55 protein-coding genes and 1 pseudogene (2 of these 56 only partly in view) are annotated in these 56,437 nt (G+C 73.5%); 25 read left to right on the top strand and 31 right to left on the bottom strand.

Annotated elements, in window-relative coordinates; genetic code table 11:
- Window positions 1–468: the 3' portion of a hypothetical protein gene (locus Aru02nite_RS21790; RefSeq protein ID WP_203660599.1), read on the top strand. The gene continues 231 nt to the left of window position 1, outside the view; only the last 468 of its 699 coding nucleotides appear in the window; its start codon lies beyond the left edge, outside the window; it ends in the stop codon at window positions 466–468.
- 28 nt (window positions 469–496) lie between these two features.
- Window positions 497–1,396 carry a LysR family transcriptional regulator gene (locus Aru02nite_RS21785; RefSeq protein ID WP_203660597.1) on the top strand — a complete coding sequence of 300 codons (900 nt, stop codon included), beginning with the start codon at window positions 497–499 and terminating at the stop codon, window positions 1,394–1,396.
- 353 nt (window positions 1,397–1,749) lie between these two features.
- Here the strand turns inward: Aru02nite_RS21785 and Aru02nite_RS21780 are convergent, their stop codons facing one another.
- From Aru02nite_RS21780 to Aru02nite_RS21735, 10 genes are all read right to left on the bottom strand, one after another.
- Entirely contained in the window at window positions 1,750–4,869 is a 3,120-nt protein-coding gene (locus Aru02nite_RS21780; protein ID WP_203660595.1) for a WD40 repeat domain-containing protein, read from the bottom strand.
- Between the two features lie 69 nt (window positions 4,870–4,938).
- Window positions 4,939–5,529 (bottom strand): pyridoxamine 5'-phosphate oxidase family protein, encoded by a 591-nt coding sequence (locus Aru02nite_RS21775; protein WP_203660593.1) that lies wholly within the window; start codon window positions 5,527–5,529, stop codon window positions 4,939–4,941.
- Between the two features lie 126 nt (window positions 5,530–5,655).
- Entirely contained in the window at window positions 5,656–6,855 is a 1,200-nt protein-coding gene (locus tag Aru02nite_RS21770; protein WP_203660591.1) for a vWA domain-containing protein, read from the bottom strand.
- Entirely contained in the window at window positions 6,852–8,027 is a 1,176-nt protein-coding gene (locus Aru02nite_RS21765) for an AAA family ATPase (RefSeq protein ID WP_203660589.1), read from the bottom strand. The genes Aru02nite_RS21770 and Aru02nite_RS21765 overlap by 4 nt, the downstream gene beginning before the upstream one ends.
- Before the next feature lie 52 nt (window positions 8,028–8,079).
- Window positions 8,080–9,732 carry a hypothetical protein gene (locus tag Aru02nite_RS21760; RefSeq protein ID WP_203660587.1) on the bottom strand — a complete coding sequence of 551 codons (1,653 nt, stop codon included), beginning with the start codon at window positions 9,730–9,732 and terminating at the stop codon, window positions 8,080–8,082.
- Window positions 9,733–9,852: 120 nt separating this feature from the next.
- Window positions 9,853–10,521 (bottom strand): endonuclease/exonuclease/phosphatase family protein, encoded by a 669-nt coding sequence (locus Aru02nite_RS21755; RefSeq protein ID WP_203660732.1) that lies wholly within the window; start codon window positions 10,519–10,521, stop codon window positions 9,853–9,855.
- Window positions 10,522–10,706: 185 nt separating this feature from the next.
- Window positions 10,707–11,651 (bottom strand): ROK family protein, encoded by a 945-nt coding sequence (locus Aru02nite_RS21750; protein ID WP_203660585.1) that lies wholly within the window; start codon window positions 11,649–11,651, stop codon window positions 10,707–10,709.
- Complete coding sequence (locus Aru02nite_RS21745) at window positions 11,642–11,995, bottom strand: hypothetical protein (protein WP_203660583.1); 354 nt, start codon at window positions 11,993–11,995, stop codon at window positions 11,642–11,644. The genes Aru02nite_RS21750 and Aru02nite_RS21745 overlap by 10 nt, the downstream gene beginning before the upstream one ends.
- Window positions 11,996–12,112: 117 nt before the next feature.
- The gene (locus Aru02nite_RS21740; protein WP_203660581.1) at window positions 12,113–12,559 is read right to left on the bottom strand and encodes an SRPBCC family protein; all 447 of its coding nucleotides are present in this window, start codon (window positions 12,557–12,559) and stop codon (window positions 12,113–12,115) included.
- Between the two features lie 11 nt (window positions 12,560–12,570).
- A complete protein-coding gene (locus Aru02nite_RS21735) occupies window positions 12,571–12,963 on the bottom strand; it encodes a polyketide cyclase / dehydrase and lipid transport (RefSeq protein ID WP_203660579.1) in 393 nt (130 codons plus the stop codon).
- A 164-nt stretch (window positions 12,964–13,127) separates the two neighbouring features.
- Here Aru02nite_RS21735 and Aru02nite_RS21730 point away from each other — a divergent pair, with 164 nt between their 5' ends.
- The 4 genes from Aru02nite_RS21730 to Aru02nite_RS21715 all read left to right on the top strand — a co-directional run bounded on the left by Aru02nite_RS21730 (window position 13,128) and on the right by Aru02nite_RS21715 (window position 19,356).
- Window positions 13,128–14,918, top strand: coding sequence for an AMP-dependent synthetase/ligase (locus Aru02nite_RS21730; protein WP_203660577.1), 1,791 nt, complete (start codon window positions 13,128–13,130; stop codon window positions 14,916–14,918).
- Window positions 14,919–15,017: 99 nt separating this feature from the next.
- On the top strand, window positions 15,018–16,601 hold the full coding sequence (locus Aru02nite_RS21725) for a sensor histidine kinase (protein ID WP_203660730.1): 1,584 nt from the start codon (window positions 15,018–15,020) through the stop codon (window positions 16,599–16,601).
- A gap of 64 nt (window positions 16,602–16,665) precedes the next feature.
- On the top strand, window positions 16,666–17,328 hold the full coding sequence (locus Aru02nite_RS21720; protein ID WP_203660728.1) for a response regulator transcription factor: 663 nt from the start codon (window positions 16,666–16,668) through the stop codon (window positions 17,326–17,328).
- A 33-nt stretch (window positions 17,329–17,361) separates the two neighbouring features.
- The gene (locus Aru02nite_RS21715) at window positions 17,362–19,356 is read left to right on the top strand and encodes a HEAT repeat domain-containing protein (RefSeq protein ID WP_203660575.1); all 1,995 of its coding nucleotides are present in this window, start codon (window positions 17,362–17,364) and stop codon (window positions 19,354–19,356) included.
- Between the two features lie 232 nt (window positions 19,357–19,588).
- Here Aru02nite_RS21715 and Aru02nite_RS21710 read toward each other — a convergent pair whose 3' ends face one another.
- The 4 genes from Aru02nite_RS21710 to Aru02nite_RS21695 are packed head-to-tail and all read right to left on the bottom strand — an operon-like array spanning window position 19,589 to window position 23,010.
- On the bottom strand, window positions 19,589–20,218 hold the full coding sequence (locus Aru02nite_RS21710) for a hypothetical protein (protein WP_203660573.1): 630 nt from the start codon (window positions 20,216–20,218) through the stop codon (window positions 19,589–19,591).
- 41 nt (window positions 20,219–20,259) lie between these two features.
- Window positions 20,260–21,396 (bottom strand): glycosyltransferase family 4 protein, encoded by a 1,137-nt coding sequence (locus Aru02nite_RS21705; protein WP_203660571.1) that lies wholly within the window; start codon window positions 21,394–21,396, stop codon window positions 20,260–20,262.
- A gap of 10 nt (window positions 21,397–21,406) precedes the next feature.
- Window positions 21,407–22,657, bottom strand: coding sequence for a M48 family metallopeptidase (locus tag Aru02nite_RS21700; RefSeq protein ID WP_203660569.1), 1,251 nt, complete (start codon window positions 22,655–22,657; stop codon window positions 21,407–21,409).
- 2 nt (window positions 22,658–22,659) lie between these two features.
- Entirely contained in the window at window positions 22,660–23,010 is a 351-nt protein-coding gene (locus Aru02nite_RS21695) for a cupin domain-containing protein (protein WP_203660567.1), read from the bottom strand.
- A gap of 123 nt (window positions 23,011–23,133) precedes the next feature.
- Between Aru02nite_RS21695 and Aru02nite_RS21690 the strand changes: the two genes are divergently transcribed.
- Complete coding sequence (locus Aru02nite_RS21690; protein ID WP_203660565.1) at window positions 23,134–23,328, top strand: hypothetical protein; 195 nt, start codon at window positions 23,134–23,136, stop codon at window positions 23,326–23,328.
- Window positions 23,329–23,522: 194 nt separating this feature from the next.
- Here the strand turns inward: Aru02nite_RS21690 and Aru02nite_RS21685 are convergent, their stop codons facing one another.
- Entirely contained in the window at window positions 23,523–24,869 is a 1,347-nt protein-coding gene (locus tag Aru02nite_RS21685) for an NYN domain-containing protein (protein WP_203660563.1), read from the bottom strand.
- Window positions 24,870–25,107: 238 nt separating this feature from the next.
- On the opposite strand from Aru02nite_RS21685, the gene Aru02nite_RS21680 reads away from it, so the two are divergent.
- From Aru02nite_RS21680 to Aru02nite_RS21650, 7 genes are all read left to right on the top strand, one after another.
- Window positions 25,108–26,907, top strand: coding sequence for a DEDD exonuclease domain-containing protein (locus Aru02nite_RS21680; protein WP_239076858.1), 1,800 nt, complete (start codon window positions 25,108–25,110; stop codon window positions 26,905–26,907).
- Window positions 26,908–27,164: 257 nt separating this feature from the next.
- Window positions 27,165–28,853, top strand: coding sequence for a RelA/SpoT family protein (locus tag Aru02nite_RS21675; protein ID WP_203660559.1), 1,689 nt, complete (start codon window positions 27,165–27,167; stop codon window positions 28,851–28,853).
- 177 nt (window positions 28,854–29,030) lie between these two features.
- Window positions 29,031–29,630, top strand: a complete 600-nt coding sequence (locus Aru02nite_RS21670) for an NUDIX hydrolase (protein ID WP_203660557.1) — start codon at window positions 29,031–29,033, stop codon at window positions 29,628–29,630.
- Window positions 29,631–29,636: 6 nt separating this feature from the next.
- Window positions 29,637–30,443 carry an NTP transferase domain-containing protein gene (locus Aru02nite_RS21665; protein ID WP_203660555.1) on the top strand — a complete coding sequence of 269 codons (807 nt, stop codon included), beginning with the start codon at window positions 29,637–29,639 and terminating at the stop codon, window positions 30,441–30,443.
- 44 nt (window positions 30,444–30,487) lie between these two features.
- On the top strand, window positions 30,488–30,775 hold the full coding sequence (locus tag Aru02nite_RS21660; protein ID WP_203660553.1) for an Lrp/AsnC family transcriptional regulator: 288 nt from the start codon (window positions 30,488–30,490) through the stop codon (window positions 30,773–30,775).
- A gap of 11 nt (window positions 30,776–30,786) precedes the next feature.
- Window positions 30,787–31,335 carry an O-methyltransferase gene (locus tag Aru02nite_RS21655; RefSeq protein ID WP_203660551.1) on the top strand — a complete coding sequence of 183 codons (549 nt, stop codon included), beginning with the start codon at window positions 30,787–30,789 and terminating at the stop codon, window positions 31,333–31,335.
- A 9-nt stretch (window positions 31,336–31,344) separates the two neighbouring features.
- Window positions 31,345–32,166, top strand: a complete 822-nt coding sequence (locus tag Aru02nite_RS21650) for an alpha/beta hydrolase family protein (protein WP_203660550.1) — start codon at window positions 31,345–31,347, stop codon at window positions 32,164–32,166.
- 48 nt (window positions 32,167–32,214) lie between these two features.
- On the opposite strand, the gene Aru02nite_RS21645 is transcribed toward Aru02nite_RS21650, so the two are convergent.
- The 5 genes from Aru02nite_RS21645 to ctaE all read right to left on the bottom strand — a co-directional run bounded on the left by Aru02nite_RS21645 (window position 32,215) and on the right by ctaE (window position 36,938).
- Complete coding sequence (locus Aru02nite_RS21645) at window positions 32,215–32,643, bottom strand: HIT family protein (protein WP_203660548.1); 429 nt, start codon at window positions 32,641–32,643, stop codon at window positions 32,215–32,217.
- 87 nt (window positions 32,644–32,730) lie between these two features.
- Window positions 32,731–34,338 carry a cytochrome bc1 complex cytochrome b subunit gene (qcrB, locus tag Aru02nite_RS21640; RefSeq protein WP_203660546.1) on the bottom strand — a complete coding sequence of 536 codons (1,608 nt, stop codon included), beginning with the start codon at window positions 34,336–34,338 and terminating at the stop codon, window positions 32,731–32,733.
- Window positions 34,335–35,390, bottom strand: coding sequence for a cytochrome bc1 complex Rieske iron-sulfur subunit (gene qcrA, locus Aru02nite_RS21635; protein WP_203660543.1), 1,056 nt, complete (start codon window positions 35,388–35,390; stop codon window positions 34,335–34,337). Before qcrA ends, qcrB begins: the two co-directional genes overlap by 4 nt.
- Complete coding sequence (qcrC, locus tag Aru02nite_RS21630) at window positions 35,387–36,190, bottom strand: cytochrome bc1 complex diheme cytochrome c subunit (protein ID WP_203660541.1); 804 nt, start codon at window positions 36,188–36,190, stop codon at window positions 35,387–35,389. The genes qcrA and qcrC overlap by 4 nt, the downstream gene beginning before the upstream one ends.
- A gap of 148 nt (window positions 36,191–36,338) precedes the next feature.
- Window positions 36,339–36,938: an aa3-type cytochrome oxidase subunit III gene (gene ctaE, locus Aru02nite_RS21625; protein WP_239076857.1), complete on the bottom strand. Its 600-nt coding sequence runs from the start codon at window positions 36,936–36,938 to the stop codon at window positions 36,339–36,341.
- 249 nt (window positions 36,939–37,187) lie between these two features.
- Here ctaE and Aru02nite_RS21620 point away from each other — a divergent pair, with 249 nt between their 5' ends.
- The 5 genes from Aru02nite_RS21620 to Aru02nite_RS21600 all read left to right on the top strand — a co-directional run bounded on the left by Aru02nite_RS21620 (window position 37,188) and on the right by Aru02nite_RS21600 (window position 40,367).
- Complete coding sequence (locus Aru02nite_RS21620; RefSeq protein ID WP_203660537.1) at window positions 37,188–37,613, top strand: response regulator transcription factor; 426 nt, start codon at window positions 37,188–37,190, stop codon at window positions 37,611–37,613.
- A gap of 11 nt (window positions 37,614–37,624) precedes the next feature.
- A complete protein-coding gene (gene trpD / locus Aru02nite_RS21615) occupies window positions 37,625–38,671 on the top strand; it encodes an anthranilate phosphoribosyltransferase (protein WP_203660535.1) in 1,047 nt (348 codons plus the stop codon).
- 189 nt (window positions 38,672–38,860) lie between these two features.
- Window positions 38,861–39,178 carry a nucleoside triphosphate pyrophosphohydrolase gene (locus tag Aru02nite_RS21610; protein ID WP_203660533.1) on the top strand — a complete coding sequence of 106 codons (318 nt, stop codon included), beginning with the start codon at window positions 38,861–38,863 and terminating at the stop codon, window positions 39,176–39,178.
- A 62-nt stretch (window positions 39,179–39,240) separates the two neighbouring features.
- A complete protein-coding gene (locus Aru02nite_RS21605) occupies window positions 39,241–40,035 on the top strand; it encodes a nucleotidyltransferase domain-containing protein (protein ID WP_203660530.1) in 795 nt (264 codons plus the stop codon).
- Window positions 40,032–40,367, top strand: coding sequence for a GNAT family N-acetyltransferase (locus tag Aru02nite_RS21600; protein WP_203660528.1), 336 nt, complete (start codon window positions 40,032–40,034; stop codon window positions 40,365–40,367). Before Aru02nite_RS21605 ends, Aru02nite_RS21600 begins: the two co-directional genes overlap by 4 nt.
- A 9-nt stretch (window positions 40,368–40,376) precedes the next feature.
- On the opposite strand, the gene Aru02nite_RS21595 is transcribed toward Aru02nite_RS21600, so the two are convergent.
- Window positions 40,377–41,165 (bottom strand): SDR family oxidoreductase, encoded by a 789-nt coding sequence (locus tag Aru02nite_RS21595; protein WP_203660525.1) that lies wholly within the window; start codon window positions 41,163–41,165, stop codon window positions 40,377–40,379.
- Window positions 41,166–41,308: 143 nt separating this feature from the next.
- On the opposite strand from Aru02nite_RS21595, the gene Aru02nite_RS21590 reads away from it, so the two are divergent.
- Together Aru02nite_RS21590 and Aru02nite_RS21585 are read left to right on the top strand one after the other, a co-directional pair.
- Window positions 41,309–41,857, top strand: coding sequence for a TetR/AcrR family transcriptional regulator (locus Aru02nite_RS21590; protein WP_203660523.1), 549 nt, complete (start codon window positions 41,309–41,311; stop codon window positions 41,855–41,857).
- A gap of 70 nt (window positions 41,858–41,927) precedes the next feature.
- Window positions 41,928–42,107 (top strand): hypothetical protein, encoded by a 180-nt coding sequence (locus Aru02nite_RS21585; protein WP_203660521.1) that lies wholly within the window; start codon window positions 41,928–41,930, stop codon window positions 42,105–42,107.
- A 127-nt stretch (window positions 42,108–42,234) separates the two neighbouring features.
- Here the strand turns inward: Aru02nite_RS21585 and Aru02nite_RS21580 are convergent, their stop codons facing one another.
- The 6 genes from Aru02nite_RS21580 to Aru02nite_RS21555 all read right to left on the bottom strand — a co-directional run bounded on the left by Aru02nite_RS21580 (window position 42,235) and on the right by Aru02nite_RS21555 (window position 47,916).
- Complete coding sequence (locus Aru02nite_RS21580; RefSeq protein WP_203660519.1) at window positions 42,235–42,663, bottom strand: cytochrome c oxidase subunit 4; 429 nt, start codon at window positions 42,661–42,663, stop codon at window positions 42,235–42,237.
- 1 nt (window position 42,664) lies between these two features.
- Window positions 42,665–43,585 (bottom strand): aa3-type cytochrome oxidase subunit II, encoded by a 921-nt coding sequence (gene ctaC, locus Aru02nite_RS21575; protein WP_203660517.1) that lies wholly within the window; start codon window positions 43,583–43,585, stop codon window positions 42,665–42,667.
- Window positions 43,586–43,786: 201 nt separating this feature from the next.
- Window positions 43,787–44,764 (bottom strand): carbohydrate kinase family protein, encoded by a 978-nt coding sequence (locus tag Aru02nite_RS21570; RefSeq protein ID WP_203660515.1) that lies wholly within the window; start codon window positions 44,762–44,764, stop codon window positions 43,787–43,789.
- 136 nt (window positions 44,765–44,900) lie between these two features.
- Window positions 44,901–46,073 (bottom strand): low temperature requirement protein A, encoded by a 1,173-nt coding sequence (locus Aru02nite_RS21565; RefSeq protein WP_203660513.1) that lies wholly within the window; start codon window positions 46,071–46,073, stop codon window positions 44,901–44,903.
- A 154-nt stretch (window positions 46,074–46,227) separates the two neighbouring features.
- Complete coding sequence (gene erpA / locus Aru02nite_RS21560; protein ID WP_203660511.1) at window positions 46,228–46,584, bottom strand: iron-sulfur cluster insertion protein ErpA; 357 nt, start codon at window positions 46,582–46,584, stop codon at window positions 46,228–46,230.
- Window positions 46,585–46,800: 216 nt separating this feature from the next.
- A complete protein-coding gene (locus Aru02nite_RS21555; protein WP_203660509.1) occupies window positions 46,801–47,916 on the bottom strand; it encodes a glycerate kinase family protein in 1,116 nt (371 codons plus the stop codon).
- A 623-nt stretch (window positions 47,917–48,539) separates the two neighbouring features.
- Between Aru02nite_RS21555 and murA the strand changes: the two are divergent.
- The 3 genes and pseudogenes from murA to Aru02nite_RS21540 form a co-directional block, all read left to right on the top strand.
- Window positions 48,540–49,907 (top strand): annotated as a pseudogene (murA, locus tag Aru02nite_RS21550) (UDP-N-acetylglucosamine 1-carboxyvinyltransferase); the annotation flags it as partial.
- 85 nt (window positions 49,908–49,992) lie between these two features.
- Window positions 49,993–50,613 (top strand): DUF3043 domain-containing protein, encoded by a 621-nt coding sequence (locus Aru02nite_RS21545; protein ID WP_203660505.1) that lies wholly within the window; start codon window positions 49,993–49,995, stop codon window positions 50,611–50,613.
- Window positions 50,614–50,623: 10 nt separating this feature from the next.
- Window positions 50,624–51,796 carry a GNAT family N-acetyltransferase gene (locus Aru02nite_RS21540; RefSeq protein WP_203660503.1) on the top strand — a complete coding sequence of 391 codons (1,173 nt, stop codon included), beginning with the start codon at window positions 50,624–50,626 and terminating at the stop codon, window positions 51,794–51,796.
- A gap of 39 nt (window positions 51,797–51,835) precedes the next feature.
- Here the strand turns inward: Aru02nite_RS21540 and Aru02nite_RS21535 are convergent, their stop codons facing one another.
- The gene (locus Aru02nite_RS21535; protein WP_203660501.1) at window positions 51,836–52,414 is read right to left on the bottom strand and encodes a TetR/AcrR family transcriptional regulator; all 579 of its coding nucleotides are present in this window, start codon (window positions 52,412–52,414) and stop codon (window positions 51,836–51,838) included.
- 130 nt (window positions 52,415–52,544) lie between these two features.
- Here Aru02nite_RS21535 and Aru02nite_RS21530 point away from each other — a divergent pair, with 130 nt between their 5' ends.
- Window positions 52,545–53,924 (top strand): MFS transporter, encoded by a 1,380-nt coding sequence (locus Aru02nite_RS21530; protein WP_203660499.1) that lies wholly within the window; start codon window positions 52,545–52,547, stop codon window positions 53,922–53,924.
- On the opposite strand, the gene Aru02nite_RS21525 is transcribed toward Aru02nite_RS21530, so the two are convergent.
- The 3 genes from Aru02nite_RS21525 to Aru02nite_RS21515 form a co-directional block, all read right to left on the bottom strand.
- Window positions 53,908–54,897, bottom strand: a complete 990-nt coding sequence (locus Aru02nite_RS21525; protein ID WP_203660497.1) for an ABC transporter ATP-binding protein — start codon at window positions 54,895–54,897, stop codon at window positions 53,908–53,910. The two genes, Aru02nite_RS21530 and Aru02nite_RS21525, sit on opposite strands and share 17 nt — an antisense overlap.
- Window positions 54,894–55,904: an ABC transporter ATP-binding protein gene (locus Aru02nite_RS21520; RefSeq protein WP_373324941.1), complete on the bottom strand. Its 1,011-nt coding sequence runs from the start codon at window positions 55,902–55,904 to the stop codon at window positions 54,894–54,896. The genes Aru02nite_RS21525 and Aru02nite_RS21520 overlap by 4 nt, the downstream gene beginning before the upstream one ends.
- 95 nt (window positions 55,905–55,999) lie before the next feature.
- On the bottom strand, window positions 56,000–56,437 hold the 3' portion of the coding sequence (locus Aru02nite_RS21515) for an ABC transporter permease (protein ID WP_203660495.1). Its footprint extends 417 nt past the window's final position; 438 of the gene's 855 nt are visible here — the last part of the coding sequence; its start codon lies beyond the right edge, outside the window; its stop codon occupies window positions 56,000–56,002.

Raw genomic sequence — 56,437 nt, 5'->3', positions numbered from 1 at the left:
CACCCGCCCACACGCGGGGCGGCGCCCCGTGCGAAACCCCGGCCCAGCAGCGCGCGGCCGGCTCCCCCGTCGCCGTCGCCCACCAGCGCGGCGCCCGAGAGCCCGCCGGCCACCACGCCGGCACCGCCGCCGCCCGCTCCCACCGAGTCGCCGAGCCCGTCGACCTCCTCGGTCACGTTCACCGTCACCGGATCGACGAGCCAGGGCGCCGACATCACGTACGGGTCCGACAGTGACGACCGGCAGGGGGGCGCCGACGTACCGTGGAACGCCACTCTCGCCGCCGACGACTCCGGCGACACCATGTACTACTACGTCAACGCCCAGCTACAGGGCGGCGGCGACATCACCTGCCAGATCTCGGTCGACGGCGACGTGATCGCCACGGGGCACGCGTCCGGCGGGTACAACATCTGCTCCGCCCAGATCGGGCAGAACCCCTTCACCGGTGAATGGGAGAAGGAGTGACGACCGGACGCTGTGTGATGATGGGCGGGTGATCGATCCTCGGCGGCTGCGGGTGCTGCGGGCGCTCGCCGACCACGGCACGGTGACCGCCGCCGCGCACGCGCTCTACCTGACGCCCAGCGCAGTGAGCCAGCAGCTCGCCGCGCTGGAGGCGGAGGCCGGGCACGCGCTGCTGACCCGGCGCGGCCGGCGGGTGCGGCTCACCGCGGCCGGCGTGATCCTCGCCGAGCACGCCACCGCCGTCCTCGCGCAGGTCGAGCAGGCGGAGTCGGCGCTCGCCGCGCACGCCGCCGGCGCGGCCGGCACGATCACGGTCGGTTCGTTCGCCACCGCGATCGCGGGCGTGCTCGCCCCGGTGATCGCCGAGCTGGCCGAGACCCACCCGGAGATCGACGTCCGGGTACGCGACGCCGAAGGCGACGCCAGCCTCAGCCTGTTGCTGGACGGCGACATCGACCTGGCCGTGGCGGTCGAGTACCGGGGGGCGCCGCCGGCGGACGACCCGCGGCTGTGCCGCATCCCGCTGTACGCCGAGCCCTTCGACGCCGTACTCCCGGCGAACCACTGGCTCGCCAAGCACACCGAGGTCGCCCTGCACGACCTCGCCGCCGACGACTGGATCAGCCCGTCGCCGGGCAACCCGTGCCACGACGTCGTCTCGCTGGCCTGCGAGTACGCCGGGTTCACGGCCCGGGTACGGCACGCCTCGGACGACTTCCGCGCGGTCGTGGCGCTCGCCGCGGCCGGCGCGGGCGTCGCGCTGGTGCCCCGGTCCGCGCTGGTCGGCGTCGAGGGCGCCGTCGTACGGCCCGTCGCCGGCACGCCGCCGACCCGCCGGGTGTTCGCCGCGCACCGCCGCGGCGCCGAGACGCACCCGCTCCTCACGATCACCCTCGACACGATCCGTCGCGTCACCGCCACCCGCTGACCCCCCGCGACATCCCCGGCACGCCACGAGTTCGGGACGCATCCACGGCGAGCCGGGTCGGAGCGGCGGCCAATGGAGCCGGCGGACGCGCTGACCGACCGGGCGCTGGCGACCGACCACGCACCGCTGATCCGCGCGACATCCCGCACGTCACCAATCGACCCGCACCGCTGACCCGCACGTCACCAATCGACCCGCACTCGCTGACCCGCGCGGCGTCCCGGCGTCACGTCCACCCGCGGAAACCGTTGCTACCACGGCAATCCACGCGCCGTGCCAGCCTGGCACCGGGACCGGCGAACCGTTTCGGCCACGCGGTCCCGGCGCCAGGCGCAACGTACGGCCGGCGGGTGTCAGTGGCGATGCGGGTACAGGTCGAGGGCGAGGAAGCCTTCGGTGCAGCCGACGAGCAGCCGGGTGCCGTACGCGGCGAGCGACCAGACGCGCGCGTCGAGCGCCAGGGTGGACAGGCAGCGCCCGCCGACCGGATCCCAGACGCGTACGGTGCCGCCGAGGTCGGCGGAGGCGAGCAGCGCCGTCCCGTCCCCGGTACGTGGCACGGCGAGGTCGACGACAGCGCGGGTGTGCCCGGTCAGCGGCGCACCGACCGCGGTGCCGGAAACCGGGTCGTACAGCCGGATCTCGCCGTCGGGGAGAGCGACGGCGAGCCGGGGGCCGTCCGGGGTGGGGACGGTGGCGACCTCGCTCACCTCGTTGAACGACAGCGGCAGGGGACGGCCGGCGGCGCGGCCGGTGACCGGGTCGTACAGCTGGAAGAGGTGTTCGCGGCGCTGGGTGGCGACGAGCGTGCGGCCGTCCGGCATCGGCACCACGGCAACGGGTCCGCAGTGTCCGGCGTCGAGCAGCGGGCCGCCGGACCAGTCGGCGGTGTCCCACGTCCAGACGCTGCCGAGGCCGTACACGCTGGACGCGGAGAGCAGCGCGGCACGCCCGCCGGGCAGCGGTACGGAGGCGATCGTCTCGGAGCCGCCGCTGTCGCAGCCGGTGATGCGGCGCCCGACCGGGCCGTCGGCGGTCGCTTCCCACAGCCACACCGCGCCGTCGTCGCCGCCGCTGGCGAGTACCGGCGGGGCGGCGTCGCGGGGCACGGCGGCGAGCGCGCGCACCGCGTCGGTGTGCCCGGTGCCGGGGTTTCCCACCGCCGCACCGGTTGCCGCGTCCCACAGCCGTACGGTGTGGTCGGCGCCGGCACTGGCCAGGTACACCCCGCCGTCAGGCCCGGGTACCGCGGCGAGCGCCGCCACGGCGTCGGTGTGGCCGGTGAGCGCCTTGCCGACGGCGGCGCGGGCCACCAGGTCCCACAGCACGATGGTGCGGCCACCGGCGACCGCGAGCACGGTACGCCCGTCGGCGAGGGGCAGCGCGGCGAGCGCGGTCACCTTGCCCCGCGCGGCGATCGGCCCACAGTCCACAGTGGACCCCGTGGCCACGTCGAAGACCTGGACCGTACGGTCCCGGCCGCCCGCGGCGAGCAGCGACCGCCCGTCGAGTACGAAACCGGCCAGGGCGGCGACGTCGGCGGCGCGCAACGTGGGCAGCTCGGCGCCGTCCGGATCCCAGCACCACAGCCCGGTCTTGCGGTCCGCGACCGCCAGCAGCGCGCCGCCGTCCGGGCGCGGCACCGTGGTCAGCGCGGCGACCCGTCCGGTGTCCACCGGGTCGACGAGCCGCTGCGGACCCACCGGATCCCACACGTGCAGGTCGCCGTCGCCCCGCCAGCTCGTCGTACCGAGGACGAGGGCGACGCGGCCGTCGCGCAGCGGCAGCCAGGCGGACGCCGAGAGCCGGTCGGTGAAGCTGCGCGGGACGGCCGCACCGCGCGGTGTCCCGTCGGCGTCCCAGGCCAGCAGGTGTTCGCCGCCACTGACCAACGCCGCCCGCCCGTCCGGCAGTACTCCGGCGGCGAGCGTGCCGACGGGGCCGCGGTGGCCGGGCGGGGTCGCGGCGACCTGCTCGCGGGTGACCGGGTCGAAGAGTACGACGGAGCCGTGCGGGCTGTCGGTGGCGACCAGCTCGCGGCCGTCCGCCACGCGTACGGCGGAGACGAGGCCGCGGCGGTCGTCGCGGGCCAGCAGCGGCGGCCCGTCCGGCGCGCCGGTGTCCGCGTCGCGCAGCAGCAGCCCGTCGTCGCCGCTGGTCGCGGCGAGGACCCGGCCGTCGGGCAGCCCGACGGCGGTGATTCGCGGCAACGCCCGCCCGTCCGGCGCGAACCCGGCCGGGTCGGTCACGTCGGGATCCCAGAGCCGCAGGGCGTCGTGGTCGTCGACGATCGCGAGCACCGTACGGCCGCCGGGCACCGGCAGCGCGGTCACCGACCGCAGGTCCGCACCGCGCGTCAGCAGCCGGGCCCCGCTCTTACCAGGGATGCCGGGGTCGAACAGCCGCAGGTCGTCACCGTCCGGTACGACGAGGGCGGTGGAACCGTCCGGCCGGGGCAGCGCGGCGAGCGCGGACACGTGCGTCGCGTCGACCCGGAACTCGCCGAGCCGGGTGCGCGCGCCCGGCTCCCACAGTTCGACCTGGCAGCCCGACCCGGCCGTGGCCAGCAGCGTACGGCCGGCGGCGGGGACGGCGGCGGTGGCGACCACCCACTCGCGCTCGCCGACCAGCGCGCCGGACGCGTCGACGATCCGGAGCCGGTGCTGCGCCCCGTCCCACGTCGTCGCGAACAGCACCGCACCGTCCGGCTGCGGCCACGGCACGACCGACACCGCCCCGCCGCTGTTCCACCCGCCCTGGACCAGCTCGTGGATGAGCGTCCCGGTGGCGGTCCACAGCCGGACCGCCTTGTCCTCGCCGCCGGTGGCGAGCACGAGCCGACCGTCCGGCAGCGTCGCCCAGCACATCGCCCGGACCCTACGGTCGTGCCCCGCGATCCGGCCGCCCACCGCCTTCCCGGTACGCGGGTCGTACAGCTGGACGGCCTTGCCGCTGGCGACGGCGAGGCGCGGCACCCCGTCCGGTCCGACGGTCCCGGCGAACGCGTTCACCGCCCCCCGGGTACGAATGGTCGCGGTCACCGTCGCGGTCGCCGGATCCCACAGCCGCAGCACGCGCGGCTCCGCGTGGTACGCCAGCAGGAAGTGGCCGTCGGGCAGCGGGACCGCCGCCGTGGTCCACCCGGCGCACCCGGTCGCCACGGTCAGGTGCGTGGGCCGCCTCGCCAGGTCCGCCCACCGCAGCCCGGAACTCGCGCCCGCACCGGCACCCCGCGGCGGTACGCCGTGGCGGACGCGGGCCAGGTCCAGCAGGGTGCCGCGCTCGTGCGGGGCCGCCGCGTCCCAGCGGTGCGCCACGCTCAGCCGCGCGACCACCTCGCCCGGCAGCTCCGCCCAGCTGGCGCCGGACCGCAGTACGGCCGCGACCACCTGCGCCGGGGCGACCCTGTCGAGCAGACCGGGCGTCCACCGTCCGGTACGCGCGGCCTCGTCGAGCTCATCCTCGTCAGTCACAGGCACCGTTCTAGCAACCGGTACCGACAGATCACCCGAACCGACCCGGGTGACCACGGACCGCCAGGATCAGTGCGGTGCGCGTGGCGGCAGCGGGAGCGGCAGTCCGGGCAGGCCGTCGATGCTGGTGGCGATGTCGTCCTTCTTCTCGAAGTACCGCGAGAGCGACTCGTCGTCCTCCCGGGCGAAGCGGCGCCGGTGCAGGTCACGGTCCTCGTCGTACGTCATGAACGGGACCGCGTAGCCGCAGGTGTCGCGGATCAGCTCGGCGGTCACGACGATGACGGCGCGCAGCCCGTGCGGATCCGGGTCGATGTCCGGAAAGTGGGTCAGCAGCTCCTCGAACCGCGGATCGTCCCGGAAGACCGGCTCGCCGCGCCCGTGCACCCGGACGATGTTCGGCGGGCCCTGGAAGGCGCACCACATCAGCGTGATCCGGCCGTTCTCCCGCAGGTGCGCGATGGTCTCCGCGTTGCTGCCGGCGAAGTCCAGGTACGCCACGGTGTGCTCGTCGAGCACCACGAACGAGCCGGTGAGGCCCTTGGGCGACAGGTTCACCGTGCCGTCGGCGGACAGCGGTGCCGTGGCGGTGAAGAACATCGGCTGCGTCTCGATGAAGGTCCGCAGCCGCCCGTCGATCCGCTCGTACGTCTTGCCCATGTCCGGATTCTCCACCCGCCGCGGGCTCCGGGCCACTGTGTCTCCCGCCACCCCCACCGACCGACACTCGGATCCCCCTGCGCCACAACACATCCCGCGTACGCGAAAGGTCCGGGATGCGGACGGTCAGACGGGGAGGACGACCGACGTGGCCCAGGCGGGCGGGCTGCGGTCGGCGGCGGCCAGCGACTCGGCGTCCGACGCGGCCCGCGGCACCAACAACCCCACCACGGTACGGAACGGCGGCTGCCGGTCCGGCCACGGCGTGTACCCGTCGGTGAGCACGACGGTGGCGTCGGGCCGGTGCCGGGCCGCGGCGGCGAGACCGGCGCGCAGGTCGGTCCCGCCACCGCCGTACAGCTCGATCTGGTCCACTGTGGACACCCGCTGCGCGGCGTACGCGCCACCGTCGCAGGACAGTACGGTGACGCGGTCGCCGCGCAGACCGACCGCGCGCAGCACGCCGGTCACCTCGGCGAGCGCGGCGCCGAGGCTCACGTCGGCCACCGAACCGGACGTGTCCACCACCACCGCCACCCGCGGGATCGGTTGGTACAGCGCGGGAAGCAGCACGCCGGGCAGCGCCGACGCGCGCCGCGACGGCCGCCGGTACGTGTAGTCGACGGCGCCGCCGGCCGAGCCGAGCACGCCGCGTACCGCACCGCGCAGCAGCCGCCGCCAGTCCACAGTGGACTCCAGCTGGTCCGCGGCCCAGCGCCGCCAGCCGCTCGCGCCGCGGCCCCGCCCCGCGCCGTGCTCCCGGATCGCGACGGCGGTCCGCCGCCGGATCGCCGCCGCCTCCATCGGCGACACGTCCCCCGGTACGCCGATCTCCCACGGCGCGCGCCGCCCGTGCGCGCCCGACCCGCACTCGTACCAGCCGACCGTCGCGTCGCTCGGCAGCTGGCGCGCGTACTCCTCGAACAGGTTCCCGTCGGTGAGCCCGTACCGCCGCGGCAGCACCGCGCCGTCCGGGAGTACCAGGTCGCCGTCGACGAGGTCGTCGTTGATCTCGCAGTCCGCGGCGAGGTTGAGCCGCAACGGATTCCGCGCGTACTCCGGGGGCAGCCGCCCGCCGCGCCCGTGATGGTCGCGCAGCAGGTGGCTCACCTCGTGCACCCACACCGCCGCCAGCTCCGCGACGGTACGCGCGGCGACGTAGTGCGGACTGACGTAGCAGCGCCAGAAGCGGTCCACCCCCATCGTCGGCACCCCGTCCGACGGCACGACCGTCAACGCGTACAACGCGGTCGCCAGGTACGGCCGCGCCGCGGCGGCGTGCAGCCGGGCGGCGAACAGCTTCGCGCGGTCCAGCGGAACGCTCACGCCGCACCGATCCCCGCGGCGTGCAGGACCGCGGCGAACGCGTCGACGCAGTCCGGCACCGGCCAGTCCGGCTCGCGCAGCGCGGCGAGATCGAACGCGGCCTGCGCCGCCACGTCCGGTACCCCGCCGTCGATCGCGGTCGCCAGTACCCGCCAGCCGGCCGTCCACCGGCGCCGGGTCGGCTCCCGGCGTACCGCGGCGACCACCGCGGACAGCACCGCGAGCTGCCGGTCCGCGCGCTCCGGCAGGACGAACCGCGCCGGGTCGGCGAGTACCTCCTCCGGGTCCGGCAGGTCCATGGTCTCCAGGTACGCCAGCAGTTCCAGCGTCGGGCCGTCGCCGACCGTGCCCGCCAGTACGGCGAGGGTCGCCTCCCGGGAGGCGTCCGTGGCCAGCGCCACCGCCAGCACCCGCACCGCCATCTCCCACGTACGCGGGGACGGCCACGGCCCGGATCGCTTGTCCGCCAACGACGGCAGCCGGTGCGTCAGGTCCGGCCGGGCGGTCAGGAACCCGCACACCGCGGTACGCGCCCGGCTCACCGCGGCGTCGACCCGGGCAGCATCCACCACCGGCACCCGCACCGCCGGCCAGGTACCGGACAGCCCACGCACCACTGTGGACGGTCGGTGCGCCCACTGGAGGTGGACGAACCGGTTCGCCAGCGGCGCGGTGAGCTGCCAGCCGTCGGCCGCACTGTCCGGCGGGTTCGCCGCCGCCACGATCCGTACCGGCGCCGGCAGCCTCAGCGCGCCCACCTGCCGCTCCAGCACCACCCGCAGCAGCGCCGCCTGTACCGCCGGCGGCGCGGTCGACAGCTCGTCGAAGAACAGCACCGCGTCGCCGGACCGCACGATCCGTACGGCCCAGTCCGGCGGCGCCAGCGTCACCCCCTCGGCGGCCGGATCGGCGCCCAGTACGGGAAGTCCGCTGAAGTCGGCCGGCTCGTGCACGCTGGCGATCACCGTCTCCAGCGGTACCCCGAGCCCGTCGGCCAGCCCCCGCAGCGTCGCCGACTTGCCGACCCCCGGCTCACCCCACAACAACACCGGCAGGTTCGCCAGTACGGCCAGGCCGAGCGCCTCGACCTGCGGATCGTCGTCCGGCTCCGTCGTACTCTCCGCGGTCCGGTCGATCAGCGCGTCAGCGGCGCGCAGCGCACCGACGGTCATCGCATCACCCCATCTCTCGTCACTGTCATTCGTTGGTACGCAACCGATCCGGTCACGGTCGACGACGGCCCCGGTGGGTCCGGTGTCGCCACTGCGGGTGCAGGTCCAGGAAGTTCGCCCCGTCCGGTGGGGCCAGCGGATCGGTGCGCGCCGGCACGTCGCCGGTCGGCGTACGCAGCAGCGCGGCGAGCGCCGGGTCACCGGCGAGATCGGCGCGCTGGGCCGGATCCCGGCCGGCGTGGTCGGTGTCGTCCGGCGACAACCCGGCCGCGACCAGTGCCGGCAGCAGCGCCCCGTGGTCCAGCTCGGGCAGCGCGTGCAGCAGCGTGCCACCGTCCGCGAGCCGTACCGTGGCCGGCAATCCGTTGCGCAGCAACCAGAGCAGCGTGTCCGTGTCGCCGTGCCGGACCCGTTCCAGCGCGTCGTACCGTTGCCGCGCCAGCTCGTACGGCACGCGTCCGGCACCGCTCGCCCACGCGTCCAGCGTCGCCAGGCACGGCGCGAGCGGCCCACCGAACCGCGCCAGCACCCTTTCCCGCCGCTGCTCGGCCGCCGGGTGCGCCGGCGCCACCAACCGACCCTCGCGTACGGCCAGCGCGTGCGACTCGCCGCCCGTGCACCGCACCCGTACCGGTCCGGGCCGGCGCGGCTCCGGCGGCCCCGACGCGACGCCCGGCCGCGCCGGGAACAGCGCGTCCCGTACCAGCGGATGCAGCTCGTCCGGGCCGATCTCGTCGTGCCGCACCAGATCCAGGTCGACACACGCCTGCCACGCCACGTCCGGCAGCACCGGTACGGGAGGCGCCGCGCCGGCCGCCACCACGTACGCCGGGCCCGCCGACGACAGCACGACCGCGCACCCGTTCCCGATCCGGAACCGCACCCACCCGTCGACCTCCCCCGCCGTACCGCCCGGGTCGGGCAGCCCCGCACCACCGGCCGGCGCGTCGTGGAGACCGGGCCCGGCGCTCCCGGCGGCGAGCAGGCCGCGGGTCTCCGCGAGCAGCCGGGCGGGCGCGACGGGCAGCCGGGCGAGCGCCACCGCCGCACCCCGGGTGGCCCGGGAACGCCGCAGCCGCAACGGAATCCCCGCCAACAGCCAGGCGTCCACTGTGGACCCGGCGAGCGCGACCCGCTCGTACCGGCCGGCGGTGTCGTGCGCGGCACCGGGCCGCGGCACGGGCGTACCGGTCGGGTCGAAGAACGGTGCACGCCGCGCCGTCCCGCCGATCCGGGTACGCAGCTCGTCCGCGCGCCGCGCGTCCCACCGGTACCGGTGCCCCCGGTACGAGTCGCGCGCCGGCCCGGCCGCGCCCGCGAGTACCAGGCGGATCCGTTGCGCGGAAACGGTCTCCGCCACCAGGAACGCCGCCCCGCACCGGTCCAGGGTGTACCGGCGGCCAGGGACGAGCCGGCCGTCCGCACCGCGCGGCAGGTGCCAGCGCAGCAGGTCCGGCGCGAGATGCCGCAGGTCGTCCTCGACACGGTCGGCGCAACGCGCCCCGTACCGCCGGGTCACGCGGGTGAGGTCGATCCCGACGTCCACGTCGGCGGCGGCGCAGGCACCGGCCCAGTCACCGGACAGCCGGCGCTCGGTGGCCCGCTCGATCGTACGGCGGGACACGGCGTAGCGGCGGACGCGCCGCCACAGGTCACGTACCGACGGGTGATCTGCCGCCCCGTCGACGGCGTCGCGGGTCGCCACCTACCCTTCGCGGGTGGGTCGCGCCTCCGATCCTGTCCTGGTCGTCATTCGCATCACCGTGAATGTCTCGTACCAACGGATCACGGCAGGATCCTGCCGCCCGCCGACCCTAACAGACGATCACGACAGGGTGATCTCCGCGAGGACCGGCAGGTGGTCGGAGGCGGCACGGGTGTCGCGGTCCGCGACCACCTCGTACCGGACGGTCGTGGTGGTGGGGTCGGTGAGCACCGCGTCGAGCCGGGAGTGCGGCGCGGAGGCCGGATAGGTCGCCGTGTTGCCGTCTGCGGTGTCGCGCAGGTCGGCGGACAGCAGCCGCTGCCAGGCCGCACCGCCGGGCGGCTCGTTCAGGTCGGCGCCGACGACCAGCGGCGTCGGCTGCACCGCCAGTACGGCCGCGAGCCGGTCCGCCTGGTCCAGCCGCTCGTCCGAGTCCGTACTCAGGTGCGTGCCGGCCGCGGTGAACCGCACCCCGCCCACCTCGCAGTCCGCGAACGCGATCCCGCGCAGGTGCCGCCCCGGCCGCAGCGGGAACCGCAGCGGCCGGTCCGCCAGCACCCGCACCCGCTGCCCGACCATCACCAGGTTGCCGAGCGCCGGCCCGCCACCGGCGCCGAAGTACAGGCCGCAGCCGCGGGCCAGCTCCGCGCACCGGGACCGCCACCGCAGCCGCCGCGGCGCCTCCTGTACGAGCACCACGTCCGGCCGCGCCGCCCGCACCACCCGGTACAGCGCCGCCCGGTCGTCCTTCAGCCCGTGCACGTTGTAGCTCAGCACCGTCACCCGCACCGCCACCCGTACCCTCCGATCACGCTTTGGCTCTTGGCTCTGGCTCTCACCGTCACCCCGTGGGGACGCGAGCGAGCCGAGGCTCGTTCGTTCGCTCGCAAGCCGAGACCCGGCGCCGTGTGCGTAGAGGCACACAAGCCGGGGATCGGCGCGGCGAGCGGACGAACGAGCCCGGCGCAGCGCCCCTAACGAGACCGAGCGAGGTCGGCTGCCCCTACGACGCCCGCCGTGTTGCCCATCTCGGCCGGGCGCAGTTCGGCGACGGGGAGCCGGCCGCGCTGCGCCATGCCCGCCGCGTACGACGCGCGGGTGGGGTCCAGCAGCAGGTCGCCGGCGTCGACGACGCCGCCGCCGATGACGATGACCTGCGGGTCGAGCGCCTGGACGAGGTCGACGCAGGCGATGCCGAGCCACTTGCCGATGTCGGCGAGCGCGCCGACGGAGGCGGTGTCGCCGCGGCGGGCCGCGTCGGTGATCATCGGCCCGGTGACCGCGGACGGTACGCCGCCGGCGAGTTCGCCGAGGATGGGTGCGGAGTCGGGGTCGTGCGCGACGGCGGCCTGGCCGAGGCGGACGAGGGCCTGACCGCTGGCGTACTGCTCCAGGCAGCCGCGGCGGCCGCACCCGCAGATCTGCCCGTCCGGTACGGCGATGAGGTGGCCGAGTTCGGCGGCGATGCCGTGCGCGCCGCGGATGAGCCGGCCGTCCATGATGACGGCGCCGCCGATGCCGGTGCCCACCGTGTACATCAGCATGGACTCGACGTCGCGCCCCGCGCCGAACCGGTACTCGGCCCAGGCGGCGACGTTCGCGTCGTTCTCGACGACGACCGGAAGCCCGAACTTGTCGGCCAGCTCGGCCTGGAGCGGTTCGTTGCGCCAGGCGATGTTCGGCGCGAACAGCACGGTGGAGCGGGCCGCGTCGATCCAGCCGGCGGCGCCGATGCCGATCGCCTCGACGTCGTGCGCGGTGACCAGCTCCTCGACCGCGTCCATGATCATCTGGAGGGTCTGCGAGACGTCGTCGGCCGGCGTGTGGCGACGGGTCTGCGCGAGTACCGAGCCGTCCTCCTCGACGACCGCGGCGGCCACCTTCGTTCCGCCGACGTCCACCCCGATCGTCAGTGACACCCGCCGTCTCCCTTCTGCTCCGCCCCGCCCGTACCGGCGGGACCGTCGTGCTCGGCGGACGGGCCCGTGCCGTCGGGCTCGTCGTCCGCGGTGTGTCGCGGTGTGTCGGTGGCGAGGTCGGACAGCGAGCGCAGCAGCCCGGCCACGCCGCTGGCCACGTCCCCGACGGCGCCGGCGACCCGCGAGGCCACCGCCGGGTCGGGCGCGCGCACGGCCTCGACCGTGCGGCACACCGGGCACCGGCACCCCGGGTCTCCCGGTACGTCCCGGGCCGCCCGCGCGGCGGCCGCGAAAACCTCGGAGACGAGCTTCTCCGCCTCGTCCCGTACCGCTGAGGATCCCACCGCGCACTCCCGCCCCGGACCCGAACGGGTCCGACCGGAATGAAACTCTACTGACCGACCTGCGGCGGGGCTCAGGCCGTTGCCCCGGCGCAGCTCGGGCCGTTGCTGCGGCGCGGCTCAGGCCGTCGCCTCGGCCCGCTTCTTCAGCTCCTTGAGCGCCACGTCCATGATCATCTTCTCGGCCCGCCGGCGCAGCATCCCGAGCATCGGGGTCGCCAGCTCCACCGACAGGGAGTACGTCACGGTCACGGTGCCGTCGCCGTTGTCGTCCAGGTCGTACGCCCCGACCTGCGCCTTCTGCACCTTCGACGGCTCGACCAGCCGCCACTGGATGCGCGACAGGTCCTCCGCGTACTCGTACTCCAGGACGTAGTCGTCCTTCAGCACGCCGGCGTCGAGCACGAACCGCACCCGGCTGGCATAGCCGTCCTCGTACTCCTCGAACACCTCGACCGTCTTCACCCCGCTCGCCCACTCCGGGTACGAGGGGAAGTCGGTGATGATCTCCGTGACCTGCCCCAGGGTGCTGGCCACGACGATCGACTGCGTGGAGGAGTCCGTCATGGACCGTGAGGCTACTCCGCGTGCGCACGTGGCCGGGGTGCCACGGGGTCACCGGGTGACCGATCCGCCTCCAGCTCGTCCTTGTACGGCCACAGCGCGCGCCGCATCGCCGCGTCCCGCCGCCGCCACTCCCGCCCGCAGGCGGCCGCCGACGGTACGCCCGCGGCCCGGTCGACCCGCAGGTACGCGTGCACGAGGACGCCGTCCGCGCAGGGTTCGAGCCACAGCTCCGCGGTCCCGCGCCAGGCGCCGTCCACCGCGTACCGCCGGCCCTCGTCGCCGCGGCGCTCGGTGACCGTCACGGTCAGGTCCGGCCACAGCGCGGCCGGTACCGCCGGGTCGGCCAGCCGGTCGGCCACCCGGCGCGGCGGGGCCGCCACGAACATCTCCTGCAGCACGTCCACCTGGGGCACCCGGTCAGCCTTCCACAGCCCATTCCGCCACCGGGACTCGTGGTAGGGGTGACCGGGCGGTAGGTTTCGAGGAGATCACCGAGTTTTCGTGTCGGTGATCACCACCAGCAGCCGACCAGCGCGGCCAGACCGGCCGGCAGCGCGAGGAGCCCAGCGTGCGCGAGTTGACCGTTCCCCCGGTCGTCACCGTCGCCGACGACGTGAACCTCACCGACGTGGTGTGGCGCAACGCCGAGGAGTACCCGGACACGGTCCAGTTCTCCCGTCTGCGCGGCTCGGAGTGGGAGCCGGTGACGACCCGGCAGTTCCGGGACGAGGTCGTGGCGGTGGCGCGCGGCCTGATCGCGAGCGGTCTGGCCCCGGGTGACCGGATCGGCCTCATGTCCAAGACCCGGTACGAGTGGACCCTGCTGGACTACGCGATCTGGGCCGCCGGCGGCGTCACCGTCCCCGTGTACGAGACGTCCAGTTCGGATCAGGTCGAGTGGATCCTCAGCAACTCGGGCGCGGTGGCCTGCCTGGTGGAGACGCCCGACCACCGGGCGCTGGTCGACGACCTGCGGGACCGGCTGACCGAGCTGAAGCAGGTCTGGACGATCGACGACGACGCGGTCGGCTCGCTGGTCGAGGCCGGCGGCGCGGTACCGCCGGAGCAGGTCGACGAGCGCCGCCGCAGCCGCGGCGCCGACGACGTGGCCACGCTGATCTACACCTCCGGTACGACGGGGCGGCCGAAGGGCTGCATGCTCACCCACCGGAACCTGGCCGCCGACATCCAGAACACCGTGCCCGGCCTGCTGTCGCTGTTCAACGAGCGGTCGGCGACGCTGCTGTTCCTGCCGCTGGCGCACTCGTTCGCGCGGATCATCCAGGTCGGGGTGGTGCAGGCGCGGGCCCGGATGGGCCACACCGCCGACGTGAAGAACCTGCTGCCCGACCTCCAGTCGTTCCGGCCGACGTTCCTGCTTGCCGTGCCGCGGGTGTTCGAGAAGGTGTACAACGGCGCGAAGCAGAAGGCGCACGGCGAGGGCAAGGGCGCCATCTTCGACCGGGCCGAGCGGGTCGCCATCGCGTACAGCAAGGGGCTCACGGCGGGGCGGATCGGCCTCGGCACCCGGATCCAGCACGCCGTCTTCGACAAGCTGGTGTACTCGAAGCTCCGCGCGGCGATGGGTGGCCAGTGCGTGCACGCGATCTCGGGCGGTGCCCCGCTCGGTGAACGGCTGGCGCACTTCTTCCGCGGCGTCGGCGTCACCGTGTACGAGGGGTACGGGATGACCGAGACGTCGCCGGTCATCGCGGTCAGCCAGGAGCACAAGTTCAAGATCGGTACGGTCGGGCTGCCGATCCCCGGCTCCGAGGTACGCATCGCCGACGACGGCGAGCTGCTCGTCAAGGGCGACCACGTCTTCGCCGGGTACTGGGGCAACGACGAGGCGACCGCGGAGGCGTTCACCGCCGACGGGTTCTTCCACACCGGCGACCTGGCCGAACTCGACGACGAGGGTTTCCTGACCATCACCGGGCGCAAGAAGGAGATCATCGTGACCGCGGGCGGCAAGAACGTCGCCCCCGCCGTACTGGAGGACCGGGTGCGGGCGCATCCGCTGGTCAGCCAGTGCATGGTCGTCGGCGACCGGCAGCCGTTCATCGCCGCGCTGGTCACGCTCGACCCGGAGTCGCTGCCGGACTGGCTCGCCTCCCACGGCAAGCCGGCCGGCACGTCCGCCGCGGACCTGGCCACCGACCCGGACGTACGGGCGGAGATCCAGGCGGCGGTGGACGAGGCGAACCGGGCGGTCTCCCGGGCCGAGGCGATCAAGGTGTTCCGGATCCTGCCCCGCGACTTCAGCGAGGAGACCGGCGAGATGACGCCGTCGCTGAAGGTCAAGCGCGGCGTGGTGCTCAAGGAGTACGCAGACGAGATCGCTGCCATCTACACCTGAGGGCCCACCCCGTGACAGGGTGGTCGGGTGAGCGAGCAACGTACCGGTGAGGCGCCGTCGTCGCCGGCCGTCCACCTCGTCCGGATCATGCGCGGCGGGATGCTCGTCCTCGTCGTCGCGCTCGCCCTGGTGTCGGTGCCGCGGCCGGGCACGCTGGCCTGGTGCGGTCTGCTCGCGGTGGCCGCGCTGCCCGGCCTGCTGGTCCCCGAGCATCCGGTACTCGGCCGGCTCGGCCGCATCGCCGAGATCGTCGTCGTCGCACTGTCCGCGGCCGCCCTGGACACGCCGTACGGGGCGACCCTGCCGTACCTGATCGTGCCGGTGCGGGCCGCCGCGCTGTTCGCCAGTACGGCGGAGGCGCTGGGGATGGCGCTGTTCGCGGTCGCCGCCGTACTCGGTGCCGGCGCCGCGAGCGGCCGGCTCGGTACCGCCGACTTCCTCATCCCGGCCGTGCTGTGGCTGCTCGTCACGGTCGCCGGTGGGCTCGCCGGCCGCCGCATGTACCAGCGGGGCCGCCCCGACGAACCCCAGCCGTACGTGGCGGCGACCCGGCTGCTGACGCAGCTGCGTACGGTGGCGCGACAGTTGCCCGGGGGAACCCTGGACCTGGGCGGGATCGCCGCGGGGCTGCTCGACGAGGTGGTGGCCACCGCGCCCGCGGACCGCGCCGCCGTACTCGGCCGGTCTGGCGGCGGGCGCCTGGTCGTGCTCGCGCAGCGCGGCCCGGAGCGTACGGACTGGGAGACGTCGCTGTCGGCGGACACCCCGATCGCCGAGGCGTGGGTCAGCCAGCAGCCGCACCTGGCGTCCCGGTCGCTGGCCCGGTCGGCCGTCGGCGGCACGGTGTCCGCCCTGGTCGTACCGCTGGTGGCGGGGGTACGCAGCATCGGCCTGCTGGTCGTCGAGGCCGACCGGGCCGGCGCGTACCCGCCGGAGACGGTGGCCAACGTCCGCGGCCTGGTCGCCTCCGCGGCGCTGCGGCTGGAGGCCGCGCTGCTGTTCGACGAGGTACGCGCGCTGGCCACGACCGAGGAACGGCAGCGCCTCGCCCGGGAGATCCACGACGGCGTCGCGCAGGAACTCGTCATGGTCGGGTACGGGATCGACAACGCGGTCGGGTCGCTGTCCGGCGTGTCCGGTGCCGACGAGGCGATCGACGACCTGCACACCCTGCGCGCCGAGGTCACCCGGGTGATCACCGAGCTGCGCCTGTCGCTGTTCGAGCTGCGTACCGACGTGGACCCGTCCGGCGGGCTGGCCACCGCCCTCGCCGACTACGCCCGTACCGTCGGCGCGTCGAGCGGGATGCGTGTCCATCTGTCCCTGGACGAGTCGACTGCCCGGTTGCCGGCCACGGTGGAGACCGAACTCCTGCGGATCGGGCAGGAGGCGATCACCAACGCGCGCAAACACGCGCATGCTGAGAACCTGTGGGTGACCTGCGAGATCGACCCGCCGTACGCCCGGATCGAGGTGTCGGACGACGGCCTCGGCATGCCCGCGGAGACCGGCGAACGCAGCTACGGCCTCAAGATCATGGCGGAGCGGTCCCGGCGGATCCGGGCCGATCTACGGATCAGCCCACGCAAGCCGAGCGGAACAACCATCGCCGCTGTGCTCGGTACGAGGCCCCGGCAGGGTAGCGTATCGGCAGCGGAGGGTATGGAGGCGGACAATGTCTGACAGCCAGTGGCCCACCCCCGACACTCCGCGTGCCCACGATCCCCGAGTGCCGGAGCAGACGACGATGTCCGAGCAGCCGACCGGCCGCACCAGGATCCTGCTGGTCGATGACCACGACCTGATCCGCAAGGGTCTGCGCCACGCGTTCGAACGCGACCCGAACTTCGAGGTGGCCGGCGAGGCCGGCACCGCGGCCGACGGAGTACGCCAGGCGGCGGCCCTCCAGCCCGACGTGGTGATCATGGACCTGCGGTTGCCGGACGGCAGCGGCCTGTCCGCCACCCGCCAGCTGCGCAAGGCGCACCCGACCATGGGCATCGTCGTCCTCACCATGTACGCCGGGGACGACCAGCTGTTCGGCGCGCTCGAAGCCGGCGCCAGCGCGTTCGTACCGAAGAGTGCGCCCGCGGACGACGTCGTCGCCGCCGCCCGGCACGCCGCCTCCACGCCGAACGCGTTCACCGCGGCCGACCTGGCCGAGGCCATGAAGCGCCGGCTCGCCCCGTCCGGCCCGCAGCTGTCCCCGCGCGAGGGGCAGGTCCTCAAGCTGCTCGCCGACGGCATGAGCGTCGCCGGCATCGCCAAGCAGCTGTACGTCTCGGAGTCCACCGCCAAGACGCACATCTCCAAGCTGTACGAGAAGCTCGGCGCCGGCAACCGTGCGCAGGCGCTGATGACCGCGCTGCGTCTCGGCCTGCTCGAACCCCCGGACGCGCCCCGCTTCTGAGCCCTCGTCACACCCGGTCGGTACGGTCGGCCGGTGCTGGACGAGGACGACACGGACGAGGACGACGAGTACCGGTACGAGCGGGACCGGGTCCGTCGGCTGCTGACGGCGGCTGCCGGCGGCGCCCCGGCGGACGTGGAACGGTTGCTGGACGCCGTGTGGTGGGCGTACGAGGTCCCGCACGACGACGCGTACGCCGGGATCGCGCTCGCCGTGCCGTACCTGGTGAAGCTGCTCGACGTACCGGGGGTCGACCGGACCCGGATCCTGCGGCTGCTCACCGAAGTCACCGAGCGGTCGGCGGATCCGGAGCAGCCCGGCTGGCTGGCGAACCTGACCGCGGCGCAGGCCGCCCTCACCGCCGCGACGCCCACGGTCCAGCGGCTCGCCGCCGACACCGACGCCGGCGTACGTGCCTGGGCGGCGACGCTGCTGGGCCGCGTCGCGACGGACGGCGCGGTCGCGACGCTGCACCGGCTGAGCCGTACGGATCCGAACCCCGCGGTCCGGGCCGCGGTGACCGTCGCGCTCGCCGACCTCGGCGTACCGGTCGCGGACCGGCTCGACGATCCGGCGCCGCTGCCCCGGTTCGCCGCCGCGGTGACCGTGGCGACCACGCCGGCCGACCTGCGACGTGGCCTGGCCGGGGCGGCGCCCGGCTACGACGAGCTGCCGCGGGTGCCGTCCCCGGCACCGCACCTGTGCGAGCGGCTGGCCGACCGGCCCGACCTCGTACTCGACGGCATGGAGGTGCTGCTGGGCCATCCGGACACGTGGATCCGGGACGGCACGGTGCGGACCGCCGGCGACCTGCTCCGGGCGTGGCGCCCCGCCGTACGGCTGGTGCCGGCGCTCGTCCGGATCCTCGCCGCCACCGGCGCGGCGCTGACCGGGGACGGCGAGACCGCGCAGGACCTGCGGCGCCACCTGGTCTTCGGCCCGGGCGACTTCGGCGCCGCCCTGTCGTACGCGGGCGGCACGACACCCGACGCCACGGACGGCCTGGCGACCTTCGCCGCGCTCCACCAACACCGCAGCACCCCCGGCAACGATCCGCTGCGCGCGCTCTGCCGGCTGCGCGACCCGCGCATCGGCAGGTACGTGGCGGAGCAGCTCACCGCGGACGAGCCGCGCTGGCTGGAGCTGGAGTTCGACGTACTGCCGCGGCTCGGGCCGTGGGCGGCCGCGACCTGCGGCCCGGCACTGCTCGACCACGTCCGGACCGCGCCCGACGGCGTACTGCGGTTCGGGGTGGTCGAGGCGCTGGGCCGCGTCACCACCCCGACCGACGCGGCCGTCGCCGAGGTCGTCGACGCGGTACGCAACCGGATCGGGTCGATCGGAATCCTGCGCTGGATCGGCGGCCTCGGGACGGCGCCGGACCGCGTCACCCGGGTACTCGACCGGTTCGGCCCGGCCGCCGCCGGGGCGCTGCCCGACCTGCACGCCCTGCGCGACCACGACGACCCCGGCGTACGGCTCGCCGCCGCGCTCGCCGTGCACCACATCGACCTGGACCCGGCGCTGCTGCTCGCCGAGCTGGGTACCGGGCTGGGCGCCGCCGACCCGCGACCGGCACTCGACGCCCTCGCCGAGATCGGGCCGGCCGGCGCCGGGTTCGCCGAGCAAGCCCGGACGCTGCTCCGCCACCAGGACGCGGGAGTGGCAGCCCGCGCCGCCGTCGCGTACTGGCGGGTCGCCGGAGCCGCGGAGCCCGTCGTACCGGTGCTCGTCCGGGCGCTCGGGGACGTCGGGCTCGGGATGCGGCCGGCGGACTGGCCGATCCTGCGCGGCGACCCACCGCCGACCATCCCCGACGGTACGGCGCGGACCGCCGCCGTCCGGTGCCTCGGCGAGATCGGGCCCGCCGCGGCCGGGGCCGTGGCGCTGCTGCGTACCGGAGTCGGCAGCGACCGGCGGCAGATCTGGGGAAGCGACCTGGCCGACACGCTCGCCGCGGACGACGACTGGCGGCGGCAGTGCGCCGACGCGCTGTTCCGCATCGACCCACCGTCCACAGAGGACTGACGGCGCCACGGTCATCCGGCACGTCCGGGCCGCCCTGCTGGCCGGACACGACCCACGGCAGGCGGCCAGTCCGCGCGGCCGGCGGGCTCGTGACCACCCAGCCGCGATCGGACCGCGCGGAAGGCGGACACGCGACCGCCCGCCCGCGATCGGGCCGCGCGGAAGGGGGACACGCGACCGCCCGCCCGCGGTCGGGCCGCGCGGAAGGCGGACTCGTGGCCGCCCAGCGCGGTCAGGCGGCGGGGAGGGCGGACTCGTGGCCGCGGACTCGTACCAGGGCGGCGGCCAGCCGGGGCAGGTCGCCGCGCGGTACCAGCCGGGCCAGCTCCGCCGCCGTCGCCGGCAGGCCGAGTTCGCGCGCCTCGGCGCTCACCCGGCGGTCGACGTACGGGGCGGTCTCGGGCCAGACCCCCTGCACCTCGCGCAGGAAGATGTCGGCGCCGGTCGGGCCGATCCCCGGGAACGCGGTGAGCCGGTCGCGCAGCGCGGCCACCGAGCCGTCCGCCTCGGCGCGCAGTCGCCGCAGGTCGCCCCGCCAGCGGGTCAGCAGCAGGTCGGCGCCCTCACCGAGCATCGTCGCCGTGCGCTCGTCGTACCGGCGGTAGTGGCCGCGGCCGAGCGCGTCGACGCGCTGCTGCCAGGTGGCGTCCCGCATCGCCCGCGGGGTACGGAATCCGGCGCGGGACAGTTCGCGTGCGGCGGCCACCGCCACGTCGGCGGAGATTCGCGCGGACAGCAGCGTCGCCAGCACCAGCAGCCGGTACAGCGGGGACGGCGTGTCCGCCAACCGGATCCCCGCCTGCTCCGCGTACGTCTCGCCGTAGGTGTCGAGCAGCGCGCGCACCGTCGCCTTCCGGGTCATGACGACCACCCCCGTGTGCCGGCTACCCGCCGCGGGACGGCTCACACCCCGGTGAGCAGGGTGTGCATCCGGGCGGCGATGGTGTCCCACTGCCAGTCGGACTCGACCCAGGCGCGGCCGGCCTTGCCCATCCGTTCGGCGAGGGCGCGGTCGGTCAGCAGCGTGGCCAGCCGGTCCGCCAGCGCCGGTACGTCCCGGCCGCCGACGACGAACCCGGTCTCACCGTCACGTACCGCGTCGGGGGCGCCGCCGGAGTCGCCGGCCACGACGGGCAGACCGGTCGCCGACGCCTCCAGGTACACGATGCCGAGGCCCTCGACCTCCAGGCCGCCGCGGCGGGACCGGCACGGCATCGCGAACACGTCACCGGCCGCGTAGTAGTGCGGCAGGGCCTCCCACGGCACCGAACCGGTGAACACGACGTGGTCGGTCACCCCGGTGTCACGCGCCAGCTTCCGCAGCCGGTCCCGGTCGGGGCCGCCGGAGACGATCAGCAGCGCCGCGTCCGGTACCCGGCGGCGCAGCGCGGGCAGCGCGCGGATCAGCGTGTCCTGCCCCTTGCGCGGCACCAGCCGGGACACGCACACGACGACCGGCCGGTCCGCGAGGCCGAGTTCGCGGCGGATCGCGGCGCCCTCCCCGGTCACCAGCTCCGGCCGGAACTTCGTCGTGTCGACGCCCGGCGCCAGGTGCTCCAGCCGGGCCCCGCGCGGCCCGATCGCGCTCCCGAGCCGGGTCCGGAAGTGCTCCCCCAGGTACGTGACAACGTCGACGTGGCGGCCGATCCGGCGCAGCAGGCCGCGCGTACCGGGCAGGGCCGCCCAGCCGGCCTCGTGCCCGTGCGTCTGCGCGACCTGCCGGGTGACCCCGGCGGCGCGCAGCGCGGGGGCGAGCAGCCCGAGCGGCGCCATCGCCCCGTACCAGGCGGTGTCGCAGCCGCGCTCGACGGCGAGCGCCACCGCCTCCCGACGGGTCCGCGGGGTCGGCAGCAGCACCGTCGTGTCCGCCCGTACCACCTCGAACGGTTGCGCCGCGTCGAACTCGGCCGCACCGCGCCAGGACGACGCGTACACGACCAGGGAGTCCTCGGGCTGGCGCACCGCGAGAGCGTGCACGAAGTTCTGGATCCCCCCGGTACGCGGGGGAAAGTCGTTGGTGACCAGCAGCGTCCGCCCCATCCCGGCGATCCTACGGCGCGGGGTCGGCGCCGGCCGCCGCGATGCGTTCCGCGGTGCTCGGATGGGAGTCGAACAGCACGTGTTCGAGGGTCGGCGGGTCCACGTCGGCGAGGTTGCGCAGCGCCAGCCGGCGCTGCATCGCGGCGAACGTGCCGGACTCGCCGGTCAGGTCCAGCGCGTGCGCGTCGGCCCGTGCCTCCAGCCGTCGCGAGACCAGGGCGCCGGCCGGCGACGCGACCAGCTGCCCCACCGTCACCAGCGCGAACAGCAGCGCCGCCGAACGCGGGTCGGTGAAGTCGCGGGCGCCGGCCAGCGCGAGCAGCCCGTGCCACGTCCCCACCAGGTACAGCACGCACACGGCGAACGCCGCGCCGAGCGCGCCCAGTACGGTCCCGAACAGGACGTCGCGGTAGCGGGCGTGGCCCAGCTCGTGCGCCACGACCAGGCGTACCTCGGCCTCCGGCGCGGCGGACAGCAGGGTGTCGAACACGACGATCCGGCGGGTCGGGCCGAAACCCGACACGTACGCGTTGACCGCCCGGGTCCGCCGCGACGCGTCCGCCACCAACACCGAACGCACCGGTACGCCGTCGGCCGCGGCCAGCGCCAGCAGGTCGTCCCGCTGCGGCCCGGCCGGCATCGGCGTGAACCGGTTGAACAGCGGCTCCACCAGCACCGGGAACACCAGCGACAGCAGTACCGACACCAGCGCGGCGGCACCGGCCAGCGGCAGCCACCACCCACCCGGGTACGCGCCGGTCAGCGCGAAGAACCCCAGCAGCGCGCCGCCGCCCAGCACCACGCCGAGCACCGCACCCCGGCCCAGATCCGCCAGCCAGCCCACGAACCGCTGGGTGAGCAGCCCGTACCGGCGCAGGATCCGCCGCCGCCACACCGTCACCGGCAGCCCCACCAGCGTGCCGAGCGCACCCAGCACCAGACCACCGAGTACGGCGGTGACCAGCCGGCCGCCGCCGACCGCCGCGCCGACCGCGTGCACCAGATCCCCGCCGAGCGGGGTCAGCCCCAGCACCAGCGCCACGACCAGGTCCACCGCGATCCCCACGTACCGGGTGGGGCGCAGCTCGCCGTGCAGGCGCCGGCCCTCCGCCACCCCGTCCGCCGGCATCGACCGCACCGCCGCCGCCCGCTGGGCCCGCGTCGGCCGCGCCCACCGCCACGGCACCGCCACCGACACCACCACGACCAGCAGCACCAGCAGTACGCCCGCGCCGGTCGCCGCACCCGCCGTCCCCGACACCGCTAGCCGTCCACGCCGGTGATCGCCGGCTCCTCGCCGTCCCGGAGCAGGAAGTACGCCAGGAACACCGCGCCGTCGTCCTGCGCGTCGAACCGCGCCACCGGCACGCCCGCCGGCTCGACGAACACGTCACCCGGGCCCAGCATCCGCGCCGGCTCCCCCGCCACCTGATACACGACGGATCCCGCGACGATGCTGCCGACCACCGGGCAGTTGTGCACGTGCGCACCCGACGCGACACCCGGCCGCATCGAGATCCGCCGCGCCTGCACCCGCTCCGTCCCCGCCGGCACCGCCAGCGGTACGTCCATCAGCACGGTCCGCGACATCGGCGGTTCCTCGGGTTCGGTCACCTGCTGCGCTCCTCGTCCTGGTGGGCGGCCACCCCGGCCCGTTCCTGGCCGGAAGTGTCGTACCCCCTGCGTAACGTGCGGTGCGATCCGGGCGACGACCCGGAGTCCCGGCAGGGAGGCGCCATGATCATCGACTGCGACCGGTGCGCCGTCCGCGGCAGGGCGTGCGCGGACTGCGTGGTGACGGTGCTGCTCGGACCTCCGCCCGAGCTGCACTTCGACGACGACGTACGGCGGGCCATCGACGTCTTCGCCGAAGCGGGCATGCTGCCCCGGCTCCGCCTCGTCCCCACCGAACCTCTCGACCTCACCGCCTGACCCGCCCCGCTCCTCGCTCGCTGCGATGCTCACCGGTGTCAGGCGCCCCACCCCTTGCCGCGCCTGACACCGGCTCCGCTCCTCGCTCGCTCCGCTCGCTGCGATGCTCACCGGTGTCAGGCGCCATACCCCTTGCCGCGCCTGACACCGGCTCCGCTCCTCGCTCGCTCCGCTCGCTGCGATGCTCACCGGTGTCAGGCGCGGGCGAGCCGGCGGATCAGGGTGTACGCCGACAGCGGGTACGCGCCGTGCCGGCGGGTACCGTCGGCGACCTCCTTGTCGGAGGAGATCACGACGAGGACGCGCCCGTCGGGCTCGGCGCGTACGAGGCGGCGGATCACCTCGTCGGCGGTCTCGCCCTTGCGACTGAACAGCACCCGTACGCCGCGGGGCGGTGGCGCGACCCCGTGCACCGGTTCGGCGCCGTCCCACACGCAGGTCACCTCCGCCCCGGTACGCGCTGCCAGCGCGCCGAGCGCGCCGACGAGCCGGTTGCGTTGCTGTTCCAGGGAAAGCTCGCCGTACCCGGTCTTGGTGACGTTGTAGCCGTCGACGATCATGTGCGCCCGCGGCAGGGCGAGGAGCTGGTCGAGCCGGGCAGGGTCGTCGGAGGCGAGGGCGCGTTCGCTGGCGCGTTCGCCGCCGGGCGCGTCGGCGGTCTCGGCGACGAAGTCGGCCGGGGTCAGGTCGACCGGGTCGAGCGCGAGTTCGCGGACGAGGCCGCGGGCGGCGTTGCGGATGGTCTCCAGCAGCAGCCAGGCCCGCGCATCGTCGAACGCGTGCGCCTTCGTACCGTGCGCGCGGGCGCTGGCGGCGGCGGCCTCGGCGTCGGCGAGTTTGGCGCGCAGCCGGCGGAGTTCGGCCTCGTGGTCGCGTTCGGCGCGGGCGGCGCGGCCCCGGTCGGCGCTGAGCGTGTCGACCGCGCGCCGTTCGCGCCGCTGGGTCTCCCGCAGCTCCTTCTGTACGGCGCGCAGTTCGGTCCGCGCCGCGTCGAGTTCGGCGCGCGCGTCGGCGGCTTCGGCACGCAGCCGGCCCTGTTCGGCGACGGCGGCGGCGCGGGCCTGTTCGGCCCGGTCGGCGCGCTGCTCGGCGTCCTTGACGCGCTGTTCGGTGGCGTCCCGGTCGGCCTCGTTGCGGACCGCCTCGGCGCTGCCGGCGACGAGGTCGATCCAGTTGTCCGGCCGCAGCAGGTACGCCAGCGCGCCGACCTCGACGGGGTCGGCGGCGGCCGGGCTCGTACCGGCGGCGACGGCGGCGGTCAGGTCGTTGCCGGCGTCGCGGATGACGCCGGCGACCCGCTGCCGGAACAGCGGGTCGGCGGACAGCGTCGCGGCGATGCTGGTGGCCCCGAGCCGGGCCCGGCGCTGCGGGGCGAACCGGGCGATGCGCCGGAGTACCGGGGGGACGTCGTCGCCGGGCAGCCCACCCAGTACGTTCGCGGCGAGGGTGACCACCCGCTGCCGCACCGCCTCGGGGAGTACGGGGACGAGGGCGGGGTCGTCCGGCTCGGGCCGGGGCTCTGCCGGTACGGCGGCACTCATGCCGACCACCCGGCCCGCGTACGGACAGCCCGGTACGCCACCCCGGCACGCGGGGTGGGCAGATATGACCGTTCCGTCATGATCACGACGCGGTCCGTTCCGGTGCTGCCATAGGCACAGTCTTACATCGACCGGGCCGCACGGCACGCCGGCGGCGAGCTGCGCCGAGCGAGTCACCACGATCGATACACCGACGCCGCGGGCGGTTTCGTCGTACCCGGCGCCTACCGTGCCGTACGTGCCCGCGACGCCCCCACCCACCGCCTTCCGCCAGCAGACCATCGACGAGGTGGGCCAGCCGCTCGCCGCCACCACGTTCGTGGTGGTCGACCTGGAGACGACGGGCGGCGCGCCGGCCGACGCCGGCATCACCGAGATCGGCGCGGTGAAGGTGCGCGGCGGCGAGCGGCTCGGCGAGTTCGGCAGCCTGGTCAACCCGGGCATGACGATCCCGCCGTTCATCGCGGTGCTGACCGGGATCACCGACGTCATGGTGGCGGAGGCACCGCGGCTGGAGGAGGCGCTGCCGGCGTTCCTGGAGTTCGCGAAGGGTTCGGTGCTGGTGGCGCACAACGCGCCGTTCGACGTGGGGTTCCTGAAGGCGGCGTGCGCCAAGTTCGGCTACCCGTGGCCGGGCTTCCCGGTGGTCGACACGGTGACGCTGGCCCGCCGCACGCTGCTGCGCGACGAGGTGCCGAACTGCAAGCTCGCCACCCTCGCGGCATACTTCCGCACCACGACCGAGCCGTGCCACCGCGCGCTGGACGACGCCCGCGCCACCGTCGACGTGCTGCACGCCCTGCTCGAACGGGTCGGCAGCCACCAGGTGCACACGCTGTCCGACCTGACCGAGTTCTCCCGGGCGGTCAGCCCGGTGCAGCGGCGCAAGAAGTCCCTCGCCGACGGCCTCCCCCACACCCCGGGGGTGTACGTGTTCCGCGACGCGAAGGACCGCCCGCTGTACGTGGGGACCTCTGGTGACATCGCCACCCGCGTCCGCAGCTACTTCACGGCAGCGGAGACGCGGGCCCGGATGACGGAGATGCTGACCGCGGCGGAGCGGATCGAGGCGGTCGAGTGCGCGCACGCGCTGGAGGCCGGCGTACGGGAGCTGCGGCTGATCGCCGCGCACAAGCCGCCGTACAACAGGCGGTCGAAGTATCCGGAGCGGGTGCACTGGCTGAAGCTGACCGCCGAGGCGTACCCGCGGCTGTCGGTGGTGCGCAAGCTGTCCGACGACGGCGGGAGCTACCTGGGGCCGTTCTCGTCGCGGCGGACCGCCGAGCTGGCCGCCGCGGGGGTGTACGACGCGGTCCCGCTCCGGCAGTGCACGCAGCGGCTGTCGGTGCGGTCGACCAGCCCGGCGTGCGCGCTGGCGGAGATCGGGCGGTGTGCGGCGCCGTGCGAGCACCGCATCTCGCCCGAGGCGTACGGGGAGCACGCGGCCGCGTTCCGTGACCTGACCCGGGGCGATCCCGGCGTACTGGTCGACCGGCTGCTGGCCCGGATCGGCGCGTTCGCCGCCGACCAGCGGTACGAGGAGGCCGCCGTGGTGCGCGGCCGGCTGGTCGCGCTGCTGCGGACGGCGGTGCGGATGCAGCGGCTGCGGTCGCTGACGGCGCTGCCGGAGCTGCTGGCCGCGCGGCGGGACGCGGTCGGCGGCTGGGAGCTGGCCGTCGTGCGGTACGGGCGGCTCGCCGCGGCCGGCACCGCCCCGGTCGGCGTCCATCCGCGGCCGGTGCTGGACACCCTGCTCGCCACCGCCGAGACCGTACGATCCGCGCCCGGTCCCACACCGTGCGCGACCGCCGAGGAGACCGAGCGGATCCTGACGTTCCTGGAGCTGCCGGACACCCGGATCGTGGAGGCGACCGAGCCGGCGGTGGCGGCGGGGCCGGGCTGGGCGTGCCCCGTCGCGGGCGCCGAGCGGTTCCGTGACCTGCTCCGTAAGGCCGACTCGGCGCGGACGGTGGCGGACCCCTCCGGCGAGTCCAACCTTCCGCGTACGCTACACAGACCCGCCCGCGCTACCGCGTGAGCGGGAACAGCCGTCATCGGGCACCGGACCGCTCGTTGGTTTCCATCGAACGGTCAGGTGTAATTGGCTGATCGGCCGAACATCGTGCCGATTACGATCGGTGTAAGGACCCGTCAGACCACACCAGGTCGGATGCGGAGGTGGCGTTGAGCCTCGGAGCCAACCCCTCATGGGCTGCCGATCCGCCCGCCCGGGCGCCGGAGTCCGCAGCTCCGGACCGCCGCGCCACGGCACCGCTGTACCGGTGGCTTCGCGCGATGCTGCCCTGGGGCGGCTCCGGCGGCACGGAGACGCCGATCGAGGCGCTGGTGCGCGCCCACCGCGGCTCGTACCCGAGGCCCGACGCGGCGCTGGTGCTCCGGGCGTTCGAGGTGGCCGACCGGATGCACTCCGGGCAGGTCCGTCGCTCCGGCGAGGCGTACATCAGCCATCCGCTGGCGGTCGCGCAGATCCTGGCCGAGCTGGGCATGGACCCGGTGACGCTGGCGGCGGCGCTGCTGCACGACACGGTCGAGGACACCGAGTACACGCTGGAGCAGTTGCGCGCCGACTTCGGCACCGAGGTGGCGTTGCTGGTCGACGGCGTGACGAAACTGGACAAGGTGTTCTTCGGCGACGTGGCCGAGGCGGAGACGATCCGCAAGATGATCGTGGCGGCCGGCGAGGACGTCCGCGTCCTGATCATCAAGCTGGCCGACCGGGTGCACAACATGCGCACCCTCCAGCACAAGTCCCGCAGCTCCCAGCTCCGCATCGCGAACGCCACCCAGGACGTCCTCGTACCGCTGGCGGACCGGCTGGGCATCCACGTGCTCAAGGCCGAGCTGGAGGACATCGTCCTGCGCACGATCGACCCGGACATGTTCCTGGAGATCGACAAGTACCTGACGGAACGGGCCGACGACGGCGGCTACCTGATGGACGTGATCCGTACGGTGTCCGGTGCGCTGCGCCGGGACCGGATCGACGCCGAGGTGATCCGGCGGTCCCGGCACCACTCGTCGATCTACCACGAGATGACGTCGGGTCCGCTCCGCGAGCCGAACGACCCGCCCCGCATCGTGGTCATCGTCGACGGCCCGGCCACCGACTGTTACGCGGCGCTCGGCACCATGCACGCGTTGTGGCGCCCCGTTCCGGGCCGGTTCAAGGACTTCATCGCCTCCCCCAAGTTCAACCTGTACCAGTCGCTGCACACGACGGTGATGGGGCCGGGCCGGCAGCCGGTCGAGGTGATGATCCGTACCGAGGAGATGAACGACACCGCCGAGTTCGGCATCGTCGTACAGTTGCGCAACGGCACCGCGCCGACCGGCGGCCGGGAGCGGCTCGACTGGCTGCAGTCGCTGCTCGTCTGGGAGCGCGACGCGCTGGCGTCGGCCGAGTTCCTCGACGCGCTCCGATGTGATCTCTCCGAGGACCAGGTCCAGGTGTTCACCACCGGCGGCGAGCGCGTGATCCTCCCCGCCGGCGCCACCCCCGTCGACCTCGCGTACTCGGAGTCCAACCAGACCGGCGACCGCCTCATCGGCGCGTACGTGAACGGGCGGCTCTCCCGGGTCTCCACGGTGCTGGAGGACGGCGACGTCGTGGAGGTCATCACCACCAACGCGGGCGACTATCCCGGCCCCTCCAAGGAGTGGCTGGGCTTCGCCAAGAGCGCCAACGCCCGGCTCGCCATCGGCAAGTGGTTCCACCGGTCCGATTCGGACACCGCCGTCGACACCCTCAACGACCGCATCGACGCCGGCCGGGTCGCCGTGGCCCGCGCGCTGCGCCGCAAGGAGCGCGCCCTCGCGGCCGAGGACCCGCTCGTCAGTACCGCGCACGAGCTGGGCTTTCCGGACCTGGACGCGCTGTTCGTCGCGGTGTCCGCGGGCAAGCTGACCGCCGACGAGGTCGTCGGCCGGCTCATCGCCTCCGTCGACCGCACCGCCACCACGTAGCCCTGTCGGCGCCGGGCCTCCCGCGCCGCCTCGCCCAGTCGTACCACCGAGCTGACCCCACGGGCACCGTCCCGCCCGGTCGACGCCGCAGCGGCCATCTCACGGCCCTCCCCGGGTACTCCCGGCCCTCGGTGACGTGATCATGCGTGCCCGAGTGGCGGTCGATAGCCTGGATGCATGACGATTCGGCGGCCGTCCGGCCTGCGTGGCTACGCGTACTTCATCGGCTTCCGGGTGTTTCACCGGCTGCCGAGCCGGGTACGGCGCCGGGTGGTGCGCACCGTCGCGCCGACGTACACGCTGGGTGCGGTGACGCTGCTGCTGGACGCGGCGAGCGTGCCTGCCGGGGTGCCGGCCCACGTGGTGCCGGCGGAGGCGCGGATCCTGCTGCTGCACCAGCCGCCCGGGTTCGGCTGGACGCTGCCGGGCGGGCTGATCGAGCGGGGCGAGGAGCCGCGGGCGTGCGCGGCGCGGGAGCTGGCCGAGGAGGCGGGCATCGAGCTGGTGCCGGACACCCTGACCCCGGCGGTACCGAACGCGGTGGTGCATCCGCGCGGCCAGTGGGTGGACACGGTGTTCGTGGCGCGGATCGATCCGGCGGCGCATCCGATCGCGGTGGACGCGGTGGAGGTGCACGAGGCGCGCTGGTTCCCGGTGTCGGACCTGCCGCGCCTGACGTTGCCGACCGCCCGCCTCGTCGCGCGGTACGGGATCGGTCCGCTGGCCGGGCACGACGGTGACGTGGACGCCGCGGTGTTCGATCCGCAACGGACCTGACGACCCGTGCGGGAACTGTGTGCGGTCGTCCTGGCCGCGGGTGAGGGCCGGCGGCTGCGTCCGCTGACCGAGCTGGTACCGAAGCCGTTGTGTCCGGTGGACGGCGTGCCGCTGCTGGACCGTACGCTCGACCGGCTCGCCGGGCTGGGGCTCGCCGGTGCCGCCCACGTCGCGGTCAACGCGTGCTACCTGGCGGACGCGATCGTCGCGCACCTGGACGGCCGGGTGCACGTGTCGGTCGAGCCGCCGCCCGCGCTCGGTACCGGGGGCGGCGTGGCGAACCTGCGGGACTGGATCGCCGGCCGGGACGTCCTGGTGTGCAACGCGGACGGCTACCTGGCCGGCGGCGCGCCGTACGCGGAGCTGCTGGCCGGCTGGGCCGGTGACCGTCCCCGGCTCCTCGTCGTACCGGACGCCACGCGCGGCGACTTCCCGAGCGCCGGCCCACGTACGCTGCGGTTCGCCGGCGCGTCGCTGGCCCCGTGGCCGCTGGTCGCCGCGCTGCCCACCGGCGCCTCCGAGCTGAACGTCCCGTGGCGGCACGCCGACGCCGCCGGACGCCTCGACCTCGTCCGGTACGACGGGGTCTTCCTCGACTGCGGCACCCCCGCCGACTACCTCGCCGCGAACCTGCACGCCTCCGGCGGTGCCAGCGTGGTCGGCGCCGGCGCGACGGTGGCCGGCACGCTGACCCGCAGCGTCGTCTGGCCCGGCGCGACCGTACGGGCCGGCGAACACCTCGTCGACGCGGTACGCGCGGTCGCACCGGACGGCTCGCCCGTGACGGTCCGCGCCGGCCGACCGGCGGCGTGACTTAGCATGACCGGGCAGGGCAGGTCGACAGGCAGGAGCGCACGGTGATCACCGCGATCGTCCTCATCCAGTGCCAGACCGACTCGATCCCCGAGGTGGCCCGGACGCTCGCCGAGCTGCCCGGCGTCAGCGAGGTGTACTCGACGGCCGGCAACGTCGACCTGATCGCCGTGGTCCGGGTCCGCGAGTTCGAGAACATCGCCGACGTGATCGCGGACCGGATCAGCAAGACCGCGGGCGTCGTCGACACCGAGACGCACATCGCGTTCCGCGCGTACTCCCGGCACGACCTGGAGGAGGCGTTCGCGATCGGCTTCGAGGACGCCGACTGACTACCCGGCCGGTGCCGCCGCTGGTCGCCGCCGCCCGCGCAGGTGCCCGCGCCTCCGGCTTCGGATTCTCGTGTACCGACGGGGTCGGCCGGTTGTTGGCGGCGCTCGCCGCGACGGCCGGGGACGGTGCGGTCGGCGAGGCGGGCGGTGGACACGGCGTCGGTACGGCCTGGCTGCGGTCGGGTCTGCCGGCCGGCGCCCGCCTGGTCACCGTGGAACGCGACCCGGCCCGTGCCGCCGCGACCGCCGCACTCTTCGCCGACGACCCGGCCGTACGGGTGCTGGCGGAGGACTGGCAAGCGCTTGCCGGGTACGGGCCGTACCGGGTGCTGTTCTGCGACGGCGGGGCGAAGCAGGGCGGGCCGGACGCGGTGACCGAGCTGGTCGCGCCGGGCGGCGTGGTGGTGCTGGACGACTTCACGCCGTCGCCGGACTGGCCCCCGACGTACCAGGGGCGGCCGGACGGGTTGCGGCTCGCCTGGCTGACCGACCCCCGGTACGTCACGGTCGAGGTCGGTACGGCGACGAACGCCACAGCCATCGTCGCTACCCGCCGGTAACATGAGGGCATGAGTCCCGTCGAGACCCGGTACCTGACGCGCGGCCGTGACCGCCTCGCGCTGCGCGTCCACCCGGCGGGCGGCGGGCGCACCGCGCTGCTGCTGCCCGCGATGGGCGTCCCCGCCGCGTACTACGACGGCTTCGTCGCCCCGCTCACCGCCGGCGGCCTCGACGTCGTCGTCGCCGACCTGCGCGGCACCGGCGCCAGCACCCCGCTGCCCACCCGCGCCAGCCGCTACGGGTACGCGGAGCTCGTCGACGACGTCGCCACCGTACTGGCCGAGCTCGGGGCCGACGCGCCGCTGCTCATCGGGCACAGCCTCGGCGGCCACGCCGCGGCACTCCACCTCGCCCTCGGCGGCACCGGCGCCGGCCTCGCGCTCGTCGCCTCCGGCACCCCGTGGAAGCGCTACTACCCCGGCTGGTACGGGGTGGGCCTGCGCGCCGTCACCCCGGTCATCACCGGGCTGTCCGCCGGCCTCGGATACTGGCCGGGCCACCGGCTCGGCTTCGGCGGCCGGCAGTCCCGAGGCATCATGCGCGACTGGGCCCACGTCGTACGCACCGGCGACTTCCCCGCCATCGACGGCGCCGACGCGGACGCGCGGCTCGCCGACGTGAAGGTACCGGTGCTCGGGGTCAGCGTCGCCGGCGACCGGCTCACCCCGGCGTCCACCCTGGACCACTTCACCGCGAAGTTCACCGGCACCACCGTGACCCGGCACCACTACACCAGCGACGAGTCCGGCGCCCCGATGAACCACTTCCGCTGGACCCGGGCCGGCGGCCCGCTCGCCGCCCGCCTCCTCGCCTTCGCCGACACCCTCTGAGCCGGCGCCACCGGCTCCCAGCCGGCGACGGAGCCCGGGAACGCCCGGCTACAGGTGGGGGCGGAGGCGCTCGGCGATCTCGTCCGTCTCCCCCACCGACAGCCGCGGTACGTCACCCCACTCGGTCCCGCCGCCCGGCAACGTACCGGCCACGTGGAAGTGCACGTGCGGCACGGTCTGCCGGGCCGGTACGCCGTTGTTCTGCCAGACGCAGATGCCGTCCGGGTCGTGCGCCGCGGCCACCGCACGTGCCGCCCGCTGTACGCCGGCCATCACCGCCGACGCCTCGTCCGGTGCCAGGTCGAGCACCGTCGCGCGGTGCAGTACCGGGATGACGAGCAGGTGGGCGACGCCCCGCTGCTCCCGGGTGACCAGGATGGCCACCCGGTCGTCCCGATCCAGGATCGTGTACGGAAAGTCGCCGGCAAGCGTGCCGCAGAACGTGCAGACCTCAGTGTCTGGAAGGGCGATCGCCACGCCGGCATCCTGCCGTACCCGGGGGTCGTGGGGCAAACGGAACGGGGCGCCCGCGCAGTGCGGACGCCCCGTTCGTGGGTCGTGGACCTAGTCGCGGCCGGAGGTGATCTCCTCGCGCGACGGGGCCGGCGAGACCGGAGCGGCCTCCTCCGGCTTCTCCACCGGTACGAAGAAGCCCTTGACCGCGGGGCCGATCGCGCCGATCCGGTTCATCTTCTTCGGCACCACCCAGCCGCGGTACGGCAGCTCGGTGTGGCCGTGCTCGTCCGGCGGGCCCAGCGGTTGGTGCACCTCGATGAACTGGCCGTTCGGCAGCCGCTTGATGATGCCGGTCTCGACGCCGTGCGCCAGGACCTCCCGGTCGTGCTGCTGCAACCCCAGGCACAGCCGGTAGACCACGTAGTACGCCAGCGGCGGGACGATCAGGATGCCGATCCGGCCGGCCCACGTCATCGCGTTCAGGCTGATGTCGAACTTCTGGGCGAGCACGTCGTTGCCGCCGGAGATCGTCAGTACCAGCCAGAACGCCACGGCCATGGCGCCGAGGCCGGCCCGCAGTGGCACATCGCGCGGCCGCTGGAGCAGGTTGTGGTGCGCCTTGTCCTTGAGGAACCGCTGCTCCAGGAACGGATACAGCAGGCCCACCATCGTCAGGATGCCGGGCAGCACCACCGTCGGCCAGAACAACGGGGGCACGGTGTACCCGTGGCCGAACAGGTGGATGCGGATCTCCCAGGGCGGCATCAGACGTGTCGACCCGTCCAGGAACATCACGTACCAGTCGGGCTGCGACGCCGACGACACCACGGCCGCCTTGTACGGGCCGAACAGCCAGATCGGGTTGATCTGGATCAGCCCGCCCAGCAGCGCCAGCAGGCCGAAGACCACCATCGACATGCCCGCGCCCTTGGCCGCGAAGCCCGGAAACATGCGGTGCCCGACGACGTTGTGCTCGGTCCGGCCGGGGCCGGCCCACTGCGTGTGCTTCAACTTGAACACCAGCAGTACGTGCACCGCGACCAAGGCCAGGATGATGCCCGGCACGAGGAACACGTGCGCGATGTACAACCGTTGCAGGATCACGTCCCCCGGGAACTCGCCCCCGAAGATCGAGAACGACACCCAGGTGCCGACCACGGGGATCGACAGCATGATCGCGTCCGCGATGCGCAGGCCGGTACCGGACAGCGCGTCGTCCGGCAGCGAGTAGCCGGCGAAGCCCTCCAGGAAGCCCAGCCAGAACAGCAGGAAGCCGATCATCCAGTTGACCTCACGCGGGCGCCGGAACGCACCGGTGAAGAAGATCCGCAGCATGTGCACGACGATCGACGCCATGAACAGCAGGGCGGACCAGTGGTGGATCTGCCGGAGGATCAGGCCGCCACGCACGTCGAACGACAGGTTCAGTGACGACGCGTACGCCTGGGACATCTTGATGCCCTGGAGCGGCACGTACGACCCGTGGTAGACGACCTCGGTCGAGGACGGGGTGTAGAAGAACGCCAGGAACGTACCCGTCAGCAGCAGCATGATGAACGAGTACAGGGCGATCTCGCCCAGCATGAACGACCAGTGGTCCGGGAAGACCTTGTTCAGGAGCTGCCGCCGGATCGACCCAGCCATGCCGAGGCGCTGGTCGGTCCAGTCGGCAACCTGGCCGGGCGCCTCTTTCGGGTTGAACTTCGGACGCTTCATGGCCGCTCCCAGAAACCCGGGCCGATCGGAACCTTGTAGTCCGACGTGGCGACGAAGTAGCCGTCACCGTCCACCGTAATCGGAAGCTGCGGGAGCCGCCGGGTGGCCGGACCGAAGATCGGGCGGGCGTTGTTGAGGATGTCGAACTGCGACTGGTGGCACGGGCAGAGCAGCCGGTTGGTCTGCTGCTCGTACAGGCTGGCCGGGCAGCCGGCGTGGGTGCAGATCTTCGAGTACGCCACGTAGTTCTGCCACTGCGCGCCCTTGTTGATGGGCAGCGCGTTGGCCCGCGTCTTCGCCGCGTCGTCCTCCCGCAGGTGGATGAGCAGCGTCGGCGAGTCGGCGTACTTGTTGGAGTTGCCCTCGGGGATCGCCGGGAACACCGTGATCTGGCCGCCCGCGCTGACGTCCTCCGGCCGCACCAGCGTGCCATCGTCGTGCATCAGCCGGACGCCCTTCTTCCACGCGGTGTGGATGAGGTCCGACCGGTGGTCCTTGATCAGGCCGCCCAGCGGCATGATCGCCGCCACGCCGACCGGCGCCAGGCCGAGCGCGATCGCGCCCTTGAGCAGCGGACGGCGCTTGATGCCCAGCTCGTCCACCACGTTCAGGGTGGTCGCGACGGTCAGCTTGCGCTCGTCGTCGGGCGACGCGCCCTCGTGCCGCTCCTGGACCGAGACCTCCTCGGGCAGCAGCTTCTTCGCCCAGGTCACGATCGCGATACCGATGAACAGCAGCGACAGGCCCAGGGTCGCGCCCAGGACCGGCGTGTACCACTTGTTGAGGTTCGCCCCGCCCTTGTACTGCCACGGCCACGCCACGTACGCCACGATGAAGGCGAGCGCGGTCAGGCCGACGATCGCGAAGCACAGCGCGATGAACCGGACGACGCGCTTCTCTTCCTTGCTACCGGGCTGCGTGAACCGCGGCTCGTAGTGCACGATCTCGACGCCGTCCCGACGGGCGGCCTCCCGTACCAGGTCGAAGCGGGTCAGCTTCGGGTCGTCCGGGTCGAACTCCGGCGCCTCGCGCTCGGTGTCCGGTGTGCTCATGACTTCCCCGCAATCCAGAGCGTCGCGAACAGCAGCGACGTGATCCCGACCAGGAAGATGACCAGGCCCTCGGTCGTCGGTCCGATGGCGCCGATGTTCCAGCCGCCCGGGTCCTGGTCCGCCTTCATGTTCTGGACATACGCGATGATGTCCATCTTCTCCTGCGGAGTCAGCTCGTTGTCGCCGAAGACCGGCATGTTCTGCGGGCCGGTGAGCATGGCCGCGTAGATCTGGCGGTCCGTCGCCGGGCTCAGGCTCGGCGCGAACTTGCCGGACGACAGCGCGCCGCCACCGGCGGAGAAGCCGTGGCAGGACGAGCAGTTCACCCGGTACAGCTCGCCACCGGCGGCGAGGTCACCCTTGCGCAGGTTCCCGTCCGGGATCTGCGGCCCGCCACCCAGCTCCTGGATGTACGCGCCGAGCTGCTTGGCCTGGGTGTCGTCGAACTTCGGCGTCTTCCGGGTGGCCTGCGCCTCCTGCCGACCCATCGGCATCCGGCCCGAGGTCACCTGGAACTCGACCGCCGCCGACCCGACACCGATCAGGCTCGGGCCGCGGTCCTTGACGCCCTCGGCGTTGCGGCCGTGGCAGCTGATGCAGCTCGTGTCGTACAGCTGCTTGCCGTGCTGGGCGGCCGCCGACAGGGCCTGCTGCTTCGGTGTGTCGTCCGCCTGGCTGGACGGGGCGAACGCCGTGTACACGCCGCCGGCGAGTGCCAGCGCCGCGACCAGCCGGGCCGCCGTGCCCAGCTTGCGGCGCAACCCTCCCTTGGCGCGGGAATCCGTACGAGCAGCCGTCATGGGGTGGCCTCCGGAGTCGGCATCGCAACTCCGGCGGAGCGGGCCGCCGCGCGTCGCACTGTCATGGCCTCACCTTGCGGGTCGGTCGCCGCCGGCCGAGGTGCCCACCGGCGACGATGTAATTCACTTGGGGTGTCGGGCACCGGCGTCACTTCAGGATGTAGATCATGCTGAACAGCGCGATCCACACGACGTCGACGAAGTGCCAGTAGTACGACACGACGATCGCCGCGGTCGCCTGCGCCGGTGTGAACTTCGACAGCGTCGTCCTGACCATGTAGATGATGAACGCGATCAGTCCGCCGGTCACGTGCAGGCCGTGGAACCCGGTGGTCAGGAAGAACATCGAGCCGTAGCCGTCGGTGCTGAGCTTGAGGCCCTCGCCGTAGAGCGTGTGGTACTCGTTCAGCTGCCCGAGCACGAAGATCAGGCCCATGATGAACGTGATCGAGAACCACCGGCGCAGCCCGTAGACGTTGCCGCGTTCGGCGGCGAACACACCGAACTGGCAGGTCACCGACGACAGCACCAGGATGATGGTGTTCGTCAGCGCGTAGGGCACGTCCAGGGTCTTGGTGTGGTGCTCCCACAGACCGGGGGCGGCGGCGCGAATCGAGAAGTACATCGCGAAGAGCGCCGCGAAGAACATGAGCTCGCTGGAGAGCCAGATGATCACACCGACGCTGACCATGTTGGGCCTGGTCAGCGAGTGGATCCGACTCTGCTCGATAGCGGGGGCCGCAGTCACGCCGGACATTATTGCCCCTCCGAGGTAGGCACCGACCGCCGGGTGTCACCCGTCGCCCTCGTACCACTCGTCCCGCGCCTGTGTGCCCGCATGCACGACCTCCGGTTGCCGCCGGTACGAGCTCAAGCCTGCACCGATCGGGCGGTGCGGGGGTCAAAATCACCGGAACGCAGGCGGGCGCGGTGCCGGCGGGGGCGGCGAGTACGATCCGTGGCGTCCGGCCAGCACATATTGCGGGAGCTTGAAGACATGGCCAACGCCCAGGAGCCGACCACCCGCACCGTCCTGCTCTACAGCGACGACGAGAAGGTCCGGGAGCGGATGCGGCTGGCGATCGGCGCCCGTCCCGCTGCGGATCTGGCGGTCACCTTCGTCGAGAGCGCGGACCAGCGCGACGTGCTGAAGCACGCCGACGAGCACGACGTGGACCTGATGCTGCTCGACGGCGAGGCGTGGCCCGCCGGCGGCATCGGCATCGCACACCAGGTCAAGGAAGAGATTCTCGACCCGCCGGTGACGGTCGTCGTGGTCGGCCGGGACGCCGACCGATGGCTCGCCGCCTGGTCCCTCGCGGACGCCGTGCTCGCCCACCCGCTGGACCCGGTGACCACCGCCGAGACGCTCGCCGACCTGCTCCGGCAGCAGCGCGACGGTCGGGTCGCCACGAACCGTTAGAGGGGCCCACCATGGCCGATCGGACCTGGTCGGTACTGCTGTCCACGCTGCTGCGCGGCGAGTCCCTGGCGGTCGAGGACACCGCCTGGGCCATGGACGAGATCATGGCTGGCAACGCCACGGGCGCGCAGATCGGCGCGTTCGCGGTGGCGCTGCGGGCCAAGGGCGAGACGCCGGCCGAGGTCGCCGCGATCGCCGAGGTCATGCTCGCGCACACCACCCGCCCCGACGTGGCGCGCGTGGACGGGCTCGCCGACGCCGCCGACGTCGTCGGTACGGGCGGGGACGGCGCGCACACCGTGAACATCTCGACGATGGCCGCGATCGTGGTCGCCGGCGCTGGCGTACCGGTGGTCAAGCACGGCAACCGGGCCGCGTCCTCCCGCTGCGGCGCCGCCGACCTGCTCGAAGCCCTCGGCGTACCGCTGGAGCTGGGGCCCGACGACGTCGCCCGGTGCGTACGCGAGGCGGGCATCGGGTTCTGCTTCGCCGCCCGCTTCCACCCGGGATACCGGCACGTGGGCGCGCCGCGGCGGGAGATCGGCGTACCGACGGTGTTCAACTTCCTCGGACCGCTGACGAACCCGGCGACCCCGCGGGCCGGCGCGATCGGCTGCGCCGACCTGCGGATGGCCCCCGTGCTGGCCGCGGTGCTGGCGAAACGCGGCTGTTCCGCGCTGGTACTGCGCGGCGAGGACGGGCTCGACGAGTTCACCACCACGGCGCCGACCCGGATGTGGGTCGTCTCCGGCGGGGACGTCCGCGAGATCGTGCTGCACGCCGGTGACCTGGGGATGGCCCCGGCCACGGCGGCCGACCTGCGCGGCGCCGACGCGGCGTACAACTCGGCGGTGGCGCGGCGGGTGCTGGCCGGTGAGTCCGGCCCGGTGCGGGACGCGGTGCTGATCAACGCGGCGGCCGCGATCGCGGCGTACCGCGGGCTCGACGGTGACGTGACCGCGGCGCTGGCCGAGGGGGTCGAGGCGGCCACGACCGCGATCGACTCGGGTGCGGCGGCCGCCACGCTAGCGACCTGGGTGGACGTCGCGACGCGCTGAGCCACTGGTCGAGGGCCCGCCGCGGCACGTACGTCGCGGGCCCGGCCCCACTCGGGTGGTGTGGGAAGGACCTCGTACGAGGGTTTTCGGGTCGTGTTCCGACCTGGCTGGCAGGAATGTCCGCATTGTTGGACGAACCGGTCGCAGGCTTCGGTGGCGTTCCGGCGTTGTCTCTCGCAAAATGGTGCGATGCCGACCGAACGCCACGACAAGCTGGTCCGGGACCGGATCCCCGAGATCGTGACCGCTTCCGGTGCCCGTCCGGAGACCCGTGTCGCCGACCCCGTCGAGTACCGGGCGCTGCTGCGCGCGAAGCTCGTCGAGGAGATGCACGAGTTCCTGGAGGAGGAGAACCCGGCCGAGTTGGTGGACATCCTTGAGGTGGTGCGCGCTCTCGCCATCGACCTGTCCACCGACCCGGAGGAGCTGGAGCGCCTGCGGGAGAAGAAGGCCACCGAGAACGGCACGTTCGCGGAGCGGATCGTGCTCTGCGCCGTGCACCGCTGACGGTCGACCTCGCCGGGCCCGCCACCGCCGGCGGGCCCTCGTCGTGTCGGTACCGTGACCGGATGCCGATCCCCGCGCCCGCCACGGCGCTCACCGACACGTTCCTGCGTACCGTCGACGACCAGGCGCCGGGGCTCGTCGACGCGTTGTACCTGGTGGGTTCGGTGGCGCTCGGCGACTTCCACGACGGCGCGAGCGACGTGGACTTCGTCGCCGTACTCTCCCGGCACGCCGGTACGGCGGATCTCGCGGCACTGTCCGCCGCGCACGCCGCGGTCGGCCGCGAGTACCCGGGGATCGCGTTCGAGGGCACCCATCTGAGCTGGGACGACGTCGCCGCGGGGGCGGACTGCCCGGACGCGCCCGCGATGTCGCCGGACGGGTTCCAGGAGGCGACGCGGTTCGCGCTGAACCCGGTGACGTTCGCGGAGCTCGCCACCGCCGGCCTCGCCGTACGCGGACCGGAACCCGGCGCGGTGGACATCGGTGGCGCCGGCCCGGACCCGGTTCGCGCGTACACCCTGGACAACCTCACCACGTACTGGCGGTCCCTGCACGCGCGGTTCGCCGCCGCGGGCGAGGACGTGCCGGCGGGGACGGTGGAGTGGGCGGCCTGCTGGGCGGTGCTCGGGGTGAGCCGGCTGCACAAGGTACTCAGCGTCGGCGGGCTGTCGACCAAGTGCGTGGGCGGCGGGCACGCGCTGGCCGCGTTCGATCCGCGGTGGCACGCGCTGGTCGTGGACGCGCTCGGCATCCGCGCCGGCCACCCCTCCCGGTACGGACCGCCCGACGTACTCCGCCGCGACACGCTCGACTTCCTCGACATGGCCATCGAGTCCGGGCTGGCGCTCGCATGATCAACGTCGCACCTGTCGCGTCCGACGACCCCCGCCTCGCCGAGCTGGTCACCGTACCGGCCGGCACCCGGTTCGTGCTGGCCACCCGCGCCGGCGTACCGGTGGGGTGCTGCGGCCTGGCGCCGTCGGCACCGGGCGTCGTACGCCTCGACCCGCTCGTCGTCACCCCCGGCGCGACGGGGGCCGAACGCGCCCTGCTCACCGCCGCCGAACGGCTCGCCGCCCGCCTCGGCGCCCACACCGTCGTACTCCCCGCGTCCCGCCCCGGCCTCGACGTCGCCGGCTACCGGCAGACCCCGGACGGCGTCGCGAAACGCCTCCCGCGCCCCTGAACTGCCGGGTCAGGCGACCTTGAGCGCGCCGCCGTCGATGCGGTAGTCAGCGCCGGCGACGCTGCCGGCCAGCGGCGACGCCAGGTACGCGACGAGCGCGGCGACCTCGGCCGGCTCGATCAGCCGCCCCGTGGTGAGGCCGGCGCCGGCGGGCAGCCCGGCGATCAGGTCCTCGTGCGGTACGCCCATCGCGGCGGCGAGGGCGGCGCCGTACCCGTTCGGGTCGACCCACATCGCGGTACGCACCGGTCCCGGCGACACGGTGTTGACCCGCACCCCCTGCGGCCCGAACTCCTCGGCGAGCGCCTTCCCGAACGCGGTGAGCGCCGCCTTCGCCGTCGTGTACGTGACCGGGCCCTCGCTCGGCTGACGGGCGCCGATCGACGACACGGTGACGATCGCGCCACGCCGGCGCAGCAGGCTCGGCAGCGCGGCCCGGGTCGTACGCACGGCGCTGAGGAAGTTCAGCCCGATCCCCTGCTGCCAGGCCGCCTCGTCGAAGCCGAGGAACCCGCCGGTCTGGCCCTCGCCGCTGTCGCCACCGCCGACGTTGTTGACGAGTACGTCGATCTCGCCGAGCTCGGCGAGCGCCCGCGTGACCAGCTCGGCCGGACCATCCACAGTGGACAGATCGGCGACGAGCGGTACCGCGCCGGTCGCCGCCAGTTCCGGCGACGCGGTACGCGCGGCGCCGACGACGCGCATCCCCTCGGCACGCAGCGCGGCCGCCACGGCCAGTCCGATGCCACGGCTCGCGCCCGTCACCAGCGCGGTCTTCCCGGTCAGCCCCAGATCCATGATCGCCTCCAAGTTGCGTCAGCTCCGATGCCGGTCAACGTACGACATGCATCAGCGTTGTTGCAAGTAGGGTGTGAGCTGCCACGCCACTGTTACTGTTCCGGGTGTTGGCAGTGTGGCCGGGCCGGGAGAGGGAGTGGGCGGTGGAGCGAACGAAACGGGCCGACACCGAGCGGACCGAGCAGGCGATCCTGCGCGCCGCCGAACGGGTGCTGGCCGACGACCCGGCGGCCAGCATGGAACGGATCGCCGCGGCCTCCGGCGTCGCGCGTACGACCGTGCACCGGCGGTTCGCCACCCGGGAGGCGCTGCTCGACGCGCTGTCGGTGTGGGCGGCCCGGCAGTTCGGCGCCGCCGTCGACGCCGTACCGGACGCGGCTCCGCCGCTGGTCGCCCTGCACCAGGTCACCGCGAACGTGCTGCGCGTCAAGCTCGGCTGGGGCTTCGCGATGAGCCGCCCCACCACCAACACCGAGGTCGCCGACGTGCACGCGCACGTACTCGACCGCTGCATCGGCCTGTTCCGCCGCGCCCGCGACACCGGCGTACTCCGGGCCGACGTCGACCCCGACTGGGCCCGCCGCGTCTACTACGCGCTCATCCACGAGACCGCCGACCGGCGCGACGACACCGACGTCGACGCCCTCGCCGCCCGCCTCGTCGACACCCTGCTGCGCGGCGTCGGCCCCTGACCCCCGCGTACGACACGCCGGCGGCCCCAGGTCCCCGACCGGCGCCGCCCACCATGGCACCGTCGGCTACGTGGAGGAGATCGCCTACTGCCCGACCTGCCGTACGGACCGGGTCCTCGAACGGCCCGAGTGCCGGGACGGCCACGGCGACGACTGCCCCGAGCGCTGCTGTACGACCTGCGCCACCGCGTACCTGGTCGACCCCGCGCTCCCACCCCGCGCCGAACGCACCACCCGCCGCGCCGCGTAGACCCAGGCGAAAGCCCAGGCAACACTAAGCACAGCAACGAAAGAGACCCGCCAATGGCGGGTCTCTTTTGCTCGTTCACCACGGGGGACGTGAGCGAGTCAGGCCGCCGCAGCGACCACAACCAAACTCAGTCGTGGCCGTGTACGCGCCGGGTGCCCGTGTAGTACTCGAAGACGAAGCCACAGACCGCGAGGACCACCGCGACCAGGCCGGCGATGAGCAGCCAGACCTGCCAGAACACGACGCCGATGCCGGCGACGGCGGCGGCCAAGGCCAGACCGAACGGCCAGTAGCTGCCCGGGCTGAAGAACCCGATCTCACCGGCGCCCTCGGCGATCTCCGCGTCCTCGCGGTCCTCCGGGCGGGGCTCCATCCGGCGGGCGATGAACGCGAAGTAGAAGCCGCACATGAACAGCAGCAGCATCGACAGGATCAGCGCGACGACGCCGATGACCTCGACGTGCCCGGTCGACGCGTGCGTCCACCACCCGTACACCACGGCCGCGATCGCGAGGAAGACGGCGACCAGGTTGAAGATTCGGGACTCGGTCTTCATCTCAACTCGCCTTCCGCGACGTGCGGTCGGTGTTGAAGGGGTGCGTGGTCGTCGCGTACGGCGCCTGGCCGATGTCGGACAGCGCAGCCGGGGTGGACATCCCCTTCTGCTTGTCCTGCAGGAACTTCTGGTAGTCGGTCCAGCTCACGGCGCGCAGCTCGAAGTTCATCTGCGAGTGGTACGTGCCGCACAGCTCGGCGCAACGCCCCACGTACGCCCCCTCCTTCTCGACCGTGACCTCGAAGGAGTTCGTCGTGGGCTTCGGGAAGACGTCCCGCTTGAACAGCAGCTCCGGCACCCAGAACGAGTGGATGACGTCCTGGCTGGTCTCGTTGAACCGGATCGTCTTGTGCGTCGGGACGACCAGCACCGGGATGTAGTCACTGGACCCGGTCGTGGCGACCGGCTCGCCCTTGTTGTCCTTGCTGTCCGGGTACTGGAACTGCCAGTTCCACTTGAAGGCGACGATGTCGACCGTGGCGTCCGGGTTCTTGTGCTCCTTGTTCACGTACGACTCGGTGATCGCCGTGTAGTAGAAGAGCACCGCGATGATGAAGAACGGGACGATCGAGTACACCAGCTCGATGGGCAGGTTGTACCGGGTCTGCACCGGGAGCTGCTCGCCACGCTTGCGGTAGCGGATGATGCACCAGAAGATCAGGCCCCACACGAGCACACCGACCGCCAGCGCGGCGATCGTCGACCCGATCCACATGTCGTACATCCGGTGCGCCTGCGGCGTGATGCCGCCGTGCGGCCAGCCGAAAGCGAACGCGTCCTTGAATGAGCAGCCCGCAAGCGACGCGAGAAGCACCACTCCACCGGCCGTGACACCGGCGAGGCGCCGGAACCCGCGGCGGGATCCCTGGCCGGCCCTGGCCGGACGGCGGGTGCGAGCGGAGTCTGATGGACCTGCGACCACCTGCTCCTGCCTTCCTCTGCGGTAACGATCCTGGCTGTCAACGTGCCCGACCGCCGGGACATGGTGCGGCGACTGGTGTCGCCAACGGTCGGAAGATTACTCGACCTGCACCGACCGCACGCCGATGGGGTACGAACGTCGTTCGATGGTGGTTGGCCGAAATTCGGCGCCCCGCGTGCCGGTCGCGGGGCGCCGACCAGGTCACTCCGGCAGGTGACCGCGCACCTCGTCGGCGCACTCGTCGCCGTACGACTCGGCCAGCCGGGCGACGAAGTCGACCGGCTTCACCACGTACTCCTGGGTGCCGACGGTCTCCAGCACCATCGTGGCGAGCATGCTGCCGACCTGCGCGGAACGTTCCAGCGACAGGCCCCACGACAGGCCGGCGAAGAACCCGGCGCGGAAGCCGTCACCGACGCCCGTCGGGTCGTGCGCGGCGATCTCCTTCGCCACCGGTACGTGCACCGGCTCCATGCCCTTGCCGGTGATCCGGGCGCCGTCCTTGCCGAGCGTGGTGACCTGCACCTTGACCCGGTCCAGGATCTCGGCCTCGGTGAGCCCGGTCTTCTGCTCCAGCAGACTCTTCTCGTAGTCGTTGGTGAGCAGGAAGTCGGCGCCGTCGATGAGCCGGATCGCGTCCGGCCCGGACATCCGGGCCAGCTGCTGCGACGGGTCGGCGGCGAACCGCAGCCCCCGTTCCCGGCACTCGTCGGAGTGCCGCAGCATCGCCTCCGGGTCGTCCGCACCGACCAAGACCAGGTCGAGGCCGGCGAACCGGTCCACGACCGGCTGCAGCTCGATGTTGCGCGCCTCGGCCATCGCACCCGCGTAGAACGAGGCGATCTGGCACATGTCCTCGTCGGTGGTGCAGACGAAACGGGCGGTGTGCGCGGTCTCCGACACGTACACGGAGGCGCAGTCGACGCCGTGCCGCTCCAACCAGCCGCGGTAGTCGGCGAAGTCCGAGCCCACCGCGCCGACCAGCACCGGGCTCAGCCCGAGCTGCGCCATCCCGAACGCGATGTTGGCGGCGACCCCGCCGCGGCGTACCTCCAGCTCGTCGACCAGGAACGACAGCGACACCTGGTGCAGCTGGTCGGGCAGCAACTGGTCGGCGAACCGACCCGGGAAGTGCATCAGGTGGTCGGTGGCGATCGATCCAGCGACGGCGATCTTCATGACGGAACCTTCCGGACGGTTACCTCTCGGCCAACTGGGCGCCGCGCCAGCGTACCGGCCGTTCGTCGCGCGTTCACGCCCCGCCGCCGGGAACCGTACCCGCACAAATGCCGCGCCGCGTACCGGGTGGCGCGGGTCAGGCCGTCACGGCACGGCGATCGAGGCGCATGCCGTACCCCAGGTGCCCGCCGACCACGACGACGAGCAGCCAGACCAGGGCCACGCCGGGCAGCCGCGCACCGAACGCGCCGAGGCCGAGCGTCAGGACGAGTCCCGGCGCCCCCGCCACCAGCAGCCAGTGGGTACGCCCGGCCCGCGGCGCGCCGAGGATCCCGGACAGGCCCCACGCCGCCAGACCACCGCACAGCAGCCACCGGTCGGCGACGGGCGCGGGACCGACCGGATGGGCGACCAGGCCACCCAGTCCGACCGCGAGCGCGGTGATACCCGCCGCGGTGAGGAAGTGCAGCGGCATCGCCAGCCGTACCGGCAGCATCCGGCCGGCGCTACCGACCAGGCCGTACCGGAACATCGGCCACCAGATGCCCGCGAGCAGCGCGAACCCACCCAGCGCGACGGCGATCAGGCCCGCCGTCCAGGGCAGCTCCGCCGCCGCCGACACGACCTGGAGTACGGCCTCGCCCAGCACGATGATCAGGAAGAGGCCGAGCCGTTCGGCCAGGTGCGGCAGGTCCAGCTCCGCCGGCCGAGGTACGAGGGTCGACATGTCCGGCGCGGCCCGGCCCTCGCGTTCGGCCTGCTGTTCGATCAACCGCTGGGCGAAGCGCGGGACGCGCCGCTCCGCGTTCGCGAGCAGCGGCAGCACGATGTCGATGGCCAGGCCGACGGTCCACAGCACGTACCGGCCGGGCGGGTCGACCCAGATCGACGCCACCCACGGCAGCACCCCGATCAGGCCCTGTACCGACGGCCACGCCGTCAGGTGGGTGCCGGTGCCCTGCCAGGTTCGGGCGCCCAGCGCGCGGACCACCACGTACGTGACGATGAAGACGACGGCGCGCGGCCCGGTCGCCTCGGGGATCGCCGCCGCCATGATCGCGATGACGAACATCGCGGCGAGCATCGACCGGCGGCGGGTGCGCTCGCGGGCGACGTTGGCGTACAGCGTGAACGCCGACCAGCACATCCAGACCGCCAGGTACAGCAGGACGAACAGGCCCACGTCGGACGGGCCCACCTCGCCGTGCAACCGGTGGGCGAGCTGCGCCACCGCCGCGACCGCGACGAGGTCGAAGAACAGCTCCAGCCAGCTCGCGTGCCGGCCGACCGCGGACTCGTGCGTACTCACAGCCGACGATCATGTCAGCCGACGCCACCGCCGACCAACGGGTACGCCCGCGGCGCCGGACCAGGCGACACGCCGCAGCATCGGCCGGAGCGGACGCAAAACGGCGCGGGGCACATGATGCCCCGCGCCGGATGGGTCTGTCAGCGCTCGACGGTCAGTGGAACGAGTCGCCGCAGGCGCAGGAACCCGTCGCGTTCGGGTTGTCGATGGTGAAGCCCTGGCGGTCGATGCGGTCGACGAAGTCGATGGTCGCGCCCGACAGGTACGGCACGCTCATCCGGTCGACGACGACGCCGACGCCGCCGAAGTCCTTGACGACGTCGCCGTCCAACGAACGCTCGTCGAAGAAGAGCTGGTACCGCAGGCCGGAGCAGCCGCCCGGCTGGACCGCGACCCGCAGCCGCAGGTCGTCCCGGCCCTCCTGGTCGAGCAGTGCCTTGACCTTCTCCGCCGCGCCGTCGGTGAGTTGGATCCCGTCGGACGTGGTCTCGGTGGTCTGCTGAACAGTCACGTGGTGCTCCCTGCGCCGGTCGGTCGTGTCGTCGCTGTCCGCCAGGTGTGCCCGTCGCGGGGCACCTCCCAGCCGTGCGGGCCGTGGCCCGCCTGCCACCTGGCGTGAACAACGGCGCCGTTGGCATGCATTCCCATAGTCGCACAGCATTTCGGCTCGTCCAGTGAGCTGCCCCGCAGTCACGGACTCACGGTGGGTATGTCCGGTTCGCGGTACTCAGGCCCACTGTCCGGCGACCCGTGCGGCCAGCGCGCGCAGCCCCGCGTACGGCTGGGCCATCGCCGCCTCGACCCCGCCCACCTGCTCGACCACCGAGTACGCCGCCTCGATGCCCGCCGCGGCGGACTCGCGCCGGCCGACGTCCACCCGCCCGGCGAGCACCAGGCACGGTACGCCGCGCTCGGCCGCGGCCGCCGCCACCACCGCGGGCAGCTTGCCGCGCAGCGACTGGAAGTCGAACGACCCCTCCCCCGTCACGACGAGGTCGCACTCGTCGAGCGCCGCGTCCAACCCCACCGCCGTACGTACCAGGCCGGCGCCGGACTCGCGGCGGCCGCCCAGCGCGTACAGGGCGGCGCCGAGTCCGCCGGCCGCACCCGCACCGGGCAGCTCGGCCACGTCCGGCGGGCACCCGGGTACGTCCCGGACCAGGACCCGGGCGTACCGGGTGAGGGCGTCGTCGAGCAGCAGGACGTCGGCGCGGTCGGCGCCCTTCTGCGGGCCGAACACCGAACTCGCGCCGTGCAGCCCGGTCAGCGGGTTGTCCACGTCGGTCGCCGCGACCAGCGCCATCTGCCGCAGCACCGGTACCCCCGACAGGCCGGCGACGTGCGTCAACGCGGCCCCGCCGTACGGCAGGACCCGCCCGGCGTCGTCGACCGGCGCGGCACCGAGCGCGGCGAGCATCCCGGCCCCGGCGTCGTTGGTCGCCGACCCACCCAACCCGACCACCGCGGTACGCGCGCCCGCCTCGGCCGCCGCCGCCAGCAGCAGCCCCAGCCCGTACGACGTGGTCCGATTCGGGTCGCGCTCCTCGGCGGTGACCAGGTGCAGGCCGCACGCCTGGGCGCTCTCCACGTACGCGGTGTCGCCGACGACGAGCAGCCAGCCGTCGACGGAACGGCCGAGCGGGTCGACGGTCCGCACCGGCACCCGGGTACCGGACAGCGACGCGTCGAGTACGTCGAGGAAGCCCGGCCCACCGTCGGCGAGCGGGCGGCGGTCGACGTCGGCGTCGGGCGCGGAGTCGTGCCAGCCGGCGGCGATCGCGTCGGCGGCCTCGGGGGCGCTCAGCGTGCCGGCGAACTTGTCGGGACAGATCAGTACGCGCATGGGAGGCAGTCAACCGCACGCCCGACAGGTCGTACCACTGCCGGGTGACGCGGTTCCGGCAGTCGGCACGCGCCGCGCCCGATCTGAGCGGACAGTGAGGAGAGGTCCCGTCCGGTGTCCCGCGGAGCCGACCGGCGACGCACCGGCGACCGGCGGTTTCCGGCATGGCGGACTTCGGGCGTACCGGCAGGTCCGGCGCGGTGCGCGGAGGGTACGACGACGGATTGCCCGCGGCGGTTGCGGCCCGGGTCGGAGTGGGGGATTCATCACGCGTCGGCGCGTGGATGGCTGCGTTCGGTAACGGAACCGCTAAGGTCCGGCCCGGGCCACGGCGGCCCGGCGTACGTCCCGCGAGCAACCAAGGAGGAGATGCCGTGAGCGGAGACCGGAGGCAGCCACCCGCACCCCCGACCACGGCACTCGCCGAAGGCCGCAGCGAACCGACAGCGCAGCGCGGAGACCGGAGGCAGCCACCCGCACCCCCGACCACGGCACTCGCCGAAGGCCGCAGCGAACCATCCGCACAGAGCGGAGACCGGACCGCACCCGCGGCGTTCTCCGGAGGGAGCGGCGAGTCGGTGGCGCACGGGACGCCGCCGCGTACTGCGGCGCGGGGTACGGCGGTGGCGGAGCGGCCGGTGTCGTTCGCGGACGGGTCGTTGCTGGCCCCGGAGGACCAGCTCGTGGTGCGGGGCGGTACGCCGCTGCACGGCGAGATCCGGGTACGCGGGGCGAAGAACCTGGTCTCCAAGGCGATGGTGGCGGCGCTGCTCGGCGAGACCCCGAGCACCTTGTACGACGTGCCCGCGATCCGCGACGTGGAGGTCGTGTCGGGGCTGCTGAACCTGCACGGCGTGCACGTGACGGCGGGTCCGGACGGGCGGATCACGCTCGACCCGTCCAACGTGGAGAGCGCGAACGTCGACGAGATCAACGTGCACGCCGGGTCGAGCCGCATCCCGATCCTGTTCTGCGGGCCGCTGCTGCACCGGCTGGGGCACGCGTTCATCCCGGACCTGGGTGGGTGCCGGATCGGTGACCGGCCGATCGACTTCCACCTGGACGCGTTGCGCGCGATGGGCGCGACGGTGGAGAAGACGCCGCAGGGGCTGGACATCACGGCGCCGGCCGGGCTGCGCGGTACGAAGCTGACGCTGCCGTACCCGAGTGTGGGGGCGACGGAGCAGATCCTGCTGACCGCGGTGCGCGCGGAGGGCATCACCGAGCTGCGCAACGCGGCGGTGGAGCCGGAGATCTGCGACCTGATCGCGGTGCTCCAGAAGATGGGCGCGATCATCACGATCCACACCGACCGGGTGATCCGGATCGAGGGCGTACCGCGGCTGCGCGGCTACCGGCACCGTCCGCTGCCGGACCGGTTGGAGACGGCGAGCTGGGCGTGCGCGGCGCTGGCCACCCGCGGCGACGTGACGGTACGCGGGGCGCGGCAGGCGGACCTGATGACGTTCCTGAACGTGTTCCGGTCGGTGGGCGGCGAGTTCGAGGTGGACGACTCGCCGACCGACGGCGGGATCCGGTTCTGGCATCCGGGCGGCGACCTGCGGGCGGTGGCCCTGGAGACGGACGTGCATCCCGGCTTCATGACGGACTGGCAGCAGCCGCTCGTGGTGGCGCTGACCCAGGCGCGCGGCCTGTCGATCGTCCACGAGACCGTGTACGAGAACCGGCTCGGTTTCACGGACGCGCTGGTCAGCATGGGCGCCACGATCCAGCTGTACTCGGACTGCCTGGGGTCGACGCCGTGCCGGTTCGGCCAGCGGAACTTCCGGCACTCGGCGGTGATCTCCGGGCCGAGCAAGCTGCAGGCGGCCGACCTGGTCATTCCGGACCTGCGCGGCGGGTTCAGCCATTTCATCGCGGCGCTGGCCGCCGAGGGCACCTCCCGCGTCTTCGGCGTCAACCTGATCGACCGTGGGTACGAGGACTTCGGTGCGAAGCTCGCGGCGCTGGGTGCGACGGTCGAGGGCCCGGGCATGCCGTCGTCGACCGGACCGGTACGCCTGGCCGCCGGTGGCCCGGTGGAAGCGGCACGCTGATTCCGGCTACCCTTCGTGCGTGCCCTCCCTGTTCAAGCGCAAGACCGAGCCCGCCGCCACCGAACCGGACGGCGCGGACGACACGCCACCGGTCGAGGCGGGCGCGCGCCCGAAGGCGTACACGGAGAAGAAGGGGCGGCCGACCCCGAAGCGGAAGGACGCGCAGAAGCGTTCCGCGGAGGCGCCGCCGGCCGACCGCAAGGAGGCCGCGCGCCGGCTGCGTGAGCGGCAGCGCGTGGAGCGGTCCGAGGCCCGGCAGAAGATGATGGCCGGCGACGAGCGGTACCTGCCGGCCCGCGACCGCGGCCCCGAGCGCGCGCTGGTGCGCGACGTCGTCGACTCGCGGCGCAACGTCGGGAGCTACTTCCTGATCGCCGCCCTGGTCATCCTGATCGGCACGTCGCAGGGCATGCCGCCGGTCGTCCGGCTGGTCACCCAGTTCCTGTGGTACGCGCTGGCCGTGATCTTCATCGCCGACTGCGTGCTGGTCTGCCGGCGGGTGCGCAAGACCGTGAAGGCGAAGTACCCGAAGTCGCAGGTCCGCTTCGGCGGGCTCTACTGGTACGCGATCATGCGCTCGATCACGTTCCGCAAGCTGCGGATGCCGAACCCGAAGGTCAAGATCGGCGAGCGTCCGTAGGGGGGCCCGGGTGACCGAGATCCGGCTGGTCGAGGGCGAGGAGCGGCTGCGTTTCGGGCGGCCGCTCACCGCGTACGCGTTCGAGGCGAGTCCGCGCACCGACGACCTCACCGAGCTGCGCCGGCACCTGTCGATCGGACACCGGCGGGTGCACGTGCTGTTCGACGACGGGGAGCCGCGCTCCACCGCCACGGTCGTCGAGATGACCCAGAACGTACGGGGTGCGCTGCTGCCGATGGGTGGAGTCGCCGGGGTGGCGACGCATCCGGCCGGGCGGCGGCGCGGGTTCGCCCGCGAGATGCTCACGCACGTGCTGGCCGACATGCGCGACCAGGGCCAGGTGGTCAGCGCGCTGTACCCGTTCCGGGCGTCGTTCTACGAGCGTTTCGGGTACGTGGGGATCGGCGCGGAGCCGCGGGCCACGCTGCACCCGGCCGACCTCGCCCCGCTGCTGCGCGCGGACGTACCGGGTGAGGTGACGTTGACCCGGTTGCCGGAGGTGGCCGCCGACGTCCGCGCGGTGACCGAGGCCGCGCAGCGCACCACGCACGGCATGGCGCTGCGGGCCGACCCCGAGCTGGCCGCCGCCCACGCCGACGACCGTACGTGGGCCGCGGTGGCCCGGGTCGACGGCCGCCCCGCCGGCTACCTGACGTACGAGATCCGGGAGTACGGCGGGGAGCTGTCCGTGCAGCGCTTCCAGTACGACGGGGCGGTGGCGCGCACGCTGCTGCTCGGCTGGCTGGCCCGGCACACCGACCAGGTGACGACGGTGTCGCTGCCGCTGCGTCCGGTCGACGAGCCGGCGACCTGGGTGACCGACATCGACGTGACCGTCCGGTCCCGGCAGGCGCCGCTGCACGAGCCCGCGCCGATGGTCCGCGTGCTGTCCGTGCCCGGCCTCGCCGGCATCCCCGTCGGTACGGGCGAGGTCACCGTCCGGGTGGTGGACGACTTGGTCGGAGGGGTGTGGACGTTCGCCGGCAACGGCACCCTGTCGGTCCACCCCGGCGGTACGCCGACCGCCGAGCTGACCGGCCACGGCCTCGCCGCGCTGGTGTACGGCGTGCTCGACCCGGCCGACCTGCCGCTCCGCGGGTACGGCACGCTCGACGCGCCGACCGCGGACGCGCTGCGTGTCCTGTTCCCGCGCGCCACCCCGTTCCTGCTCGAACACTTCTGACGGGCCGCGCCGGTTCCGCGGCGCCCGGCGCCACCGTGGTCAGGGCGTACGCAGGCCGGCGGTGAGGACGGCGAGCATCCGGCGGGCGGCGTCGTCGCGGTCGGGCAGGTTCTCGGTGATCAGCGCGATGCCGTGGACCATCCGGTGGATGTCGGCGGCGGTGACGTCGGCGCGGACCGTACCGGCCGACTGAGCGCGGGTGACGAGCGTGGCGCCGGTGTCGTGGATCGGGTCGCAGGCGTGCGCCAGCGCGGAGTGGTCCTCCCCCGTACTCGCGATGATCGCGGCGGCGAGCCCCTTGTACGTGGTGAGGTGGCCGAGGAGCAGGCCGAGCCAGCGTTCGAGGGCGGCGTCGGGTGTCGGGTCGGAGCAGAGTTCGGTGGCCTGGCCGCGCAGGTCCTCGACCCAGTCGGCGAGTACGGCGCCGAGCAGCGCGTCCCGGTTGGGGAAGTGCCGGTACAGGGTGCCGGGGCCGACGCCGGCGCGGCGGGCGATGTCGTCGAGGCTGGCGTCGGCGCCGTGCTCGGTGAACGTGTCCCGGGCGACGGACAGCAGCCGCTCGTAGTTGCGGCGCGCGTCGGCGCGCATCGGGCGCATCGCCCGCACCGGGGTACCCATCTGTCTCCCAACCGGTTGCCAAACGGAGACCATCTCCGTATTGTCGTCCCCGGCGGAACCGGAGACTGTCTCCAGATTACCGCCGTGCTCGTGTGTGCCCATCCTCGCGCAGAGAGCCGATCGAACACCAATGACGACGACCCTCACCCGCGCCACCCGGCCCCGGTACGCCCGGCTGGCGCTCACGCTGATCCTCACCTGCCAGCTCATGCTCATCCTCGACGCCACCGTGGTCACCGTGGCGCTGCCGCAGATCCGTACCGGGTTGCGGTTCTCGCCGACGGGCCTGGCGTGGGTGATGGACGCGTACACGCTGGCGTTCGGTGGGTTGCTGCTGCTCGGCGGACGGGCCGGCGACCTGCTCGGCCGGCGGCGGCTGCTGCTCGCCGGGATCGCGCTGTTCACCGCCGCGTCGCTGGTGGGCGGGTTCGCCGGCAGCGCAGGGATGCTGATCGCCGCGCGTACCGCGCAGGGGGTCGGTGCGGCGATGGCGGCACCCAGCGCGCTCGCGCTCGTCGTGACCACGTTCGACGGCCCCGCCCGGGTCCGCGCCATCGCCCTGTACTCCGCGATCAGCGGCGCCGGGAGTTCGGTCGGGCTGATCGTCGGCGGGATGCTGACCGCGTGGGTGTCGTGGCGCTGGGTCCTGTTCGTCAACGTGCCGATCGGCATCGCCCTGGTACTCCTGGCGCCACTCGCGCTGGCGGAGACGCCGCGTGCCACTGGCCGGCCGGACGTGGCGGGCGCGCTCACCGCGACGGGAGCCGTCGGCGCCGGGGCGTACGGGTTCCTGCACGCGGCGGCGGCCGGCTGGCGCGCCCCTGGTACGGTCGCCGCGTTCGCGGTCGCGGTGCCGCTGCTGGTCGCGTTCCTGCTCGTCGAGTCCCGGGTACGGCAACCGTTGCTGCCGCTGCGGCTGTTCGCCGACCGCAACCGGGTCGGCGCGTACCTGAGCATGCTGTTGCTGCCGGCGGCCATGTTCGGCGCGTTCTTCTTCGTCAGCCAGTACCTGGCGGGCGCGTTGCGCTACGACGCGCTGCGTACCGGGGCGGCGTTCCTGCCGTTGACGGGGTTGTCGTTCGTCGTCGCCCGGTACGCGCCGCGGCTGATCGCGCGGTTCGGCGCGAAGCCGACGATGCTCGCCGGCGCGCTGTTCCTGGCCGCCGGAACGGCCTGGTTGAGCCGACTCGACGCCGCCGACGACTACCTCACCGGCGTACTCGGGCCGATGGCGCTGCTCGGCGTCGGCGTCGGCGCCAGCTTCGTACCGGCGTCGGCGACGATCCTCGGCACCGTCGCGCCCGCCGACACCGGCGCCGCCTCGGGCACCCTCCAGACCCTCCAGCAGATCGGCGGCGCGCTCGGCCTCGCCGTCCTCACCACCGTGTACGGTGCCGCCGCGCGCGGCCCGCACGCGGCGGCCGACGGTACCGCCGCCGCGTTCGGCCTGGCGTGTGCCCTGGTACTCGCCGCCGGCGTGGGCACCGCGCTGCTCATCCGGCGACGGTAGCCGGGTCGTACAGGTGGCAGGCGGTGTGGTGGTCGTCGGCGAGCGCGGTGAACAGCGGGGCCGTGGTGCTGCACGTGGGCAGCGCGACCGGGCAGCGCGGGTGGAACCGGCAGCCGGACGGCGGGCTGATCAGGCTCGGCGGCTCGCCGTGGTCGGTGGTGTCCTCCTCGTCGTCCACCTGGTCCGGGTCCGGCGCCGCCGACAGCAACAGCTTCGTGTACGGGTGCGCCGGGTCGTCGGTGACCCGCTGGCTCGGCCCCTGCTCGATGAGCTGCCCCGCGTACATGACGAGGATGTCGTCGGCGAAGTAGCGCGCGCTGGCGATGTCGTGCGTGATGTACAGCAGCGCCAGGTTCTCCTCGCGCGCCAGCTTCTCCAGCAGCCGCAACACACCCAGCCGGATCGACACGTCCAGCATCGACACCGGCTCGTCGGCGATCAGCGCGACCGGCTGCGCGGCGAGCGCGCGGGCGATCGCCACGCGCTGCCGCTGGCCGCCGGACAGTTCGTGCGGGAGCTTGTGCATGAACTGCTCGACCGGGGTCAGGCTCACCCGCTCCAGCAGCGCCGCGACCTGCTCGTCCACCTCGGCCTTCGTACGGGCGTGGCCGTGCAGCTTCAGCGGCCGCGCCAGGTGGTAGTGCACCTTGTGGAACGGGTTGAGCGACGCGAACGGGTCCTGGAACACCATCTGCACGTTCCGCCGGTACGCCCGCGAGTCGGTGACCTCCTTGCCGCGCAACAGGATCCGGCCCTTGGTGGGCGGGTAGATCCGGGCCAGCATCCGGGCCACCGTCGACTTGCCGCAGCCGGACTCGCCCACCATGGCGGTGATCCGGCCCGCGGTCAGGTTCAGGCTCACGTCCTCGACCGCGCGTACCGGTGGGCGCTTGCCCAGGCCGAAGCGCCGGCCACGGGACGCGGCGAAGTGCTTCGTGACGTTCTCCGCCGCCAGTACGACCTCGTCGGTCACCGCGACCCCCCTGCGCTCAGCTCCACCGGAACCGGTCCGTACGACGGGCCGTGCGCGAGGCACGCCGCCCACTGTCCACTGTGTACCTCGGTCAGTTCGGGCTGCTCGGCCGAGCAGGCGTCGACCGCGAACCGGCACCGCGGATGGAACGGGCAGCCCGGCGGCAGGTCCCGCAGATCCGGTGGGGTGCCGGGGATCCCGAGCAGTTCCTCGCGCGGTCCGCGCAGCTTCGGGAACGACCGCAACAACCCCAGCGTGTACGGGTGCCGCGGGTGGTCGTGCACGTCGCGGGCCGCGCCGTGCTCGACGAGCTGGCCCGCGTACATGACGGCGATCCGGTCGGCCATCGACAGCAGCAGCGACAGGTCGTGCGTGATGAACACGACCGCGAAGCCGTACTCCTCGCGCAGCGCCTTGATCTCCCGCAGGATGTCCCGCTGTACCACCACGTCCAGCGCGGTGGTCGGCTCGTCCATGATGATGATCTCGGGGTTGAGCGCCAGCGCGATCGCGATCGCCGCGCGCTGCCGCATCCCGCCGGACAGTTCGTGCGGGTAGCTCTTGGCCCGGTCGGCGGAGATGCCGACCCGGCGCAGCAGTTCCACCGCGCGGTCCCGACGCTCCACTGTGGACATCGAACGGTCGTGCGCCCGCAGTACGTCGTCGACCTGGCTGCCCACCGTGGTCACCGGGTTCAGCGAGTTCATCGCGGACTGGAAGACGACCGCCAGTTCCTTCCACCGGAACCGCCGCAGCTCCTGCTTGCCCATCCGCAGCAGGTCCGTCGCCGACCCGTCCGCCCGGTGGTACGTGACGCTGCCGGCGGTGACCACCGCCGGCGGGCGCAGCAGCCGGGCCACCGCGTTCGCCAGGGTGGACTTGCCGCTGCCGCTCTCCCCCGCCAGGCCGAGGATCTCGCCGCGCCGCAACGTCAACGACACCCCGTCCACCGCGTGTACCGCGCCGGAGCCGGTCAGGTAGTCCACCGACAGGCCCTCGATCGACAGTACCGGGCTGCCCGGGGCGCTCGGCGCTGATGGTTCGCTTCGCCGATCGGCGGACGACGCAGTACCGGGGCTCGGCCGCAGCCGATCGTCCGTGCTCACCGGCCCGCCCCGAAACGCTTGCGGCGCTTGGGAAGCACCGTACGCAGGCGCGGGTTGGCGATCTCGTCGATGCCGAAGTTGAGCAGGCCGAGACCGGCGCCGATCAGCGCGATGCACAGGCCCGGCGGGATGAACCACCACCAGGCACCGACCAGCAGCGCCTGGTTGTTCTGCGCGAAGTACAGCATGGTGCCCCAACTGACGGTGGACAGGTTGGCAAGGCCGAGGAACGACAGGCCGGCCTCGGCGAGGATCGCGGCCAGTACGGTGGCGAGGAAGCTCGTCGCGATGACCGGGAACTCGACCGGCAGGATCTCGGCGAAGATGATCCGCCAGGCGCGCTCGCCGCTGGCCTTCGCGGCCTGCACGTAGTCCCGGCCGCGCAGCGTCAGCGTCTGCGCCCGCAGCACCCGCGCGCCCCACGCCCACCCGGT

The organism is Actinocatenispora rupis (assembly GCF_016861975.1).
Taxonomy (GTDB): domain Bacteria; phylum Actinomycetota; class Actinomycetes; order Mycobacteriales; family Micromonosporaceae; genus Actinocatenispora; species Actinocatenispora rupis.
Note: the sequence above shows the minus strand (reverse complement) of the source record. Positions and strands in the feature narration are given on the sequence as shown.

Bases quoted from the DNA above. Each gene is read 5' to 3' on its own strand.
- Aru02nite_RS21775 (WP_203660593.1), bottom strand. From the start codon at position 5,529: ATGGGCAAGACGTACGAGCGGATCGACGGGCGGCTGCGGACCTTCATC.
- Aru02nite_RS21765 (WP_203660589.1), bottom strand. From the start codon at position 8,027: ATGACCGTCGGTGCGCTGCGCGCCGCTGACGCGCTGATCGACCGGACC.
- Aru02nite_RS21740 (WP_203660581.1), bottom strand. From the start codon at position 12,559: ATGACGGACTCCTCCACGCAGTCGATCGTCGTGGCCAGCACCCTGGGG.
- Aru02nite_RS21725 (WP_203660730.1), top strand. From the start codon at position 15,018: ATGCTCGTCCTCGTCGTCGCGCTCGCCCTGGTGTCGGTGCCGCGGCCG.
- Aru02nite_RS21720 (WP_203660728.1), top strand. From the start codon at position 16,666: ATGTCCGAGCAGCCGACCGGCCGCACCAGGATCCTGCTGGTCGATGAC.
- Aru02nite_RS21710 (WP_203660573.1), bottom strand. From the start codon at position 20,218: ATGACCCGGAAGGCGACGGTGCGCGCGCTGCTCGACACCTACGGCGAG.
- Aru02nite_RS21705 (WP_203660571.1), bottom strand. From the start codon at position 21,396: ATGGGGCGGACGCTGCTGGTCACCAACGACTTTCCCCCGCGTACCGGG.
- Aru02nite_RS21690 (WP_203660565.1), top strand. From the start codon at position 23,134: ATGATCATCGACTGCGACCGGTGCGCCGTCCGCGGCAGGGCGTGCGCG.
- Aru02nite_RS21685 (WP_203660563.1), bottom strand. From the start codon at position 24,869: ATGAGTGCCGCCGTACCGGCAGAGCCCCGGCCCGAGCCGGACGACCCC.
- Aru02nite_RS21675 (WP_203660559.1), top strand. From the start codon at position 27,165: ATGCTGCCCTGGGGCGGCTCCGGCGGCACGGAGACGCCGATCGAGGCG.
- Aru02nite_RS21670 (WP_203660557.1), top strand. From the start codon at position 29,031: ATGACGATTCGGCGGCCGTCCGGCCTGCGTGGCTACGCGTACTTCATC.
- Aru02nite_RS21650 (WP_203660550.1), top strand. From the start codon at position 31,345: ATGAGTCCCGTCGAGACCCGGTACCTGACGCGCGGCCGTGACCGCCTC.
- qcrB (WP_203660546.1), bottom strand. From the start codon at position 34,338: ATGAAGCGTCCGAAGTTCAACCCGAAAGAGGCGCCCGGCCAGGTTGCC.
- qcrA (WP_203660543.1), bottom strand. From the start codon at position 35,390: ATGAGCACACCGGACACCGAGCGCGAGGCGCCGGAGTTCGACCCGGAC.
- qcrC (WP_203660541.1), bottom strand. From the start codon at position 36,190: ATGACGGCTGCTCGTACGGATTCCCGCGCCAAGGGAGGGTTGCGCCGC.
- Aru02nite_RS21620 (WP_203660537.1), top strand. From the start codon at position 37,188: ATGGCCAACGCCCAGGAGCCGACCACCCGCACCGTCCTGCTCTACAGC.
- trpD (WP_203660535.1), top strand. From the start codon at position 37,625: ATGGCCGATCGGACCTGGTCGGTACTGCTGTCCACGCTGCTGCGCGGC.
- Aru02nite_RS21610 (WP_203660533.1), top strand. From the start codon at position 38,861: ATGCCGACCGAACGCCACGACAAGCTGGTCCGGGACCGGATCCCCGAG.
- Aru02nite_RS21605 (WP_203660530.1), top strand. From the start codon at position 39,241: ATGCCGATCCCCGCGCCCGCCACGGCGCTCACCGACACGTTCCTGCGT.
- Aru02nite_RS21600 (WP_203660528.1), top strand. From the start codon at position 40,032: ATGATCAACGTCGCACCTGTCGCGTCCGACGACCCCCGCCTCGCCGAG.
- Aru02nite_RS21595 (WP_203660525.1), bottom strand. From the start codon at position 41,165: ATGGATCTGGGGCTGACCGGGAAGACCGCGCTGGTGACGGGCGCGAGC.
- Aru02nite_RS21580 (WP_203660519.1), bottom strand. From the start codon at position 42,663: ATGAAGACCGAGTCCCGAATCTTCAACCTGGTCGCCGTCTTCCTCGCG.
- Aru02nite_RS21570 (WP_203660515.1), bottom strand. From the start codon at position 44,764: ATGAAGATCGCCGTCGCTGGATCGATCGCCACCGACCACCTGATGCAC.
- Aru02nite_RS21555 (WP_203660509.1), bottom strand. From the start codon at position 47,916: ATGCGCGTACTGATCTGTCCCGACAAGTTCGCCGGCACGCTGAGCGCC.
- Aru02nite_RS21535 (WP_203660501.1), bottom strand. From the start codon at position 52,414: ATGGGTACCCCGGTGCGGGCGATGCGCCCGATGCGCGCCGACGCGCGC.
- Aru02nite_RS21530 (WP_203660499.1), top strand. From the start codon at position 52,545: ATGACGACGACCCTCACCCGCGCCACCCGGCCCCGGTACGCCCGGCTG.